Source organism: Micromonospora sp. NPDC005163, from assembly GCF_053599835.1.
Window position 1 is genome coordinate 112,554 of the sequence record NZ_JBSFYP010000007.1, and the last position, 48,547, is coordinate 161,100.

General features: G+C 69.5%; 49 protein-coding genes and 3 pseudogenes (1 of these 52 running past the window's edge). 26 read left to right on the plus strand and 26 right to left on the minus strand.

The features are described from left to right. The 3 genes from ACWD6N_RS08150 to ACWD6N_RS08160 form a co-directional block, all read left to right on the plus strand. Nucleotides 1-929 carry the 3' portion of a LysR family transcriptional regulator gene (locus ACWD6N_RS08150; RefSeq protein WP_387329610.1) on the plus strand. It extends 40 nt beyond the left edge of the window, so 929 of the gene's 969 nt are visible here — the last part of the coding sequence; its start codon lies beyond the left edge, outside the window; its stop codon occupies nt 927-929. Nucleotides 930-1,062: 133 nt separating this feature from the next. Beyond that, nucleotides 1,063-1,914: an aldo/keto reductase gene (locus ACWD6N_RS08155; RefSeq protein ID WP_387329613.1), complete on the plus strand. Its 852-nt coding sequence runs from the start codon at nt 1,063-1,065 to the stop codon at nt 1,912-1,914. A gap of 79 nt (nt 1,915-1,993) precedes the next feature. Continuing rightward, nucleotides 1,994-2,704: a hypothetical protein gene (locus ACWD6N_RS08160; protein ID WP_387329615.1), complete on the plus strand. Its 711-nt coding sequence runs from the start codon at nt 1,994-1,996 to the stop codon at nt 2,702-2,704. A gap of 41 nt (nt 2,705-2,745) precedes the next feature. Here ACWD6N_RS08160 and ACWD6N_RS08165 read toward each other — a convergent pair whose 3' ends face one another. Then, on the minus strand, nt 2,746-3,897 hold the full coding sequence (locus ACWD6N_RS08165) for an RNA-guided endonuclease InsQ/TnpB family protein (protein WP_387329617.1): 1,152 nt from the start codon (nt 3,895-3,897) through the stop codon (nt 2,746-2,748). Between the two features lie 23 nt (nt 3,898-3,920). Between ACWD6N_RS08165 and tnpA the strand changes: the two genes are divergently transcribed. Further along, nucleotides 3,921-4,352, plus strand: a complete 432-nt coding sequence (tnpA, locus tag ACWD6N_RS08170; RefSeq protein ID WP_449937946.1) for an IS200/IS605 family transposase — start codon at nt 3,921-3,923, stop codon at nt 4,350-4,352. A 127-nt stretch (nt 4,353-4,479) separates the two neighbouring features. On the opposite strand, the gene ACWD6N_RS08175 is transcribed toward tnpA, so the two are convergent. Beyond that, complete coding sequence (locus ACWD6N_RS08175; protein WP_387329623.1) at nt 4,480-5,010, minus strand: nuclear transport factor 2 family protein; 531 nt, start codon at nt 5,008-5,010, stop codon at nt 4,480-4,482. A gap of 131 nt (nt 5,011-5,141) precedes the next feature. Between ACWD6N_RS08175 and ACWD6N_RS08180 the strand changes: the two genes are divergently transcribed. After that, nucleotides 5,142-6,176 carry a winged helix-turn-helix domain-containing protein gene (locus tag ACWD6N_RS08180; RefSeq protein WP_387329762.1) on the plus strand — a complete coding sequence of 345 codons (1,035 nt, stop codon included), beginning with the start codon at nt 5,142-5,144 and terminating at the stop codon, nt 6,174-6,176. Here ACWD6N_RS08180 and ACWD6N_RS08185 read toward each other — a convergent pair. After that, nucleotides 6,107-6,943, minus strand: a complete 837-nt coding sequence (locus ACWD6N_RS08185) for a helix-turn-helix transcriptional regulator (RefSeq protein WP_387329626.1) — start codon at nt 6,941-6,943, stop codon at nt 6,107-6,109. The genes ACWD6N_RS08180 and ACWD6N_RS08185 overlap by 70 nt on opposite strands. 102 nt (nt 6,944-7,045) lie before the next feature. Between ACWD6N_RS08185 and ACWD6N_RS08190 the strand changes: the two genes are divergently transcribed. Together ACWD6N_RS08190 and ACWD6N_RS08195 are read left to right on the plus strand one after the other, a co-directional pair. Further along, nucleotides 7,046-7,801, plus strand: a complete 756-nt coding sequence (locus ACWD6N_RS08190) for an SDR family oxidoreductase (RefSeq protein WP_354962911.1) — start codon at nt 7,046-7,048, stop codon at nt 7,799-7,801. 79 nt (nt 7,802-7,880) lie between these two features. Continuing rightward, nucleotides 7,881-8,867, plus strand: coding sequence for an aldo/keto reductase (locus ACWD6N_RS08195; protein WP_387329630.1), 987 nt, complete (start codon nt 7,881-7,883; stop codon nt 8,865-8,867). 25 nt (nt 8,868-8,892) lie between these two features. On the opposite strand, the gene ACWD6N_RS08200 is transcribed toward ACWD6N_RS08195, so the two are convergent. Then, a complete protein-coding gene (locus tag ACWD6N_RS08200; protein WP_449937940.1) occupies nt 8,893-9,408 on the minus strand; it encodes a GNAT family N-acetyltransferase in 516 nt (171 codons plus the stop codon). Nucleotides 9,409-9,563: 155 nt separating this feature from the next. Here ACWD6N_RS08200 and ACWD6N_RS08205 point away from each other — a divergent pair, with 155 nt between their 5' ends. Genes ACWD6N_RS08205 through ACWD6N_RS08215 form a run of 3 tightly spaced genes read left to right on the plus strand, consistent with a single transcriptional unit; the run spans nt 9,564 to nt 12,014 of the window. Continuing rightward, nucleotides 9,564-10,118, plus strand: a complete 555-nt coding sequence (locus tag ACWD6N_RS08205) for an NADPH-dependent FMN reductase (protein WP_449937938.1) — start codon at nt 9,564-9,566, stop codon at nt 10,116-10,118. A gap of 28 nt (nt 10,119-10,146) precedes the next feature. Next, nucleotides 10,147-11,160, plus strand: a complete 1,014-nt coding sequence (locus ACWD6N_RS08210; protein WP_450004604.1) for an ATP-binding cassette domain-containing protein — start codon at nt 10,147-10,149, stop codon at nt 11,158-11,160. Then, the gene (locus ACWD6N_RS08215) at nt 11,157-12,014 is read left to right on the plus strand and encodes an ABC transporter permease (RefSeq protein ID WP_449937933.1); all 858 of its coding nucleotides are present in this window, start codon (nt 11,157-11,159) and stop codon (nt 12,012-12,014) included. Before ACWD6N_RS08210 ends, ACWD6N_RS08215 begins: the two co-directional genes overlap by 4 nt. 61 nt (nt 12,015-12,075) lie before the next feature. Here the strand turns inward: ACWD6N_RS08215 and ACWD6N_RS08220 are convergent, their stop codons facing one another. The 10 genes from ACWD6N_RS08220 to ACWD6N_RS08265 all read right to left on the minus strand — a co-directional run bounded on the left by ACWD6N_RS08220 (nt 12,076) and on the right by ACWD6N_RS08265 (nt 20,682). Beyond that, nucleotides 12,076-12,606: a helix-turn-helix domain-containing protein gene (locus ACWD6N_RS08220; RefSeq protein ID WP_450004605.1), complete on the minus strand. Its 531-nt coding sequence runs from the start codon at nt 12,604-12,606 to the stop codon at nt 12,076-12,078. 461 nt (nt 12,607-13,067) lie between these two features. Continuing rightward, nucleotides 13,068-14,315 (minus strand): FAD-dependent oxidoreductase, encoded by a 1,248-nt coding sequence (locus ACWD6N_RS08225; protein ID WP_387329649.1) that lies wholly within the window; start codon nt 14,313-14,315, stop codon nt 13,068-13,070. A gap of 31 nt (nt 14,316-14,346) precedes the next feature. Further along, complete coding sequence (locus ACWD6N_RS08230) at nt 14,347-15,063, minus strand: maleylpyruvate isomerase family mycothiol-dependent enzyme (RefSeq protein WP_450004606.1); 717 nt, start codon at nt 15,061-15,063, stop codon at nt 14,347-14,349. Continuing rightward, on the minus strand, nt 15,063-15,902 hold the full coding sequence (locus tag ACWD6N_RS08235) for a fumarylacetoacetate hydrolase family protein (RefSeq protein WP_450004607.1): 840 nt from the start codon (nt 15,900-15,902) through the stop codon (nt 15,063-15,065). The genes ACWD6N_RS08230 and ACWD6N_RS08235 overlap by 1 nt, the downstream gene beginning before the upstream one ends. Continuing rightward, the gene (locus ACWD6N_RS08240) at nt 15,899-17,047 is read right to left on the minus strand and encodes a cupin domain-containing protein (RefSeq protein ID WP_450004608.1); all 1,149 of its coding nucleotides are present in this window, start codon (nt 17,045-17,047) and stop codon (nt 15,899-15,901) included. Before ACWD6N_RS08240 ends, ACWD6N_RS08235 begins: the two co-directional genes overlap by 4 nt. 13 nt (nt 17,048-17,060) lie before the next feature. Then, nucleotides 17,061-17,267, minus strand: coding sequence for a hypothetical protein (locus tag ACWD6N_RS08245; RefSeq protein ID WP_450004609.1), 207 nt, complete (start codon nt 17,265-17,267; stop codon nt 17,061-17,063). A gap of 55 nt (nt 17,268-17,322) precedes the next feature. After that, nucleotides 17,323-18,168, minus strand: coding sequence for an ABC transporter ATP-binding protein (locus ACWD6N_RS08250; protein ID WP_387329663.1), 846 nt, complete (start codon nt 18,166-18,168; stop codon nt 17,323-17,325). Between the two features lies 1 nt (nt 18,169). Further along, on the minus strand, nt 18,170-18,955 hold the full coding sequence (locus ACWD6N_RS08255) for an ABC transporter permease (protein WP_387329666.1): 786 nt from the start codon (nt 18,953-18,955) through the stop codon (nt 18,170-18,172). Beyond that, nucleotides 18,952-19,707, minus strand: a complete 756-nt coding sequence (locus ACWD6N_RS08260; RefSeq protein ID WP_450004610.1) for an ABC transporter permease — start codon at nt 19,705-19,707, stop codon at nt 18,952-18,954. The genes ACWD6N_RS08255 and ACWD6N_RS08260 overlap by 4 nt, the downstream gene beginning before the upstream one ends. A 513-nt stretch (nt 19,708-20,220) precedes the next feature. After that, entirely contained in the window at nt 20,221-20,682 is a 462-nt protein-coding gene (locus ACWD6N_RS08265) for a MarR family winged helix-turn-helix transcriptional regulator (protein WP_387329672.1), read from the minus strand. Nucleotides 20,683-20,772: 90 nt separating this feature from the next. Between ACWD6N_RS08265 and ACWD6N_RS08270 the strand changes: the two genes are divergently transcribed. From ACWD6N_RS08270 to ACWD6N_RS08290, 5 genes are read left to right on the plus strand one after another with little or no spacing between them, the layout of a single operon-like run. Further along, nucleotides 20,773-20,958, plus strand: a complete 186-nt coding sequence (locus tag ACWD6N_RS08270) for a hypothetical protein (RefSeq protein WP_450004611.1) — start codon at nt 20,773-20,775, stop codon at nt 20,956-20,958. A gap of 5 nt (nt 20,959-20,963) precedes the next feature. Beyond that, entirely contained in the window at nt 20,964-21,764 is an 801-nt protein-coding gene (locus tag ACWD6N_RS08275) for a class II aldolase/adducin family protein (protein ID WP_387329678.1), read from the plus strand. Between the two features lie 3 nt (nt 21,765-21,767). Continuing rightward, a complete protein-coding gene (locus ACWD6N_RS08280; RefSeq protein ID WP_450004612.1) occupies nt 21,768-22,721 on the plus strand; it encodes an ABC transporter substrate-binding protein in 954 nt (317 codons plus the stop codon). A 16-nt stretch (nt 22,722-22,737) separates the two neighbouring features. Continuing rightward, on the plus strand, nt 22,738-23,727 hold the full coding sequence (locus tag ACWD6N_RS08285; RefSeq protein WP_387329684.1) for a substrate-binding domain-containing protein: 990 nt from the start codon (nt 22,738-22,740) through the stop codon (nt 23,725-23,727). Beyond that, nucleotides 23,711-24,256, plus strand: coding sequence for an aldehyde dehydrogenase family protein (locus ACWD6N_RS08290; protein ID WP_387329687.1), 546 nt, complete (start codon nt 23,711-23,713; stop codon nt 24,254-24,256). The genes ACWD6N_RS08285 and ACWD6N_RS08290 overlap by 17 nt, the downstream gene beginning before the upstream one ends. Here ACWD6N_RS08290 and ACWD6N_RS08295 read toward each other — a convergent pair. Continuing rightward, nucleotides 24,223-24,321 (minus strand): annotated as a pseudogene (locus tag ACWD6N_RS08295) (tyrosine-type recombinase/integrase); the annotation flags it as partial. The gene ACWD6N_RS08290 and the pseudogene ACWD6N_RS08295 sit on opposite strands and share 34 nt — an antisense overlap. 241 nt (nt 24,322-24,562) lie before the next feature. Between ACWD6N_RS08295 and ACWD6N_RS08300 the strand changes: the two are divergent. Further along, nucleotides 24,563-25,414 (plus strand): SDR family NAD(P)-dependent oxidoreductase, encoded by an 852-nt coding sequence (locus ACWD6N_RS08300; protein WP_449937915.1) that lies wholly within the window; start codon nt 24,563-24,565, stop codon nt 25,412-25,414. A gap of 744 nt (nt 25,415-26,158) precedes the next feature. On the opposite strand, the gene ACWD6N_RS08305 is transcribed toward ACWD6N_RS08300, so the two are convergent. Together ACWD6N_RS08305 and ACWD6N_RS08310 are read right to left on the minus strand one after the other, a co-directional pair. Then, complete coding sequence (locus ACWD6N_RS08305; RefSeq protein ID WP_450004613.1) at nt 26,159-29,557, minus strand: ATP-binding protein; 3,399 nt, start codon at nt 29,555-29,557, stop codon at nt 26,159-26,161. Nucleotides 29,558-29,853: 296 nt separating this feature from the next. Next, nucleotides 29,854-30,755 (minus strand): annotated as a pseudogene (locus tag ACWD6N_RS08310) (aldo/keto reductase). Nucleotides 30,756-31,127: 372 nt separating this feature from the next. Between ACWD6N_RS08310 and ACWD6N_RS08315 the strand changes: the two are divergent. From ACWD6N_RS08315 to ACWD6N_RS08330, 4 genes are all read left to right on the plus strand, one after another. Further along, nucleotides 31,128-31,328 (plus strand): hypothetical protein, encoded by a 201-nt coding sequence (locus ACWD6N_RS08315; protein ID WP_450004614.1) that lies wholly within the window; start codon nt 31,128-31,130, stop codon nt 31,326-31,328. A 49-nt stretch (nt 31,329-31,377) separates the two neighbouring features. Then, on the plus strand, nt 31,378-31,902 hold the full coding sequence (locus ACWD6N_RS08320) for a hypothetical protein (RefSeq protein ID WP_450004615.1): 525 nt from the start codon (nt 31,378-31,380) through the stop codon (nt 31,900-31,902). Between the two features lie 153 nt (nt 31,903-32,055). Next, nucleotides 32,056-32,511, plus strand: coding sequence for a helix-turn-helix domain-containing protein (locus ACWD6N_RS08325; RefSeq protein ID WP_450004616.1), 456 nt, complete (start codon nt 32,056-32,058; stop codon nt 32,509-32,511). Next, the gene (locus ACWD6N_RS08330; protein ID WP_387329730.1) at nt 32,504-32,872 is read left to right on the plus strand and encodes a DUF4180 domain-containing protein; all 369 of its coding nucleotides are present in this window, start codon (nt 32,504-32,506) and stop codon (nt 32,870-32,872) included. The genes ACWD6N_RS08325 and ACWD6N_RS08330 overlap by 8 nt, the downstream gene beginning before the upstream one ends. Here ACWD6N_RS08330 and ACWD6N_RS08335 read toward each other — a convergent pair. Next, complete coding sequence (locus tag ACWD6N_RS08335; RefSeq protein ID WP_450004617.1) at nt 32,862-33,500, minus strand: 8-oxoguanine DNA glycosylase OGG fold protein; 639 nt, start codon at nt 33,498-33,500, stop codon at nt 32,862-32,864. The two genes, ACWD6N_RS08330 and ACWD6N_RS08335, sit on opposite strands and share 11 nt — an antisense overlap. A gap of 168 nt (nt 33,501-33,668) precedes the next feature. On the opposite strand from ACWD6N_RS08335, the gene ACWD6N_RS08340 reads away from it, so the two are divergent. Beyond that, the gene (locus tag ACWD6N_RS08340; RefSeq protein WP_450004618.1) at nt 33,669-34,472 is read left to right on the plus strand and encodes a hypothetical protein; all 804 of its coding nucleotides are present in this window, start codon (nt 33,669-33,671) and stop codon (nt 34,470-34,472) included. Nucleotides 34,473-34,812: 340 nt separating this feature from the next. Here ACWD6N_RS08340 and ACWD6N_RS08345 read toward each other — a convergent pair whose 3' ends face one another. Both ACWD6N_RS08345 and ACWD6N_RS08350 read right to left on the minus strand, forming a co-directional pair. Further along, nucleotides 34,813-35,718 (minus strand): hypothetical protein, encoded by a 906-nt coding sequence (locus ACWD6N_RS08345; RefSeq protein ID WP_450004619.1) that lies wholly within the window; start codon nt 35,716-35,718, stop codon nt 34,813-34,815. A 398-nt stretch (nt 35,719-36,116) separates the two neighbouring features. Next, nucleotides 36,117-36,722: a ComEA family DNA-binding protein gene (locus tag ACWD6N_RS08350; protein WP_450004620.1), complete on the minus strand. Its 606-nt coding sequence runs from the start codon at nt 36,720-36,722 to the stop codon at nt 36,117-36,119. 10 nt (nt 36,723-36,732) lie between these two features. On the opposite strand from ACWD6N_RS08350, the gene ACWD6N_RS08355 reads away from it, so the two are divergent. After that, nucleotides 36,733-38,898, plus strand: coding sequence for a HelD family protein (locus ACWD6N_RS08355; RefSeq protein WP_450004621.1), 2,166 nt, complete (start codon nt 36,733-36,735; stop codon nt 38,896-38,898). Nucleotides 38,899-39,778: 880 nt separating this feature from the next. On the opposite strand, the gene ACWD6N_RS08360 is transcribed toward ACWD6N_RS08355, so the two are convergent. From ACWD6N_RS08360 to ACWD6N_RS08375, 4 genes are read right to left on the minus strand one after another with little or no spacing between them, the layout of a single operon-like run. Beyond that, nucleotides 39,779-40,186 carry a GIY-YIG nuclease family protein gene (locus ACWD6N_RS08360; RefSeq protein WP_450004622.1) on the minus strand — a complete coding sequence of 136 codons (408 nt, stop codon included), beginning with the start codon at nt 40,184-40,186 and terminating at the stop codon, nt 39,779-39,781. A 9-nt stretch (nt 40,187-40,195) separates the two neighbouring features. Beyond that, entirely contained in the window at nt 40,196-40,459 is a 264-nt protein-coding gene (locus tag ACWD6N_RS08365; RefSeq protein ID WP_450004623.1) for a hypothetical protein, read from the minus strand. Beyond that, complete coding sequence (locus tag ACWD6N_RS08370) at nt 40,456-40,719, minus strand: DivIVA domain-containing protein (RefSeq protein WP_450004624.1); 264 nt, start codon at nt 40,717-40,719, stop codon at nt 40,456-40,458. Before ACWD6N_RS08370 ends, ACWD6N_RS08365 begins: the two co-directional genes overlap by 4 nt. After that, nucleotides 40,716-40,970 carry a hypothetical protein gene (locus ACWD6N_RS08375; RefSeq protein ID WP_450004625.1) on the minus strand — a complete coding sequence of 85 codons (255 nt, stop codon included), beginning with the start codon at nt 40,968-40,970 and terminating at the stop codon, nt 40,716-40,718. The genes ACWD6N_RS08370 and ACWD6N_RS08375 overlap by 4 nt, the downstream gene beginning before the upstream one ends. Nucleotides 40,971-41,392: 422 nt before the next feature. Between ACWD6N_RS08375 and ACWD6N_RS08380 the strand changes: the two genes are divergently transcribed. Next, entirely contained in the window at nt 41,393-41,635 is a 243-nt protein-coding gene (locus tag ACWD6N_RS08380; protein WP_450004626.1) for a winged helix-turn-helix domain-containing protein, read from the plus strand. A 33-nt stretch (nt 41,636-41,668) separates the two neighbouring features. On the opposite strand, the gene ACWD6N_RS08385 is transcribed toward ACWD6N_RS08380, so the two are convergent. Next, nucleotides 41,669-42,163 carry a hypothetical protein gene (locus ACWD6N_RS08385; protein WP_450004627.1) on the minus strand — a complete coding sequence of 165 codons (495 nt, stop codon included), beginning with the start codon at nt 42,161-42,163 and terminating at the stop codon, nt 41,669-41,671. Here ACWD6N_RS08385 and ACWD6N_RS08390 point away from each other — a divergent pair. From ACWD6N_RS08390 to ACWD6N_RS08400, 3 genes are all read left to right on the plus strand, one after another. Continuing rightward, nucleotides 42,140-43,654 carry an AAA domain-containing protein gene (locus ACWD6N_RS08390; RefSeq protein ID WP_450004628.1) on the plus strand — a complete coding sequence of 505 codons (1,515 nt, stop codon included), beginning with the start codon at nt 42,140-42,142 and terminating at the stop codon, nt 43,652-43,654. The genes ACWD6N_RS08385 and ACWD6N_RS08390 overlap by 24 nt on opposite strands. Before the next feature lie 120 nt (nt 43,655-43,774). Beyond that, nucleotides 43,775-46,849, plus strand: a complete 3,075-nt coding sequence (locus ACWD6N_RS08395; protein WP_450004629.1) for a DUF3427 domain-containing protein — start codon at nt 43,775-43,777, stop codon at nt 46,847-46,849. A gap of 266 nt (nt 46,850-47,115) precedes the next feature. Continuing rightward, a complete protein-coding gene (locus ACWD6N_RS08400) occupies nt 47,116-48,018 on the plus strand; it encodes a hypothetical protein (protein WP_450004630.1) in 903 nt (300 codons plus the stop codon). A gap of 361 nt (nt 48,019-48,379) precedes the next feature. On the opposite strand, the pseudogene ACWD6N_RS08405 reads toward ACWD6N_RS08400, so the two are convergent. Next, nucleotides 48,380-48,547 (minus strand): annotated as a pseudogene (locus tag ACWD6N_RS08405) (IS630 family transposase); the annotation flags it as partial.

Below are 48,547 nucleotides of genomic sequence, written 5' to 3' on the forward strand. Positions count from 1 at the left end.
CCCACGAGCTGCACTTCGGCCGGGCCGCGGAGCTGCTCGGGATGGCCCAGCCGCCGCTCAGCCAGTCGATCCAGCGGCTGGAGCGGGAGCTGACGGTCGAGCTGTTCGACCGCTCCCGCCGCCAGGTGCGCCTCACCACCGCCGGTGAGTTGCTGCTCGGCGAGGCGGAGGAACTGCTCGCCGGTGAGGGCCGGCTGCGCAACCTGATGGGGCAGGTCCGCGCGGGCGAGCTGGGCGTCCTACGGGCCGGGGTGCCACCCGAGACGCCGGCGGTGACACTGCGCCTGCTGCTGGACGCGCTCACCGCCCGGGCACCCGGCCTGGACGTGGAGCTGCACGAGCTGACCAGCAGCGAACAGGTGCGGATGCTCACCGAACGGACCCTGGACGTGGGTCTGGTGCACCACCCGGTGGCGGCGGACGGGCTGCGCTTCGGCGCCCCCGTCGACGTACCCCTGGGGGTGCTGCTGCCCCGCACCTCGCCGCTGGCCCGCGGCCGGGAGGTGACGCTCCCCACGCTGGCCGACCTGGACCTGGTGGCCGCGCCCCGGGCCACCGCGCCGGGCTGGCACGACCACCTGCTCGACGTGTGCCGCCGGCACGGCTACCGGCCGGCCCGGGTCCGACCGGCCCGCAACCCGGAGTTCCTCTTCGGCCTGGTGCTGGCCGGTGGCGCAGTGGCCGTCGAGCCGGCGACGGTGGCCCGCCGGGAGCCCCGGATCGCCTGGCGGCCGATCGCCGGCGCGCCGCTGGCGAAGCGCACCTCGGCGGCCTGGCCGGACCGGTCGGCGCATCCGGCGGCACCCATGTTCGGGCAGCTCGCCGCCGAGGTGCTGGCCGGCGCCGAGCCGACGCCGCCCGCGCCGGGCACCCCGCCGTCGGTACCCGCGGCGCGCCCCTGGCCGGTGCTGTTCGACACCACGGGGTGAAAAAGCCACCGTTGCGCTCGTCACGCCGCGACGAACGGTGATTCGGCCTCCCGCGCGGGTAGGGATGACAGGTGGCACGGGTGGACGTGACTCCGCGCCCGGGTGCCCTGAACGAAGACGCGAAGGAGCCGCAGTGGCCAACACGATTCCCGACATCAGCCTGAACGACGGCACGACCATCCCGCAGCTCGGCTTCGGGGTGTTCCAGATCGAGCCGAAGGACACCGTCGCGGCGGTGACCAAGGCGCTGGAGGTGGGCTACCGGCACATCGACACCGCGGAGATGTACGGCAACGAGGCCGAGGTGGGCCAGGCGGTCCGCGAGTCCGGCCTCGACCGGAACGCGGTCTACGTGACCAGCAAGCTGAACAACGCCTTCCACCGCCCCGACGACGCCCGCAAGGCGTTCGACTCGACGCTGTCGGCGCTGAAGATGGACCACATCGACCTGTTCCTGATCCACTGGCCGCTGCCGACCCTGTACGACGGCGACTTCGTCTCCACCTGGAAGGCGCTGGAGGAGTTCCAGCGCGACGGCCGGGCCCGCTCGATCGGCGTGTCGAACTTCCAGGTGTCGCACCTGCGGCGGCTGGCCGCCGAGGCGGACGTGGTGCCGGCGGTCAACCAGATCGAGGCACACCCGTACTTCGGCAACGAGGAGGTCCGCGCCTACGGCCGCGAGCACAACATCCTCACCGAGGCGTGGTCGCCGATCGCGCAGGGCAAGGTGCTGGGCGACCCGACGGTGGCCGACATCGCCGAGCAGCTCGACCGGACCCCGGCGCAGGTGGTGCTCCGCTGGCACGTGCAGCGCGGCGACATCATCTTCCCGAAGTCGACCACCCCGAAGCGGATCGAGGAGAACACCCGGATCTTCGACTTCGAGCTGGACGACACGGCGATGGAGCGGATCACCGGTCTGGACAAGGGTGAGGCGGGCCGGCAGGGCGGCAACCCGGACACCTTCGCGTACCTGCCGGCGTAACGCCACGGCCGGTGACGGCGCACAGAGAAAGGGGGCCCGGTCGGGCCCCCTTTCGCACGTGAAAGGACCGCCCCCGGCGATGTCGCTCCGCCGTACCACCCTGGCTCTGCTGTCGTTGCTCCTACTCGGGCCGGCGGCCTGCGCCCCGAGCCAGGCCGCCGAGGCCCCCCGCTGGTCCGCGCCGGCGGTGTCGGCCTCGCCGACCCCGCCGAAGCCCCGCCCGGCGCCGACCTCCACCGCCGAGGTCCGCAGCCGGGTGACGGAGGCGATGCTGGACCTGGACGCCCAGTTCAACCCGGAGACCGCCCAGTACACCGACGAGAACACCGACGCGTGGAAGTTGATCTCCCTGTGCAGGGCCAGCCTGCCGTCGGACATCAAACGCACCGCCTACCGCGAGCGCACCTGGGACGGCGAGAGCGTGTGGGTCCGGCAGTACGTGGTCGGCTACCTGAAGGTGCCCGGCCGCAAGCTCGCCGACGAGCTGCGGTCCGTCCTGTCGACGTGCAAGCAGTACGAGGTGCCCGACGACGGGCGCACGTCGACGATCCTGCGGCCCTCACCCCCGCCGGTGCCGAACGGCCCGGACGTGATTACCTTCTGCGAGCGGTTGAAGGGCAAGGCGACCCGGCACCAGTGCACGCTCCTCCTGGTGCGCGGCAACTTCGTCATGGAGGTGGACGCCTCGGCGGGCAACGGCGACCTGGCGGCCGGCACCGCGCTGATCGCGAAGATCGCGCCGCTCGCGGTCGCCGCTCTGGAAAAGATCGCGTCAACTACCCACCCATGAATGGGCGGGCTTGCGGATCACTGCCCTCGCTGGCTGCGAGGTCAGGCCGCGTGTGGGCGATTGACTGCGCCCCAGCCCACGACACCGCGCGCAGCGATGTTGAGGGCCGCGTTGTGGTCGGCATGGGCAACGACCCGACATGACCGACAGAGAAAGGTTGCCTGGTCGGGGCGGTTCCGCTTGTCGCGGTATCCGCAGCCCGCGCAGGTCTGGGAGGTGTACCGAGGGTCGACCTCTACCAGCGGTACACCCGCGCGCCTCGCCTTGTAGGTGAGGAACGCGCGGAGCTGGTGGAACGACCACGACGACAGCGTGACCCGTTGGGGCTTTCTCAGCCGGACCCGGTCGCGGATGCCCGTCAACTTCTCGACGGCGATTCCGCGGCCGGTGCGTGCAGCCTCGGTCACGATGGTCTTGGCGATGATGTGGTTGGTGTTCGCGGCGTGCCGGGCTTCCTTCTTTCGCCGGCGGGCCAGCAGCCGGCGGGCGGATTGGGTGCCTTTGGCTTGGAGTCGGGCGCGCAGCCGTTGCTGGCGGCGGCGGTAGCGGTTGAGCTGACTCCCGGCGTACCGGGTGCCGTCGGAGTCGTAGGCAATGTTTGCTACGCCCATGTCGACCCCGAGGAACCCGGACGGCTCGAACACGCGCGGCTCGGGGATCTCGACGGTGGTGTACAGGAACCACATGCCGTCGCGATGCACCAGATCGGACTCGCCGATCGGATGGGCCGCGATCGTCTTCAACTGGTCGGCGGACCCGGTGAACGCCACCGTCTTGAGTCGCCCGCCCACGGTCCAGATGGAGACGGTGTGGGCGTCGTGCCGCCACGACAGCATCCTTGCGTCATACGGCTGTGCGGCGTCCCAGCGAAACGTGATCGAGTTGGTCTCGACCTTGCTACGACGCCTCGATCCGGGCTTGCCGTAGTTACCTGCGTGCAGGTTCGCCGCAAGTGTGCTGTAGGCGTCAGCGACCTTTTTGATGACGTGCTGGGCGGCCTGGGCGCCGAGCCGGTAGCCGGTTTTGATGCCGTGGTAGGTGTGTCGCCGCAGGTCGTAGTTGCGGTAGCAGTCGTTCTCTCGCGCCGTTGCCGCGACGTCGGATGCTGCGGCGTTGCAGGCGCGCAGGGTCGCATCCAGCGCTGACGCCTGCTCGGGGGTCGGCAGGAGCTTGACCTGCACGACCAGCTTCACGCGCCCACCGTATCATTTGGTCTATGTCACCTCGATGGGCCCCGGACCCGGACGTGCGGCGTGGTCGTAGCGTCGTCTACAACCTGCACGCACACTTGGTCTTCACCACGAAGTATCGCCGTGGGGCGCTCACCGACCCAATTCTTACCCGCTGCCAACAGATCATGGCTGCTGTCTGCAACGACTTCGGCGCGCAGCTGCGCGAGTTCAACGGCGAAGACGACCACGTACACCTACTCGTGCACTACCCACCCACAGTCGCTCTATCGAAGTTGGTTAACTCACTCAAAGGCGTATCGGCCCGGTATCTGCGGCAAGAGCACGGCCCGCACCTGCGCCGATATCTGTTGGGTAGCCACCTGTGGTCGCCGTCGTACTTCGCCGGATCGTGCGGCGGCGCACCGCTGGCGGTCGTGAAGGAGTACATCGAGAGCCAGAAATGTCCCGGCCCGTGACAGCGTTCCTCCCGGCCCTGAACGCTGAACGGCCGGGGTTCCCGCTTTATCAACTGCTGAACGCTGCCGCAGGGCGGGCGCCGCTGCTGCCGCGCCCGCCCCTCCCCCCGGATGGTGACCCCCCTGGTCAGATGCGGCCCACCGAGTCCTGGTTCTGCAGCACCAGCCACCGGCCGTGCTGGTACGTGTAGCTGACCCCGATCAGCAGCGGCACGCGGGTGCCGGTTGCCGGCACCGCGTAGACGGAGTCGAACAGCACGAAGCCGGTGTGGCAGCCCACCACGGTCTGCTTCGCCACGCTGAACGACTGCGTCCAGGAGTCGTCGGCGAAGAACCCGCGCAGCCAGTCCACGGTGGCCCGCTTGCCGTCGAGCACCTCACCGTCGGAGGCGAAGACGGAGGTCACGTCGGGGTGCAGCAACGCGGCGAAGCCGTCCAGGTCACGCCGGGCGGTGGTCTCCACGTACGCCCGGACGGCGCGGTCGAAGGCGCGCTCGCAGCCACGGGCCGTCGCGTCGCCGGCTGGCGTGTCACCCGGGCCGGGGGTGGCGGCCGACACCGCGGCGGGAGCGGCCGCCAGCAGGCCGGCGGTGAGCCCGAGCAGGGCGATCGTGCGGCCGAGCCGGCCGGCGGGGCGGGCAGAGGCAGGTGGGCGCATCGGGTTCTCCTCAGGACGGGTTGGCTGTGCCGTCGCAGCCAACCCGGCCCGCCGCACCGCCGGGTAGTGATTCGACCCAGCTCGAATGCGGGCCGCACATCGATGCCGCCGCTTGTACGATCCGCGCTGTGATGGTCGCGCATCTGGACGGCTCGAGCCTCGCCCGGCTCCGGTTGGCGATCTCGCCGGCCGCGGAGGTGACGTCCTGGCTGCGGGCCGCGCTGTCCCGGTTCGGGCATCCGGTGCACGGCGATCCGGGTCCGGCCGCCCGCGCCGCGCTGCGGCATCCCGACGTGGCCCTGGTCGCGGCGCTGGTGACGCCACCCGGCCGGCTCGGCTACACGCCGGACCTGCTCACGCCGAAGCCGCCGCTGGGCCCGCTCGACGCGGTCTTCGACCAGCAGTTGGCGGCCATGGCGGCGACCCCGGCCGGCGAGGTGGCGACGCAGGTGCACGAGCGGTTCCCAGCGGGCGGGATGCCGGCGCGGGTCCGCGCGGCGGTCGAGGACGGCACCCTCGCCCGGCGGGTCACCGACGGGCTGCGGCACTTCTGGCTGGCCGCGCTCGCCGAGCAGTGGCCGTCGGTGCGGGCCACGCTGGAGGCCGAACTGGCGGTCCGGGCCACGGCCATGGCCACCGCCGGGGTGGGCAGCATGCTGAACAGCCTGCACCCGAAAGTCGGCTGGACCGGCAGGTCGCTGACCATCGACAGCTCGTACCGGATCACCACGGCGCTGACCGGCGCGGAGCTGGTGCTCGCGCCGTCGGCGCTGGCCTGGCCGCAGCTGTCCACCCAGCTCTGCGACGAGGGCAACGCGGTGCTGGTCTACCCCATCGGCGCCGGGCGGGCGCAGCAGCGCCGGGCGGGCCGGCTCGACGACCTGGTCGGGGCGAGCCGGGCGGCCATCCTGGCGGACCTGGACGTGCCCCGGTCCACCGGACAGCTCAGCGAGCGGCACCGGCTGGCCCCGGCCACCGTCTCCTACCACCTGGGGGTGCTGCTGCGCTCCGGCCTGGTGGTCCGCGCGCGGGAACGGCACAGCGTGCTCTACCGGCGATCCGCCCACGGGGACGAGCTGATCGGCTGCCGGCCGGGTCAGGGTGCGACGCGCTCGGCGAGCCGGCGGAACACCGCCTGGGTGGCCGAGCCGGGCTCGGGGACGTAGACGATCATCCGCTGGTCGGTCTCCGGCACGTGCAGCACCCGGCACTCGAACTCCAACGACCCCAGCTCGGGATGCGGCACTCGCTTGACGATGGGGCGGCGTTGCTCGACGTCGTGCTCCGCCCAGAGCCGCGCGAACCGGGGCGAGGTGCCGAGCAGCTCGGTGACCAGCTCGCGGATCGCCGGGTCGGCCGGGTAGCGGCCGTAGGCGGCCCGCAGGTCCGCCACGGTACTGCGGACGAAACAGATGGTCTCGGCGTCGGTCCAGTGGCTGTCGGTCGCCGGGCGCCGGAAGGTCCAGCGGATCATGTTGCGGTCCGCGTCCGGCACGGCGGCGAGATCCCCCACGAAGTACGTGGCCAGCCGGTTCCAGGCCAGCACCTGGTACGCCGCGTCGACGAGGTACGCCGGTGTCTCGGTCATCGCGTCGATCAGGTGCCGCAGCCCGGGTGGCACCACCCGGCTCGGCCCGCCGGCCGGCGGCGCGGTCTCCCCGGCGACCCGGAAGAGGTACTCGCGCTCGTCCCGACTGAGCAGCAGTGCCCGGGCCATCGCGGCGAGCACCTGCCGGGACGGGTGCGGGCCGCGGCCCTGCTCCAACCGGATGTAGTAGTCGATCGACATCCCGGCGAGCTGGGCCACCTCCTGCCGGCGCAGCCCGGGGGTGCGTCGGCGTTCGCCCTCGGGGAGCCCGACCTCGGCGGGGCGCAGCCGGGCGCGGCGGGTGCGCAGGAACGCCGCCAGTTCGTCACGACGCAGGTCGGTCATGCGTCAAGCGTGCCTCAGCCGGCGGCGGCGAGGGTGGTACCGCCGGTCCCAGCCTCGGCCGGTCTCTCCCGCCGGGCAGGCCGGACGGGCAGCGTCGAGGACATGACGACGAACATGATCGCCCTGATCACCGGGGCCAACAAGGGAATCGGCCTCGCCACCGCTCGGCAGCTCGGCAGCCTCGGAATGACCGTGCTGGTGGGCGCGCGGGACGCCGAGCGGGGCCGGGCAGCGGAGCGGGAGCTGCGCGACGGTGGCGCGGACGCCCGGTTCGTGCCGCTGGACGTCACCGACGCCGAGTCGGTGGCGACGGCCGCGAAGCTGGTCGAGCAGGAGTACGGACGGCTGGACGTGCTGGTCAACAACGCCGGCATCGTGCTCGGCGACGGCGCGCGGGCGCTGCCCAGCGACACGACCGTGGCGACGCTGCGCCGGGTGTACGAGACGAACGTGTTCGGGGTGGCGGTGGTGACCAACGCGTTGCTGCCGCTGCTGCGCCGGGCACCGGCGGCCCGGATCGTCAACGTCTCCAGCGAGGTCGGCTCGATCGCGGTGATGACCGACCCGGACGGCGCGCTGTTCGCGCTGACCTCGGTGCCGTACCCGTCGTCGAAGGCGGCGCTGAACATGCTCACCGCGATGTACGCCAAGGAGCTGCGGGACACCCCGATCAAGGTGAACGCGGCGAACCCGGGCTACTGCGCCACCGACCTCAACGGCAACAGCGGCTTCCGCACCCCGGAGCAGGGCGCCGAGGTGAGCGTGCACCTGGCGACGCTGCCGGCGGACGGGCCGAGCGGGTTGCTCTGGGGCTTCCAGATGGACGCCGGCGGCGGGTACGGGGTGCTGCCCTGGTGAACGCTTGACCTGGAGTGCGCTCCAGCCGGCAGGGTGGCACGCGGGCGCCCACCGGTAGGGCGCACGAGAGGAGATCCCCATGCGGTACCGCACGATCGGCACCGACCCGGCGACCCGGCGCGAGGTCAGTGTGCTCAGCCTCGGCGCGATGCTGTTCGGCAGCGCCACCGACGAGGCCACCTCGTACGCGATCCTCGACCGGTACGTCGAGGCCGGGGGCACCTTCATCGACACGTCGGACAACTACGCGTTCTGGGTGGACGACGGGCAGGGCGGGCAGAGCGAGGAGCTGCTCGGCCGTTGGCGGCGCAGCCGGGGCGTCGGCTCCGAGATCGTCATCGCCACCAAGCTGGGCGCCCGCCCGCTGGCCCCGGGGACCAGCTACCTGGACAACGCCGAGGGTCTGTCCGCGAAGGTGATCCGCGAGTCTGCGGAGCGCAGCCGGGACCGGCTCGGCGTGGAGCGGCTGGACCTGCTCTACGCGCACATCGAGGACTGGACGGTGCCACTGGCGGAGACGGTGGAGGGCTTCGCCGAGCTGGTCGCCGAGGGGACGGTGGGTCTGCTGGGGGCGAGCAACCACCGGGCGTGGCGGGTCGAGCGGGCCCGCGCGCTGGCCACCGCGGCCGGCCTGCCGGGGTACGAGGTGCTCCAGTACCACCGCAGCTACCTGCCAAACCGCACCGACCTGGCCAGCGCGCTGGACCCGGACGGCGAGCCGGGCGGCGTCAGCGGCGACCTGCTCAGCTACCTGCGCGCCGAGCCCGAGCTGACCCTGGTGGCGTACTCGCCGCTGCTCAAGGGGGCCTTCACCCGGGCGGACAAGCCGCTCAGCGCCGCGTACGACCTGCCGAGCGCGCCGCGCCGGCTGGCCGCGCTGCGCGAGGTGGCCGAGCAGACCGGCGCGACACTCAACCAGGTGGTGCTGGCCTGGTTGCTGGGCGGCGACCTGCCGTCGATCCCGCTGGTGGGCGCCTCCTCGGTGGCTCAGCTGGACGAGAGCCTGGCCGCGGTGGACCTGGAGCTGACCGCCGAGCAGCGGCACCGCCTCGACACCACCTGGTGACCCGCGATGAACCGCCCCGCCGGCGTCAGCCCGCCGCCGGTGGGGCGGTCAGGTCGACCCGCCAGTCGTTGGCCCGCATCATCTGCCCCGGCGGGTATTCGAAGCCCGTCTCGCCGAGCAGGGTGAAGCCGGCCTTGCGGCAGACCGCGTTCGAGGCGGGATTGTCGACCGAGGGGTAGGCGTGCGCGTAGCGGCGGGTCCGCCGGGCGCGGGCCACGTTGACGACCGCGAGCACCGCGGCGGTGGCCAGCCCCTGCCCCCGGTACGCGGGCAGCACCGCCCAGCCCATCTCGTACACCGGCTGCTCGCGCCACTCCCGCGCCCAGTAGCCGACGCTGCCCGCCCGCACGCCGTCCGGCAGCACCACGGTGAACATGCAGCCCTGGCCGCCCTCGGCGAAGTGCACGTAGCGGTCGTGCCGCGCGAGCACCTGCTCGTCGGTCTCCGGCCCGCCGGTGTGCTTGCGCGTGTCCGGTGAGTTGAGCTGACGCAGCAGGTCGAGGTCGTCCTCGTGCCACGGTTCGATACGTACCTGCGCCATCCCGCCCCCTGATCGTCGGGGCCCAGTCAAACCGATGCCACCGACATCGCGTCCTGGAAACGCCGCCCACACGGCCCGCTAGATCCGTTCTAGCGGGCCGCCGGTCGCCCTCTCGCGCCTCAAAGGTGAGACCGAGAGGCCGGGAGGGGGAAACGATGACGCCGCTCAGAATCGCCGTGATCATCGGCAGCACCCGGGAGGGGCGGGCCGGTGACCGGGTCGCCCGCTGGTTCGTCGACCAGGCCGAGCGGCACGACGAGCTCGCGGTGACGGTCGTTGACCTGACCGAGTACGACTTTCCGGCCAGCTACCCCGCCGAGCCGACCGCGTCCATCCGGGCGTTCGTCCGCGAGGTGAGCCAAGCGGACGCGTTCGTCGTGGTCACCCCCGAGTACAACCACAGCTTCCCGGCACCCTTGAAACAGGCGATCGACTACGCGTACGACGAGTGGCAGGCCAAGCCGGTCGGCTTCGTGTCGTACGGCTGCCGGTCCACCGGACTGCACGCGGTCGACCAGCTGCGCACCGTCTTCACGGCGCTGCACGCGATGACGGTGCGCGACGTCGTCGGAATCGACCTGCTCGCCGGTGAGCCGACGCCGCAGTGCACCGACGAGCTGCGCCGGGACACCCGTGTCCTGCTCGACCAGCTCCGCTGGTGGGGTCTGGCGTTGCGCGACGGCCGCGCAGCCCGGCCCTACGCCTCCTGAACATGACGACTGACGAGAGGTAAGGATCATGAGTAGACGCACCACCGGCCTGGCCATCGAGGCCGAAGGGCTCACCCGCTCATTCGGGGACACCAAGGCGCTGGCCGGCATCGACCTGCAGGTGCCCGCCGGCACCGTCTACGGCCTGCTCGGCCCGAACGGGGCGGGCAAGACCACCGCGGTCCGGGTGCTCGCGACGCTGCTGCGGCCCGACGGCGGCACGGCGCGGGTCTTCGGGCACGACGTGGTCAGGGAGGCGGACGCGGTCCGCGCCCGGGTCAGCCTCACCGGCCAGTACGCCTCGGTCGACGAGGACCTGACCGGCACGGAGAACCTGGTGCTCCTCGCTCGCCTGCTCGGCCTGCGCAAACCGGCCGCCCGGGAGCGCGCGGCGGCCCTGCTCGCCGCGTTCGGCCTGACCGAGGCGAGCGACCGCCAGGTGAAGAAGTACTCCGGCGGCATGCGGCGGCGCATCGACATCGCCGCCAGCATCCTCAACACCCCGGACCTGCTCTTTCTCGACGAGCCGACGACCGGCCTGGACCCGCGCAGCCGCAACCAGGTGTGGGAGATCATCCGGGCCGTGGTGGCACACGGCACGACGGTGCTGCTGACCACCCAGTACCTGGACGAGGCCGACCAGCTCGCCGGGCGGATCGCGGTCGTCGACCACGGCCGGGTGATCGCGGAGGGCACCCCGGGCGAGCTGAAGTCTTCGGTCGGCTCCGGCACCGTCCACCTGCGACTGCGCGACCCCGGGCAGCGACCCGAGGCGGAGAAGGTGCTCCAGGCGGCACTCGGCGTACCGGTGCAGCTCGAAGCCGACCCGGTCGCGTTGCTCGCCCGGGTCGGCGAGGCCGGCGGTGACCTCGACGCCAGCGCGCAGGCCGCCCGCGCCCTCGGTGACCTGGCCCGCGCCGGCATCGTCGTCGACGACTTCTCCCTCGGCCAGCCGAGCCTGGACGAGGTCTTCCTGGCCTTGACCGACCACCCCGCCGTGCCCGCCGACGAGCGGGACGACCAGCTGGAGGCAGCCCGATGAGCAACGCCACCACCACCACGACCGAACGGGCGCCGTCCGTCTACGTCCCGTCCGCCGAGGCGCTGGCGACCGTGCTCGCGCCCGGTGCCCGACCGCCCCGGCCCAGCGCGCTGGGTGCGTCGCTGACGTTCGGCTGGCGGGCCATGCTGAAGATCAAGCACGTGCCGGAGCAGCTCTTCGACGTCACCGCGTTCCCGATCATCATGGTGCTGATGTTCACGTACCTGTTCGGTGGCGCCCTCGCCGACAGCCCGCGCGACTACCTGCAGTTCTTCCTGCCCGGCATCATGGTGACCAGCGTCGTGATGATCACCATGTACACCGGCGTCGGCCTCAACACCGACATCGAGAAGGGCATCTTCGACCGCTTCCGGACGCTGCCGGTCTGGCGACCGGCCGCACTGGTCGGCATGATCTTCGGCGACGTGCTGCGCTACATCCTCGCCGCCCTGGTGATCCTCGGCGTCGGGCTCGCGCTCGGGTTCCGGCCCGACGGCGGAGTGGGCGGCGTCGCCGCCGGGATCGGACTGCTGGTGGTCTTCTCGTTCGCGTTCTCCTGGGTGTGGACGTTCTTCGGGTTGGTCCTGCGCAGCGAGAAGTCGGTGATGGGCGTCAGCATGATGGTGCTGTTCCCGCTGACCTTCCTGAGCAACGTCTTCGTCGAGCCGAGCACCATGCCCGGCTGGCTCCAGGCGTTCGTGAACGTCAACCCGGTCACGCAGCTGGTGGCCGCGGTCCGCGCGGCGATGGCCGGCTCGCCCGACCCGTCCAGCACGATGTGGTTGCTGGCCTGGAGCGCCGGGTTCGTGGTCGTCTTCGGCACGCTGACCATGTACCGCTACAACCGCCGCTGACCCTGCCGCTCCGACAGAACTCCAGCCCTCTGCACATTTGAAGCCCGGTGAGTGCCGGCGGTCAGACGACCGCCGGCACATCGGACCGGGTGATGCCGTGCAGGCGGGCCGCGACCTGGCTGGGAGGCGCGCCGAACTGGCGACGATATTCACGGCTGAACTGCGACGGGCTCTCGTAGCCGACGCGGATGCCCACCCCGGTGACGTCGCTGGAGTGTGTGGCGAGAAGGAGCCGCGCCTCCTGCAACCGGATCTGCTTCTGGAACTGGATCGGGCTCATCGCGGTCACAGCCTGGAAGTTGCGATAGAACGCCGACACACTCATCCCGGACAGGCGCGCCAGATCCTCCACCCGGAACGACTGCGCGTAATGGTCGCGGATCCACCGCACCGCCCGAGCGATGTGACTGAGGCTGCTGTCGGCCAGACCGAGCTGGCGGACGGCGGCACCCTGCTCCCCGGTGAGCAGCAGCCACAGGATCTCCCGTTTGATCAGGGGCGCGAGCACCGTGACGTCCCGGGGCCGCTCCAGCAGCCGAAGCAATCGGATCACCGCGTCGCCGAGGTCGTCGGGAGCGTCGCTGACCACCATCCCGGACGGCGGCCCGCCGGTCAGGTGTAGGTGAGGGTGAGTCAGTCATCCCGGAGTGCGTCGGATTCGCGTAGCGCCGCGTAGCGGTCGAGCAAGATCGGCACTCCCGTGTGCACCCACCACGGAAGGTGAACGGCGCCGGCGGACATGCCGTGGCCTGGGTCGAACTCGGGGAGGTATATCGCTGCGATGTTGTCGTGCCACGGTGTGGATTCGCGGCTGGTGAGAGGTTCGCCAACGACCTGCTCGATGGTGTCGGTGATGAGCGTCCGCAGGGTGAACCAGTCGTCTGGCAGCGGCGTGTCGGCGGCCCGGCCGAGGCGCCGGGCGAGGACGTTTGCGTCCGTGCGCGGCGCATACCGCGCACGAACGCAAACGGGTTGCCGGCCGGCTCGAGCGGGGGAGAACTACCTCTTCGTGCGGATGAGCGCGTTCAACCTGGGTTGCTGTGGAACGGGTGCTCATGCCGCGGGAAACATCGGTGGCACCTGCTCGGGCGTGAGCGCGGTCGGCCCGAAGAGCCAGTCCACGTAGCTGTAGTCGTAGAGGTCGTGGCCCCGGAGTACCGCGTTGCGCCACAGCCGTTTGTCCCCGTCGTGGTGCCACAGGTTGCCCCAGGCCCGCGCCGTGGTCAGCACGCGACGGCAGTGCTCCGGGCGGACGGCGTTGTAGGCCGCCAGGGCGGCGTCCCAGTCGATGCCCGTCGGGGTCCCTGCGGCCGCGGAGCCCGTGACGCCCTGCGCGCCCACGTGTTGGGCCAGCACCCATGCGTCCTCGATGGCCATGACCGCGCCCTGCGCGAGGTACTGCAGCGGCGGGTGAGCGGCGTCCCCGGTGAGCGCGACCCGGCCGTGGACCCAGTTCATGATCGGCTCGCGATCGAACATCCGCCACCAGCGGTCGCGCCACATCAGCGGCAGGCCGGCCCGCACCTGCGCACAGGTGGCCTCGAAGGCGGCGTCGAGCTCGTCGGGCGTGCCCCAGTCCTCCTTGCCGGCCAGCGCCTTCGGGGACTCGAACACCGCGACCTGGTTGAACATCTCGCCGTGGCGCAGCGGGTACTGGACGAAGTGGCACCTGGGGCCGACGTAGACGACCACGTCCTTGAGGTGCACGTCGAGATCGGCGACCTTGTCGATCGGCACCGCCCCCCGGTAGGCGACGTACGCGGAGTTGACCGGCTCGTCGTCACTGAGGATTGTGCGGGCCACGGAGTGCAGCCCGTCGGCGGCGAGCACGATCTCGCCGAACTGCCGCCCTCCCTCGTACACGGCCACCGCGCCGCCATCGACCTGCTCGTACCCGGTCACCTTGACGTTGTTGACGAGATCCACCTCGGCCCGCTGGCAGGCGCGGAGCAGCGTTCCGTGCAGGTCGCTGCGGTGGATCACCATGTACGGGAAGCCGTAGCGCCGCTCCACATCGTGCAAGTCGAGCCTGGTCAGGACGCTGGCGTCGATGGCGTCCTTCATGACGATGTTTTCGGGGAGCACGCCCAGCGACTTGATCTCGTCGAGGAGGCCCCAGTGGTCGAGGATCCGGGTGCAGTTGGGGGCGATCTGCAGGCCGGCGCCGACTTCGCCGAACTGGGGTGCCTGCTCGAGCACCCGTACCTTCAGCCCCTTCTGGGTCAGTGCGAGGGCGTTGGACAGCCCGCCGATGCCACCGCCCACCACGACGACGTCGACATCGCTGCTGCCTTTGGTCATGTCTGGTGTTCCTTTCGCGAGGTCGCGCCGCCTAGAGCCAGCGCGGGAGTTCGGGTGCGGGTTGGCCGGCGGGGCCGGTGACGCCGTCCGTTGGGCGGCCGGAGAGGTATGCCGTGAGGCTGGCGAGGGTGCCGGTCACCGGCGTGGGGTCGCCGGTGCCGGCGACGGCCCAGGTGCCGTCGTTGTCGGTGGCCGTGAGGGTGAGCGGGGGGCCCTCGCCGCCGGCGGACCGTTTGGCGGTGATGTCGTCGATCAGGGCGGCGAGGAAATCGGCCGCGAGATCGTCGAAGCCCACCCCGAGGTCGACGGCGTGGACCATGACCTCGCGTGCGCGCATCCAGGGGATCTCCTCGGCGGGGACGTTGCGGCCCTGGGCGGTGCGGACCTGGTTGGTCCACTGCTGCTCGTCCAGCTCGGCGAGCCGCGCGTCGAGGGTCGCCGCGGCCTGCGCCGTCCAGGCGCGCAGCTCGGCCGCAGGCCGCGTGGCACTCGCCTCGATGTCGGCGTCTCGCTGCTGCGGAGAGCTATACATCGGCGTCTGCTCGCCGGTGCGCGCCCAGTGCGCGAGGTTGACCAGCGCGTCGGCGTTGGCGGCGACGTGGGCCAGCAGGTGCTTGCCGGTCCAGCCGGAAAGCACGGTCGGCCCGTCCAGCCGGTCGTCCGGCAGGGCGGCCAGGGCGGCGACGAAAGTCTTGGTGCCCTGGGCCATCCAGCGCAGGCTGTCCGCCCGGGTGCGGTGGGCGGGCATCACACAACCGACTCGGCGACGGCCTTGGCGTCGGACCGGCCCAGTCCGGTGATCTCGGTGGTCAGGACGCTGCCGTCGGCGAGGTACCGGGCGGGCTTGCGGGCGTGGCCCACGCCGCCGGGGGTGCCGGAGGCGATGACGTCGCCCGGGTTGAGCGTGACGATCGTGGAGATGTACCGCACCAGGGCGACGGGGTCGAACACGAGGTCCAAGGTGTTGGCCTGCTGCACCACCTCACCGTTGACGGACCCGGTCACAGTGAGCGAGGGCCGGGTGCCGCCGGGCAGCTCGTCGGGAGTGACCAGGTATGGGCCGAAGGGCGTGGTGGCCTCCCACGTCTTGCCCTGCAGCCACATCTTGGTGCGGTACTGCCAGTCGCGCATCGTGACGTCGTTGAGGACGGCGAACCCGGCGATGGCCTCGCCAGCGTCTGCCTCGGTGGCGCGGCGCACGGTCTTGCCGATGACGATCGCGAGTTCGGCCTCCCAGTCGACCTGCTCGGACTCCGGGGGGAGCTGGATCTCGTCGTTGGCCCCGATGAGCGCCTCGGGGTACTTGGCGAACAACGTCGGGTGCTGCGGCAGCTCCCGCCCCATTTCGAGGATGTGGTTGCGGTAGTTCAGACCCACGCAGATGATCTTTCCTGGGCGGGGAACGACCGGCGCATAGCCGATGGCCCGGACCGCATGCACTCCCCCCGCGCGGGCGGCGTGCCCGGCCCAGTCCGGCTCGGCCAGCAGCTCCCCGACATCGGTGAGGCCGAGGTCGAGCAGGGTCTCCCCCTCCACGCGCACGGCCCGGGTGGCGCCGTCGGCGGTACGGATGGTGGCGAGCTTCATGCGTTCTGTCCTTCCAGATGGACGCGGTCTAGGTGCAGCGCCTCGAATATCGGGCTGTCGCTGAATCTGAAGAGATCAAGAGCCGCCGAGTCGGAGTCGGACGCCGACGCCTCGGATCTGGCCGAGAACGGCACCCAGGACGGGACGACGAACAGATCACCGCGGGTGACCGACCAGGACGCGCCGCCGACCGTGACGCGTCCACTGCCGTCAAAGACCTGGTACACGGAGGAGCCGGCCTCCCGGCGGGGCGCCGTCTCGGCGCCGCTGCGGATCCGGTGCATCTCCGCCCGGATGGTCGGCAGCACATCGCCCCCGGTCGTGGGGTTGATGTAGCGGACCGCCGCGTGACCGGGCTCGACCGTCCCGGCGTGACCATCGGCCTCCAGGTCGAGCTGGTCCGCCAGCGCTCGGTGGGTGTCGAGCCAACGGTAGGCCAGCAACGGGGTGCCGGGCTGGGAGCCGGGGGCCGAGACCGGGCGCAGGCCGGGGTGGCCCCACAGCCGCTCCGAGCGGGAGCGCTCGGGGGTGGTGCGCTCGGCCGCGGTGATCTGGTCACGGCCGAACTCGAAGAACTGCGACTCGGTGACGTACTGGAAAGGGATGTCCAGGCCGTCGATCCACGCCATGGGCTTGTCGGCCGCGTTGTGATGCGCGTGCCAGTTCCAGCCCGCCTGGGGCAAGAAGTCCCCGCGGCTCATCGCCACAGGATCACGGCCGACCACGGTCCACACCCCCTCGCCTTCGACGACGAACCGGAACGCGTGCTGGGAATGCCGGTGCTCCGGGGCGTCCTCGCCCGGCATCAGGTACTGGATAGCCGCCCACAGCGTCGGCGTCGCGAACGGGCGACCGCCCAGTGCCGGGTTCGCCAGCGCGATCGCCCGCCGCTCCCCGCCCCGGCCGACAGGCACCAGATGCCCGGCCAGGTCCGCCAGGGCCACCAGGCTCTCCCACCGCCACAGGTGCGGGACCGCCTTGGACCGCGGGTGCGGCGGCATCAGGTCGCCGATCTCGGTCCACAGCGGGACCAGCAGCTCCTTCTCGAAGCCGCGGTACAGCTCTTCGAGCGCCGCCGACGGCGTAGGTTGATCCGGCGAATCGACCACAGCGAGGCGCACCGGCGAGTTCTCGGTGTCGGTCATCTCTGGCTCCTTCTCACATGGCATAGCGGGGCGGTGATCGAGGCGCCGCCGAGTTTCGAGCTTGTACGGGCAATGTCGTCAGCAAGCCGGCCGTACCGGCGGAGAGGCCCAGGTCCGCCTTGACGTCCCCCAGGACCGGGGAGGCGGCCGCGATCGGGCCGCGCAGGTTGAGGCCTACCAGCAGGACGGCCGCCAGCAGCAGCCACTGTCGTACCGGCACCTCAGCACGCCACAGGCGGTGCGGCGGCATCGGGGGCACGACCGGGGGGAGATGCTCAGGGCTGCGGCACCTCTTCGGGACGGCGGCCACGTTTGGCCTGCTGGATTAGCTCGTACACCTGCGACCGCAGCTCCGCGAAGCGGGGCAGCGAGCGGGTGTGGAGCTGGTCCCGCTCGTCGGGCAGGTTGATGGCGACGTCCTCGAGTACGACCGTGGGAGAGCTGGAGAGCACCAGCACCCGCTGGCCGAGGTAGACGGCTTCGTCGATGTCGTGGGTGACGAACAGGACCGTGACGCCAAGGCGCTGCCACAGCGACCGAACCAGGTCTTCCAGGTCGGCCCGGGTCTGCGCGTCGACGGCCGCGAACGGCTCGTCCATGAGGAGCACATGCGGCTCGTAGGCCACGGCGCGGGCGATCGCGACACGCTGCTGCATGCCGCCGGAGAGCTGCCACGGATGTGCCGCGTGCACGTCCGCCAGGCCGACCGCGGCAAGCGCCTCACCGACCAGGCGCTGGCGCTCCGCCCTGGGTACCTTCTTGTCCTTCAACGGCAGTTCGACGTTCTGCCGGACGGTCAGCCACGGGAACAGGCTGCGTCCGTACTCCTGGAAGACCACCGCCATGCCGCGCGGAGGTGCGGTGACGGGCTCCCCCTCCAGAATGACCTCGCCGGACGTCGCGTCGAGCAGCCCGGCGATGCACTTGAGCAGGGTCGTCTTGCCGGCGCCCGAGGGCCCGACGATGCAGGTGAACTCCCTGGGCGCGACGCTGAAGGTCAGGTCGCGTACCGCCTCCACGCCGCGCTTCCCTGCCCCGTAGACCTTCCGGACGCCGCGGACGTCGAGCATCGGGGTTGTCGTGGCCCCACGTTCCGTGGCGGTGATGGGAGAGGTGGTCATGTCAGCCCTTTCCTCGCTGCGACCTGCGCAGGCCGGTGTACCAGGCCAGTGCCCGCACCTCGACGGCGTGGAACACCAACGACAACGCGACCCCGACGAGCCCGAGCAGGATGATCCCGCTCCACATCTGGGGGATCGCGAAGCTACGCTGGAACTGGATGATGGTGAATCCGAGGCCATTACTGGCCGCGAACATCTCGGAGATCACCATCAGGATGATTCCGATGGACAATGCCTGCCGGGCCCCGGCGGCGATCTGCGGACTCGCGCCACGCAACACCAGATGGACGAGCCGGGAGCCGGGCCGCAGCCGGTAGCAGCGGGCGGTGTCCCGCAGTACCTGGTCGATGCCGCGGACGCCTTCGATGGTGTTGAGCAGCACCGGCCAGAGACACCCGGACACGATGACGACCACCTTCATGCCGTTGTCGATGCCGACGAACAGAACGATGATCGGTACGAGCACCGGCGGCGGGATCGCGCGGAAGAACTCAAGCACAGGCTCGAGCACAGCGCGCAGCGTGGTGAAGGAGCCGACCGCCACACCCAGTCCGATACCGGCGACCAGCGCGATGACGTAACCGACCGCGAACCGGGCGAGGCTGGGCAGCACGTCAGCGACGAACCTTCCCTCGAACCACGTTTCGCGGAAGGTTCCGAGGATCTCGCTGAGCGGCGGCCAGAAGAAGCTGTCGCTGTTCTCGGTGGCGACCCACCACGTCGCCGCCAGGACGATCGGGAGCCCGAAAAGGACGAGGGCCTTCTTTCCCAGAGAGGACAGAGTCACTGTGCAACCTCCCCACGCACTGACGGATGCCACCGCAGGACCCGGCGCTCGGCGGCGCGGACCACCACGTTGACACAGACACCGACCAAGCCGGCGACGATGACCAGCGAGTACATCGTCGCGACGGCACCCGAGCTCTGCGCGACGGCGATCTGATGGCCCAGGCCCGGTGTACCGATGATGAGTTCACCGGTGATCTCGAGGATCAAAGCGATCCCCGCAGCCAGCCGGAAGCCGGTCATCACATACGGCAGCGCAGTCGGCCAGATCACTGTGCGCACCTGCGTCCAAGAACTGAACCGGTACGAGCGGGCGGTCTCCCGGGCGACCGGATCGACGTCGCGCACTCCGTACAGCACCTGCATCAGCACCGGCCAGAGGCTGGCGTAGACGACCAGCAGCAGGGTCGAACGCATTTCGGTGCCGTACAGCAGAACGGCAAGCGGGATCAGGGCGACCGACGGGATAGGCCTCAGAAACTCGATGGTTGAGGAGGTGGCGGCACGCAGCACGGGAACACTGCCGATCAGGATCCCGAGTGCGACGCCAGCCAGCGCTGAGATCGTCAGACCCAGCGCCCAGCCGCGCAGCGTCCCGAGCAGGGCCTGCCAGAACGCAGGCGTGCCGGCCTGGGCGACGAGCGAGGCCGCCATCTCGCTGAACGGTGGCAGGAAGCGGGCCTCCACCACGCCGACCCGGGGTAGCAGTTCGACGACGAGGACGAGGCCGAGCAGCCCGGCCAGGCCGAGCACCGGACGGGGCACGGCAGGCCTGCGCCGCCGCACCGCGCTCGCTGGGGCAGTCGTCGCCGTCATGACCCGGTCCTGAGCGGGCCAATGGCGCGGGCCCCGCCAGCCACTGACATGAGCAGTCCTCCGATCGCGCGGGACAGGTGTGTTCGGCTAGCGAACGATCGTCCCTGACAGAAATTCGTTCGTATACGAACGAGTTGCTTAGAACATTAGGGCGGCCGCGCAGGCGGCGTCAATGGCGGATTTCCAGTCTGTTTCCAGTCAAGGACACCCCCATCTCGCCTTCCAGCGGGCCGCCGCGGCAGACCGGAACGCCGACGAAGTGCTGGCGTACGCGATGACGCACGCTCTTGAACTGTTGTACGGACCCGCACATCATGGCTTGTGGCCCAGATCGTCCCGCCGACCGAAGCCGCGTCCCCGCCGTGAGACATGGGGGCCTCGGAGGAGGTCACCCGTCTCATCCCGGAGATCGTCGACCACGTGGACCGGCGCCCGGGCGCCGTCCCGACGTCAGTCGCAGATGAAGTCGCGTAGCAGCGCGGCCAACCGCTCGGCCTGACCGTCCGGCAGGCGCGCGGCGAGCAGTTCCTGCAGCCGCTCGACGCGTGGCAGCAGGTCGGCGTGGGCCTGCCGGCCCGCCGGGGTCAGTCGCAGCTCGTGGCGCCGCCCATCCTCGGCGCTGCGTCGCACGTCGATGAGCCCAGCGGTCTTCATCCGGTGGACGACGCCGTGCATGGTCGCCCGGTCCAGCCCCACGAACTCGCGCAGTCGCACCTGGTCCAGCGGCTCGTGCCCGGCGAGCGTGGTCAGGACCGCGAATTGTACAGATGTCACCGTGGACGACACCTCGTCAAGCCACAGCGCCGTGTGCACCTGCTGCGCGCGCCGCACCAGGTGCCCGAGGGCAGCCTGCAGCTGCAGTGCGACCGGCTGTTTGCCGTACCCGGACCTCTTGACGCCCCCTGTTGCCATGCCTACAGTCTACCAAAACTCGTTCGTATACGAACTATTCCACTCTTCATACCAGAACGATGTCGGTACATCTTAGGCCCGGGAGGTTGCGTGATCACCGATGAGAGAACGCTCGGCACCATGGAGCGGGAACACATCCGCCTCGACGGCCGGAACCGGGCGCTGCGCACCGGCGGCATGGACGTCGTCGACCTGGTAGAGGAGTACCTGGCCGACTACGACACCACCGGCTGGACGCGCGGTCCGTGGCTGTCCGACCAGCGATCCGGGGAGTGATCCGGATGCTGGCACACGGCGCGGCGGACGTACCGCCGGTCTCCGCACAGGTGGCCGACCTCGTGGCTGCGAACCAGATACTCGTCGCGCAGGGCGTGCTGGACGCGTTCGGCCACGTGAGTGTCCGGTCAGACCGGGATCCCGAGCGGTTCCTGCTTGCGCGCAACCTGGCTCCCTCGTTGGTACGCGAGAGCGACGTCCTGGAGTTCGACCTCGACGGCGAGACCAGCGACAGCCGCCCGGTGTACCTGGAGCGGTTCATCCACGGCGAGATCTACCGGGCCCGCCCGGACGTCACCGCCGTCATCCACAGCCACTCGCCCGCAGTCGTCGCCTTCAGCATCTCCGACCAGCCGTTGCAGGCCGTGATGCACATGGCCGGTTTCCTGGCCGCGCCGACGCCGGTATTCGAGATCCGGGACGTGGTCGGCTCGGCGTCGGACCTGCTGATCCGCGACTCCGGGCTGGGCCGGGCCCTGGCCCGGTCGCTCGGGGACGCTCCGGTGGCGCTGATGCGCGGCCACGGGTCCGTGACGGTCGCCGGTTCCCTTAAGGACGCCGTCTTCCGAGCGGTCTACACAGAGGCGAACGCCGAGGTCCAGGCGAACGCGCTGCGCCTGGGTGCGTGCACGTACCTCACGGAGGAGGAGGGCGCGGCAGCCGCTGCGACGATCGCCTCACAGGTCGACCGGGCCTGGGGAATCTGGCTTACGAAGGCTCGGGCGAGCCTTGGCAACCAGGACACCGGGCATCACGACACCACGCGGGTCACATCCATTTCACCTGCCAACGACATCCCGGAGTAAGACATGAAACGCTCTATTGTGGCCGGTGTCGCGGCCGCGACCTCCGTTCTACTGCTGACCGGCTGTGGCGGCTCGTCGATCGACAAGGCGGGCGACGGCGAGCTGACGACGATCAAGATAGCAACGCAGCCCATTGTGGACTCCGCGCCGCTCTACCTTGGGAAGGAGAAGGGCTTCTTCGCGGCGGAAGGCATCGATCTGAAGATTGACAGCGCTGTCGGCGGCGCCGCTGTGGTACCGGGGGTGGTGTCCGGCAACCTGCACTTCGGGCGCGGCAACCTCCTGTCCACGATGGTGGCCAACGACAAGGGTCTCGACCTGCAGTGCGTCACGAACGCGAACTCGGCGACGGGCGACCCCGACTTCGGTGCAGTGGTGGTGCCGAAGGACTCCCCCATCAAGACGATCGCCGACCTTCCCGGACACAAGGTGTCGGTGAACACCTTCAACAACATCGGGGACACCACGATCCGGTCCGTGGTCGAGGAGGCGGACGGCGACCCCAAGGGTGTCCAGTTCGTGGAGATCCCTTTCTCGGACGCGCCTGCCGCACTCGAGAAGGGCCAGGTCGACGCGGCCTGGATCCTCGAGCCCTTCCTGACCGAGGCGAAGGACCACGGGGCGCGGGTCCTCTCATACAACTTCACCGAGTTCCATCCCGAGCTCGACATCTCCTGTGTCTTCACCACTAGGCAGATGATCGAGCGAGAGCCGGACCTCGTGAAGCGCTTCCAGGCGGCGATGAACAAGTCCCTGGAATATTCACAGCAGCACGAGGACGAGGTACGGAAGATCGTCGGTACGTACACGAACATCGAGCCCGCGGTGCTGGAGCGGATCGTCCTGCCGAAGTTCCGGGTCGATTTCAACCGTGAGGCTGCGGCGAAGCTCGGTCAATTGGGTCATAAGTACGGGACTCTGTCCAAGGAGCCCGACCTCGACAGGCTGCTGCCGTAGCCGCCGGGAGGGCGCAGTGAACCGAATCAGCCTGTCCTTCGCGTCGTGCAACTACGACAGGTTCCGGGCCCTGGAAGACGGGAGGGTGCGGCCCGAGGGGATTGACCTGAACGTCATCTCCCTGCCGGTGGAGGAGACCTTCTTCCGCCAGCTCAAGTTCGCAGAGTTTGACGTGTGCGAGATGAGTCTCTCCTCGTACGTGCTGACTCTCGAGCGGGCCGCACCGCCCTTCGTCGCCCTGCCGGTCTTTCCGTCGCGCTACTTCCGGCATCAGACGATGTTCGTCAACGCGAGAAGCGGTATCGAGACCCCGGGTGACCTCAAGGGCCGTCGCGTTGGCGTACCGGAGTACCAAATCACCGCCGGCGTCTGGCAGCGCGGAATGCTGCAGGACGAGTACGGGGTGCGTCCTCAGGACATGAACTTCTTCTCCGGTGGTGTGGAGACCGGGGGACGTACCGAGAAGATTCCGCTAGATCTGCCGGATGGAATCTCCGTACAGCCGATTGGCGCAGACCGGACCCTGTCCGCCATGCTGGCGGAAGGCGAGATCGACGCCCTATTCACCGCCCACGTTCCATCGTGCTTCTATGAGCACGAACACGTACGTCGCCTGTTCGGCGACTACAAGAGGGTGGAGCAGGACTATTTCAGCAGGACCGGCATCTTCCCGATCATGCACCTCGTCGTGCTTCGGCGGGACGTGTACGAACGCGCTCCGTGGATCGCCCGGTCCTTGCTGAAGGCCTTCGACGAGTCGCTCAGGTTGGCGAAGGAAGACCTGATGTACCGGAGCTCGTTGAAGACGATGCTTCCCTGGCTCAGCGACCACCTCGAGGAAACAGTCCGCGTCATGGGCGAGAATTACTGGGCGTACGGCGTTGAGCCGAACCGGACAGTCCTGGAGACCTTCCTCCGGTACTCGTACGAACAAGGTCTGGCGAAGGTCCGGTGGCGTCCGGAGCAGTTGTTCGTGCCCAACGTTCTCGATGAATACATCGTCTGACATTTACAAACCCTCGGAGCTAACACCGCTGACCGCCGTCCACATCGTCGAGTGCGTCGAGGCGGCGGGCTTCCCGGCCGGCGCCGTCAACCTGCTCCCTGGTCTCGGTCGGGACACCGGTGCGGCCCTCGTCGCGCATCCCTGCGTGGACGCCATCGGCTTCACCGGCAGCCCGGCTACGGGTGACGCGATCGCCCGTGCTGCAGTGCCCAAGCCGGTGCTGCTGGAGCTGGGCGGAAACAACGCGACCGCCGTGCTCGACGACGTGGACGTCGGCCGAGCTGGCTCTGGAGGCGGCTCGCCGCGCAAGGTCGAAGAGGAGGCAATCGGGCCTGTACGACTCGTTGCCGAATTCGGGTCTGTACCTTGTCCGCAGTCAGGGGGCCGAGCGCTCACCGATCGACTCGTGGTTTCCGCCGTCAGGCGTCGGCTGCGGGCGCGGGCTTCTGCCAGGCGTCAGGTGGTAGCGGACGGGGCGACCGAGTTCGCGTTGTGGCTGCGCGCGGTCAGGCGGGCGGCGAGCATGTAGGAGCCGTGGGCGTCGAGGTTGTTGCGGGCGCGGTCGTAGCGGCGGGTGGTGCGGGGGTCTGCGTGGTCGGCGAATGCGCGGCGCAGGTCGCCGCCCGAGGCGTCGAGGTCAGCTAGCCGTTTCGCAGGTCGGCCCCGCCCTGCACCGCTCGACCAGCGGCAGATCCGGATGCCGGCAGGCTGGACATCCCGTTTTCGACGTGTCAGATTTTCCTCGCAAGAGGGCGGCCGGAGCCCTCACGGAGCACCGTGACCCGTCCCTTGACACGCACTCCACCTGACCGCGTGACACCCCTTGGAGAAACCGATGAAACGCCATGACAGCCGGCCCGCCGACCCCCAGCCCCGCAAGGAGCGCAGCACGAGCCGCATCGCAGTCGTCACCGGCGCATCGAGTGGAATTGGCGCGGCAACCGCACTGCGCCTGGCCCGCGGCGGACTCACCGTCGCGCTGGTGGCCCGTCGCGCCGACCGCCTCACCGAAGTCGCCGCGAAAATCGCCGACAACGCCGGCAGGGCCGTCGCGTTCCCGGCCGACCTGACCGACGCGGCCGCCCGGGAACGGGTCATCACGCAGATCGCCGCTGAACTCGGCCCGATCGGCGTACTGGTCAACAACGCCGGCCACGGCTACTACGGCGCGTTCGCCGCCATGCCGTGGAAGGACGCCCACACCATGATCGAGCTCAACGCCACCGCGCCGGTCCACCTCAGCGGCCTCGTGCTGCCCCACATGCTCGCGGCCGGCGGTGGTCACATCGTCAACATCGGCTCGGGCGGCGCGCACGTGCACTTCCCCGGACTCGCGATGTACACCGGCACGAAAGCGTTCCTCGCGGCATACAGCACCGCAGTCCACCGCGAGCTACGCCGCACCGGTGTCCACGTCAGCCTCCTGCGCTGCGGCGACGTCCGCACCGAGTTCTTCGACAGCATGGCGGCGCGCTCCAGCCGGATACCGCGCGAGCCACGAAAGATCCCAGCCGAGCGCGTAGCCGAGGCGGTCTGGCAGGTCCTCCACCGACCGCGCCGCCTCGTGTGCGTACCCCGCTCGATGCGACTCGTCTCCGGCCTCGAACAATGGCTGGGCTGGCTGCTCGACCGGGCACCACTCGACCCCAATATGCGCGCCCAACTGACAAGGCACGCCGGTAGCTGAGCGGCCGCAGCGCCCTCAACAGACCAACCTCGCCGGCGGCGCCCGCCACCGCCGCCCACCCAGACCTCGATGACGACCGTGGCGACCGCCGACACCCTCCGATTTCGAAATCAACATGGGCGCCCGGAACGGCCGAAACTTTGGGCCCGCCGCGCGGTCGGAGCCGATCAAGCCCGCCACGTCGCCGCGCAGCTATCACGGCCACACGAGATCCGGCGCAGCGATCTCGCGGCCCATGAACGCAAAAGCATGCTGTCACCGGCAACGAACGGAAGATCCACACGATCTGCGTCGGTACCAGGTATAGGAAACGCGCCTACACCACGAGGGGAAACGACAACAGCGGTAGTTGTCGATATCCAATCTTCCACACATCGGCAAGAGAGTGCGTTCGAAGGAACAGATCCGCGCCTTGCCAGCAGAGTACGGCCACGCCGCCGCGGCGAGGGCAGGCGACCCTGCTCGGGTCCGCTCTCGAGCTTGAGGGCCCCGCCAAATTCAGACCGCCTCCGCCTAATCACGACCCTGGGCGTACCCGCTCTAGGAGCGGCGCGTCGACACCCGTAGCCCACCTCCGGGGCCGTCCGGACTGGCAGTTGTGCGTACTGAAATGTTAGGCGGGAGAAACCAGAGCGGGGGGGCTGGGCGAGACATTTCAAACTGCAGGTCAGAGGCGCTGCCGACTGAAATCTCCAGCGAGAACCGACACGGGCATCGACCCCGAGTTGCTCGTAACCTGCCTTTTCAGAGCCGCCAGGGAAGCGGCTCGGGCGGCAGGTAGCGGCAGGTGCTGCCGGTCGAGACCGATTCGCGCAGGTGGCCTGCGAGGGCCGGATGACGCTCGTCGAGCTTGCGCAGCGTGTCCCGGATCCGCGCGGTGACCGTCTTGCGGGCCCGCTCGGCCTCGTCGCCCAGCCGGCGGCTCCGGCCGGCCAGTCCGGCCGCGGCGCGCAACTCGTCGAGCAGCGCACCGCGTTCAACGTCCAGCGCGGCCACCTTCCGGTCGTCGCCGCGCGCGGCGGTCCGGTCGATCTCCTCGTCGAGGCGCTCCAGGTGCCGCCGGTAGCGGGCCTTCGCCTCGTCGTCGAGGACCGGGTCGCCACCCATCCGGCGGGCGGCGACCAGCTCCGGCCCGGCGGCCGGGTCGAGCAGCTCCACCGCCGGGACGTCACTGCCCGGCCGGCTCAGTAGCAGGTGCAGGTCGTGCAGCCCCTTGGCATCGGGCAGGTGCACGACAGCGCCGGCGTAGGCGAGCTGCCAGACCAGTCCGTCGCGGCGGAACTCGTACTCCTCGACCGGCGCTCCAGCCGGCGGGACCTGGCGCAGCCCGACGGCCTGGCCTGACCCGACGGCCTGGCCCGGTTCGACGATCTCGCCTGGCGCAGCGCCTCGGCCCTGCGCGGTGGTCCGGCTTGGGGCGGTGGCCTGGCCCTGCTCGGTGGCCCGGCTTGGCACGACGACCTGGCTTGGCGCGACGGCCCGGCTCGGCGCGACGGCTGGGGTGGCAGCGGCGGTGGGTGCCGGGCCGGCGAGTCGGTTGAGCACCTGCGCCATGTCGAGGGTGGTGGCGTCCCGGGCGGTGGCGGCGCGCAGCGCGGTCGCCGTCGCGGCGTCGCCCGGCTGGCCACGGCCGGCCAGGGCGTTCGCCAGCCCGGCACGGGCGATGAGCGACCAGGGCCGGGAGCCCATCCGGTCGGCGGCGTCGCGGGCGGCCGCGAAACCGGCGATGGCGTCGTCCCAGCGCTCCTGCGCGGCGTCGACCACGGCCAGCCAGTGGTCGACGGGACCACTGATGTCGCAGCCGAAGAGCCCCACCGTCCACTCTCCACGATGGGGGGCCAGCGCGGCTCGCGCGTCGTCGCAGCGTTGCGAATCGCGGGCCGCAGCGGCGGCCTGCGCGCGCAGCCGGAGCCAGAGCGGCGACACCGGACGCGGGTACCTGATGTCGGCGGCCTCGATGCCGGCGGTCAGCCGGACCGCCGTCTCGTCGTCGCCGCGCTCCGCCGCGGTGATCGCCCGCAGCAGCTCCCGGTAGGGATAGTCGGTCGGGGCCAACCCGTCCAGCAGTACGTCGACCTCGTCGAACCGGCCCTGGAGCAGCAGACGGGACCAAAGCACGTGATGGCCCATGAACGCGAACTCGGCGTGCCCCGGGTCGGCGAGGTCGGTGAGGAAGGCGAACCGCTCGTCGGCCTCGGCGAAGTCACCCCGGAACGCCGCGATGATTCCACTGTCGACGGTAGCCGCGATCCGGTATCGGGCCAGGTCGTCCTGGTCGCCGCCGGTGACGAAGGAGCTGAACTCCTCGACGAAGCGGGGGTCGCCCAGCTCCAGCAGCGCCACCCAGCGCAGCGAGGTGGCCCACAGCTCGGTCTCCCGGTCGCCGGTGCGGCGGGCCACGTCCCGGATCTCCGAGGTGAGCGCCGCCCGGGCCGCCGCGGTGCCCAACCCCCAGGTGGTGTCGTGGCGGGCCCACAGGCTGAAGGTGAGCGTCTCGTCATCCCGACCTCGACGGGCGATCGTCTCGGTGGCGGTGATCAGGTCGGCGATCAACGTGCCGACCGACGCGGCCCCGTCCGGCTCGCCGATGAGCCGCCGGTACGCCTCCCGCACCAGCTCCGCCGCCTCGACCGAGCGATTGGTCGCCACCTGGCGGGAGCGGTGGACGGTGAGCGCGACGCGGGCCAGCAGCACCGGATCGTCGAGGGTACGGGCCAGCGTCGCGGCCTCGGCGAGGAGTTGCCCAGCCTCCTCCCGGCCGGCGTGGTGGTAGCGCACCTCACCGAACTCGACGAGGATCCGCACCCGCTTCGTCCGGTCCTCGACGATCTCCAGCGCCCGGCGGAAGTGCACCTCCGCCTCGTCGACGGCGAGCCGGGCGTGCGCGTCCCGCCCTGCGGCGACCAGCAGGTCGGTGACCCGCGCCCGGTCGAGCGCGGCGCCGGCCAGGTAGGCGTGGCGGGCCAGGTCGGCCGGAATCAGCAGGTCGCGGAGCTCCGCCGGTGGGTCGACCGCCCGGACGACCGCGGCGTGCCGGGCCCGCCGGTCCTCATCGCTGAGGCCGTCGTAGAGCGTCTCCCGGACCAGGTCATGGGCGAAGGCGAACCGGCCGCCACCCCGGCCGACGATCAGCCGGGCGGTCACCGCCCGGTCGAGCAGCCGATCGACCTGCGCCACCGGGGCGGCCGCGCTGGCCGCCAGGACCTGACGGTGGAACTCCCGGCCCAACACGGCGGCGACGGTGAGCGCCTCGACCACCGGTGCCGGCAACTGGGCCAACCGGCGCCGCACCGCCTCCCGTACGCCGGGAGCGACCGTGCCGCCCGTACCGTCCGCGCGCCACAGCCGCGCCGTCTGCTCGATGAAGAACGGGTTGCCCCCGGTGCGCCGGTGCACCTCGTCGACCAGGCCGGCGTCGGGCTCCCGCCCGGCGGTACGCGCCATCAGCGCGGCCACATCGTCCCGGGACAGACCGGTGAGGGTGACCGTGGTCGCCTTCGTGACCAGCGGCATCAACAGTGGGCGCAACGGGTGCTCGCCCGACTCGACCTCCGCGTCGCGGTAGGTGCCGATCAGCAGCAGCCGTTCGAACCAGGTGTGCTGGGCGGCGAACGCCAGCAGCCGCAGCGACGCCGGGTCGGCCCAGTGCAGGTCGTCGAGGACCACCACGACTGGCCGGTGCTGGGAGACCGCGACCAGGGCGGCGGTCACCGCGTCGTACAGGGCGAACGCCTCCCGGTCGGCAATGTCCCCGCCCGGGTCGACGCCGGCCCAACTGGCGGTGCGACCGGCCTGCTCGCTGCTGGTGTCGGTCTCGCCCAGCAGGGCCGCGAGAGCCGGCTCCGCGGTCGGTCGCGCCACCGACCAGTCGTCGGCGGAGCGCTGCAGGCCGCGCAGCACCTGAACCCACGGCCAGTAGCCGGGGGCGCTGTCGGAATCCCAGCAGGCGGCACCGAGCACCAGTGCCCCGCGCTGCCGAGCCTCGCGAGCCGCGGCGGTGACCAGCGTCGTCTTGCCGATGCCCGGCTCGCCGGTGACCAGGACGAGGCCGCCGTGGCTGGTGGCGGCCCGGTCCAGCTCAGCGCGCAGCAGACCGGTGGGATGATCCCGCCCGATGATGGCGTCGCCGAGCCGCGCGTCCATGGTTTCCAGACGGTACTGGACCCGTCTGACACCCGGGGGATCCTCGGCACGGGTGTCCGCCCGCAGCTCAGGCGGATTGGAGCAGGCCGATGACGTAGCGGGTGAGCCGACGGGTCTGGCTGCCCTCGCTGGTCCGGGCCGGACTGCTAGGCCGGGTTCTCAACACCGGCCCGCATCGGTACCGCGCCGTGTGGCCAGACCGTGACGGCGTCGAGTGGTCGGCCGAGTTCACCACCGAGCGGGAGGCGGTCGCTTCCCGGCATCCAGCTGGTCCAGCTGCGGGAGGCGGTGCCCGGTTAGGCGGCGGTCTCGGGAACGAGGGCGGTCAGCTCCGCGACCTCAGTGTCGCTCAGCGCGATCCGCGCCGCCGCGAGGTTCTCCCGCAGGTGGGCCAGGCTCGTGGTGCCGGGGATGGGCAGCATCGCCGGCGAGCGGTGCAGCAGCCAGGCCAGCGCGATCTGTTGGGGCGTGGCCGCGTGCCGGGCGGCGATCGGCGCGAGGGCGGCGGCGACCTGGCCGGCGTTGTCCCCGCCGTCGCGCAGGCTGACCGGGTGCCAGGGCGAGAACACCGCTCTGGTCCGCTCCGCCGCTGCAAGCAGGTCCGCACCGGTGCGGTTGCCGATGTTGTACAGGGCGGTCACCGCGGCGATCTCCGCAATCGACCGGGCGAGTTCGAACTGCGCCACGGTGACGTTGGACAGCCCGATGTGCCGGATCCAGCCCTCGTCCTGCAGCTTCCCAGCTCGCCGATCTGGTCCTCGAACGGGGCGTCGGTCGCGTACCCGCTGTGCAGGTAGTAGAGGTCGAACCGATCCACGCCGAGGCGGCGCAGGCTCAGCATGGCTGACTGCCGCAGGTACTTCGGGTTGCCCACCCAGCCCAGGGTCGGGTAGTCGTGGCCGCCCCGGACGAAGCCGCCCTTGCTCGCCACCACCAGCCCCGCCGGGTAGGGGTGCAGCGCCTCGCGGATCAGCAGCTCGTTGGTGTGCGGCCCGTAGACATCGGCGGTGTCGATGAAGGTGACGCCCTCCGCCACCACCGCGCGCAGCAGCGCCAGCCCACGCTCGTGGGCGGGGTACGGGCCCCAGACCTGGTCGCCGGTGAGCTGCATCGCCCCGAAGCCGGCCCGTCCGACCGGAAGGTCGCCGCCAATGATGATCGTGGGCGGGGTGGACGGGGAGCCAGACGTCATGGTCATCTCGATTCTGGGTCGCCGGCGGCCCTGTCGCCGACGGCGCCCCGCAACTTCGACGCCATCCTGCGCACGGCCCGCGACGTCTTCGGCGAACTGGGCGCGGAGGCCACCCTGGAGGAGGTGACCCGCCGGACGGGGGTCCGTATACTCTCGACCATAACTGATTCAACCGGGATGAATTGGTCGAAGCGGTCTACCTGGCGGAGGTTCAGGCGGTCTACGACCACGGCGGAACGCCCGGCCTATCCGTGGGGATCGACCGGGCGTTTTCGCACTCACGAGCGGTGGCGGCGGGATTTGAACCCGCGGAGGGCGTTAACCCTCACACGCTTTCGAGGTTTGCGATCGTCCGTCTGCGACGGTTCGGCCGGGACCGTGAGCTGGTATGCCGCCCGTGGCGGGGATCGTGACGCCAACAGCGCCCTCTGGCGCATCACCCTGGTCCGCATGCGCTGCCACCAACCCACCAAGGACTACGTCACCCGCCGCACCGCCGAGGGCAAAACCAAGACCGAGATCATGCGATGCCTCAAGCACTACATCGCCCGAGACGCCTACCGGATGCTCACAGGCTGACCACCGAATTGAGAGTGCCCGGAGTGAGGAGAAGGACGATCATGTCTAGGTGCACGATCTGACCTGGGACGACGTGGCCGAACGGTTCGAGCCGGACGGCTCCTTGCTCGACGCCTACGTCCTCGACGCTGACACCGCCGACTGGCAGCAAATCATTGAGCTCGTCCGATCCCAGGGATGGCGCTTGGACTTCCAGGTCGAGGGTCAATCCCGGCAGCTACCCGAGCACGTCGCAGACATCTTCGCCCACCGGGGCGACGCAGCTGTCACCCTGCACATCTGGCCGAAGCCCAACATCCTGGTCAACACCCACTTCTTCACTGAAGACGAGGTCGAGTTCGACTTCGACCCCAGGCAGCTGCAGGGGCAGGACAGGCTGGACACCTTGTGCTCCTTCCTGCGCAGCGTCGGCCGTCAGCTGGGAAAGCCGGTTCGCCTCACGCCAGAAAACCTCCCGGACGCCCCACTAATCATCTACTCCCCGACGGAAGACCGCGTCACCGCAGGGATTGAGTCAGTGACCCGGAGGACGGGGGCGGCTCGTAACCTGCGCCTCAACACTTGCGCGAAATAGGAGCGTCCACATCGCCGGCAGCCGCCTGTCCTGCGCCGGGGCGGGCCGACGGGCTGCGCTGGAGGCCCTTTGAAGCTGATGTCGTCAACGACTCATACTGCGCGCGCTCCCCATCGTTCCCTAACCTTCCCTATGCAGGTAGGATGGGGAGCGATGAAGGAAGACATGCACTCTGTCGAGCAGGTCGCCGAGCGGCTCGGGCTGCACGTGCGCACCGTGCGGGGCTACATCCGCTCGGGCCGGCTGAAGGCGGTGCGGATCGGCAAGCAGTACCGGATCGCCGCCAGTGACCTCGACACATTCACCGGGCAGACCCGAGCCACCACCGGCAGCGCCACCGGGCCGGCGGAGGTGTCGAGCATCGTGCAGATCGACGGCGTCGACCGGGCCGCCGCCGACCGGCTCGGCACGCTCGTGCTCGCCAGCGCCAACACCGGCCACGACCCCGCCAACCCTCTGCGGGTGCAGACCGTGCACGACGAGGAGCGACGCCGCATGAAGATCATCATCCTCGGCGATCCCGCCGCCACCGCCGAGCTGCTGCACCTGCTCGACGCCGTACTCAACGCCGACAACGGCCTGTTCGACCGGGAGGTCAACGATGCCTGACGAGGTCCAGGAACGCGCCGGGGTCCAGGTGCTGGTCTGCGACCCGGCCGGCCCGCCGGTGGCCACCGAGCAGGACGCGCTGGACCTCATCGGCGCGGCCTTCCTCGGCGCCCAGGTGGTGGCCGTGCCGGCCAACCGGTTCGACGAACGCTTCTTCTCGCTGGGCACCCGCTTCGCCGGCGAGGTGATGCAGAAGTTCGTCAACTACCGGCTACGACTGGCCGTGGTCGGCGACATCTCGGCTCACCTGGCGGAGAGCTCGGCGCTGCGTGCCCTGGTGCACGAGTCGAACCGGGCCGGGCACATCTGGTTCGTCCCCGACCTCGACGCCCTCGACGCCCGGCTCCGCGCTATCTCGTAGCCGCCTCGGCGTCCCTGCCGACAGCCATCTCGACCTCGTCCGGCTCGATGCCCTGGGCCTGCGCCTGCTCGGCCGCCCAGCGCAGGTACGCGAGCCACTCCTCCGACAACCAGCCGGATTGACGACCGACGCCGGCCTCGACAGGGAGACGGCTGGCCACGACGCGGTCGAGGATCAACGGCTGCACACCGCCCACCCCTCGCCGGTAGCCGACGAAGTAGAGGACCTTCGTGAACAGTCCCGGCCCCAGCCACGGCAGGCGAGCGTGGTTGAGGTCGCGGAAGCGGCGGTACGCCGTACGCAGCGCGTCCTCGTCGGGTGCTGCTGCTGAGACCTCCTCAAGCGCGTACGCCAGACGTTTGCCGTCCGGGTCGGCGCCGAGCGACCTGGCGGCGCGCCACGGCCCGTACCCGATGGGGCCGTAGCCCCAGATCAGCACCGCGGTCAGCAGTTGCCGGGCGCTGACGGAGCCGGCCCGGTACGCGTCGGCCACGGCGAAGACGTCGCGCCGCCAGACGTCGCCGCTCGGTGGGAAGTTGTCGGGCCAAGCGTCCGGCGGCAGCGCCGCCTGCCACCGGCCCAAGTTCACGGTGATTGGGGCCTGCTCCCCCGGTAACGGCCTCTGCATGGCTACCTCCCTCAGATCGCGCGTGTGGACCCGCGCCGTCCGGACGCTACGGTCGGGCACTCCCGCACGCCGGCCGCTGACGGCATATCGCGGTATCGAACATCTCCCTGCCCTACGCGCATCCACAGCACTGTCAGATCGGCGAGTCGAACGCATCTTGCGGCGAAGGTGCCAGGCAAGCTGTTCGGCATGGGGCCAGAAATCGTCATCGCGGTGGTGTCCGCCGCCGTGTCGCTGATCAGTGTTGTGGTGACATATCGGACTGCCTACGTCACCCATCAGTTGCAGGACGAGGCACGCAACCGCGAAAAGGTAGAACTCGCCGAGGAGTTGTTCCGGCGTTACCGCGTACCACTGCTGTGGTCAGCCCAGTCGCTGCAGTCTCGGGTGCACAACGTGCTCAGCCGAAACTTCCTGCGCACATACCTGCACTCCGGCGACAGCGAAGAGCAGCACTACGTCCGCCACAACACCGTGTACGTCCTCGCCGAGCACCTGGCCTGGCTGGAGGTCCTCCGCCGGGAACAGCGCTTCCTCGATCTTGAGTCGGTGAAGAGCACCAAGGAGCTCTTCACAGCGATCCAGCGGATTCACCATCCCTTGGCGACCGACGCCCTGCCCGGACCGTTCCGCGTGTTCAGGGGACACCAGCGCGCCATCGGCGAAGTCATGCTCAACCGGGTGGAGTCGCCTGAGGGCGCGGTGACAGAGGTGCTGGGATATGCGGCCTTCTGCGACCGCCTCGAAACCGACCCGACGTTCGCGTCCTGGTTCACCCGCCTCCTGGAGGAGGTGGACGAGGTGGAAGCCCGAGGCCAGCACGGGAACGAGCGGCTGGTACGCCTACAGAACGAACTCGTCGAGCTCATCGAACTGCTCGACCCCAAGGGTGAATGGCTCCCGTTGGAGCAACGCGAGCGGCTGCCCAGAACGATCCCGATCCTGCCCACCACGCGGACACCCAACGGCTGACGTTCGGAGGTCGGCTCGTGACTAGCCGCCCGGCGACCGGGTACGCGCGGTGCATGGGTAGCCACAAGCAGAACAAACACGACAGCGGCGGCGAGTCGGCGCGAGGCCGGCGACATTCGGGCAGCGGCGCTCCGGGCCGCCAGGGCTCGCCCATGGAGCACTCGCCAGACATGCGGAACCGCCGTACCGCGACCGGCGCCGCCGGCACGGAACGCGACCAGGGCCGCTCCACCGTCGCCCGGGAGGGACGTGTACACCGTCAGGGCGGCTCCTGATCTGACACCTCAACGGTGTAGCCGCCCCGCGCGTTCGCGGGGCGGCTACACCGGATGAGTTGTTGTTACGCCGTCGCGCAGATCGCGTACGCCGTGTCGGACCAGTTCCCGGCGAACACGTCCTCCTCGTACGCACCCGAGGCGGCCGACGTCGGGGCGGTCGCGGGACCGCCGTTGGGGCGGAAGTCGTCCACGATGCCCTCGCCGGTGACCCCGTTCAGCTCGTAGCCGGCACCGGTCAGCACCTTCCCGACCGGGCAGGTCGCGACGACGCTGCGGAAGTCGAGGGAGTTGCTGGCACCTGCCGTGGACGCCCGCACCAGGCCGGGCAGGGGGTTGGCCCAGATGGCGTACGCGGTCGCGGACCAGTTCAGGGCGGTGGCGTCGGACTCGTAGGCGCCGACGTTCACCGAGGTCGGAGCCGCGGCAACCCCACCGTTGGGACGGAAGTCGTCGACGACACCCTCACCGGTCACACCGTTCAACTCGTAGCCCGTACCGATCAGCACCTTCCCGACCGGGCAGGTCGCCGTGGCGCTGTGGAAGTCGGCCGAGTTGCTGACGCTGGTTGCGGAGACCCGCACCAGGCCGGGCACCGGGTTGGCGCAGATCGCGTACGCCGTCACCGACCAGTTGCCGGCGAACGCCTCCGTCTCGTAGGCGCCCACAGTTACCGCCGTCGGCGCGGTGGCCGGGCCGCCGTTGGGGCGCAGGTCGTCGACGACGCCCTCACCCGTGACGCCGTTCAGCTCGTAGCCCGTACCGGTCAACACCTTCCCCACCGGGCAGGTGGCCGTGGCGCTGTGGAAGTCGGCCGAGTTGGTGACGCTGGTCGCGGCGATCCGCACCAGGCCGGGGACCGCGGCGGGCGCCGGGCTCGCCGGGGCGACCACCGCACCGGCCACGACAAGACCGAGCACGAGTACGGACGCTCGGGCGCCGAACCGCCGGGATTCCTTCTGAGCACGCATATGTTTCTCCCGTCTGAGGCCTGGCGGCGGCGCGCCGGAGGCTGTCCGGTTCCGGGAAACCGTTGCCGACGTCCAAGCCGATCGTGATGACGGGTTCACGGTAGGTAGTGGTCTGACCAGGCATTATCTCCAAACCGACTACGTCGCGTAACGGACCATGTCATCTGGCGGCTCGATCCGTCTGCCATGCACGTAGGGCATCCTTGATCCGCTCGTCCTTGGCGTGTGCCTGCTGGAGCTGGCGAGACCCGCTCCCCCAGTTCGCGGGACGTTGGCCGGCGAGAGCCAATGCCACCGCATCTGCAGGCGCGGCCTGCAGAGCGGGACGGCGTCGCCGACGATGCCTGCGATCAGGTAGGCGTACGCCTCGACCTAGTCGAGGCCACCGGTGGCCGCGGCTAGCTGGCCGGCGGCCCCTGCTGCGGTGCGCAGATCACCAGGCTTCTGAGATGAGCGAACTCGTGCGGCGCGAGATTCGCGACGGCCGCAAACTCCTCCACGCTGCCGAACCCGCGGCGCATCTGCCGTTCGGACACCACCCGCTGCGCACGCTCCGGGTCAAAGTGGGCAAGAGCGGCAAGCTGTTCGAGCGTCGCCGCGTTGACATCCACGGCCCCCGGGGGCGCGGCCATTGGTGCCGGCGGCTGCGGCGCTGGTAGCGGCGACGGTTGAGAGGGCACGGGTGCCGCTGTGGTCCCGTTACCCGAGTAGGCGCTGGGCTGCGGCATCATCTCGACGACGACGGGCGGCACGGATGTGGGCAGGGACGGTGGCCCTGCCTGTGCTGGTGGGTGCTGGCTGCCAGGCCAGGTGGGCGGCGGCGCCTGGGGCCGGGCATACCAGGGAACATGGCCGGCCCGCCAGCGCAGCCAGGACGGGTTGATGACGAAACCGTGCACGATGCTCGCCACCCACAGCGCCATGAGCACGACGGTTGCCACCGTGCTCAGGGTGCGTGTCTTGTCCGCCTCACCGACAGTGGCGAAGGACGTCCAGCCGATCACCAGGTAACCGATGCCCGCAAACCACCAGGCCGGGCGCCGGGAGGTCTTCTACATCGGCCATCACGCGATCTTTGATGACCACGCTGAGCTGCTCGTCATGAACTGGCAGGCACCTGCCGCCGCCCGCTACTACGAGGCGAGTCACGCCGACCCGTTTGGGCTGCGCCTCAAGCGCAATTTCGAGTGCTCGAGGAACACGATCACGTCGTTCAGCGACACGGTGTTCGCCCAGTTGGCCGCTGACGTCGCTGAGCTGGAGGCGCACGAGGACGTCGACGACGCGCTGCTCGCAGACCTCAACAGCAACCGCACCGGCACGATGCAGGACATCGTCCGGACAATCCAGGCGGCGCAGTTCGATCTCATCCGCGCCCCGATGGACCAGCTGTTGGTCATTCAGGGCGGGCCGGGCACTGGCAAGACAGCAGTTGCGCTGCACAGAGTCTCGTGGCTGCTGTTCAACAGTCAGGGTCGACTCTCGGCCGAGGATGTGCTCATCATCGGCCCGAGCCCCACCTTCACGCGCTACACCCGCACGGTGCTGCCCAGCCTGGGTGACACGAGCATTGAGCAACGTGACATCAACCAGCTGCATCCACCGGTGAAACGTGGTCGCCAAGAGGATCCCGAAGTTGTGAGGCTGAAGGGCGACGGCAGGATGGCTGGGCTTCTGCGGCGGGCCCTCTACGCTCGGGTCGGGCCGCCCGAGGGACAGCATTGGGTTGAGGCGCAAATCGAGGGCCGCCCCGTGCCGATTGCCGCCGAGGAGCTCAAGCCCTTGATAACGCGGTGTCGTGCCAGTGCCGGCACCTACGCCGAGCGCCGACACCTGTTCCGGGATCTGCTGACCGATCTCGTCTCCCCCCGAGTCCGCGTGAGTCCGCAACGACTGCGAACGGCACTCGATCCCGTCATGGACAGGCTCTGGCCGTCGTTCACCGCCGCATCGTTCCTGCGTGAGCTCTACGGCTCGCGCGACCGGCTGATGGCAGCGGCGGGCGACGACTTCACCGCTCGAGAGGTGTCACTGTTGCACCGACGGCCCGCCGATCGGCTCTCAGAGGAGACTTGGGGCGATGCCGACCTTGCGGTGCTCGACGAGGCCGAGCACCTCATCAACAGCGTGGAGGCCCGGTTTACGCACATCGTCGTTGACGAGGCGCAGGATCTCTCCCCCATGCAACTGAGAGCCATCGCCCGCCGTTCTGCCAACGGGTCCATGACCATCGTCGGGGATATTGCTCAGTCGACCGGCCACTGGGCGCGTGACGACTGGGACGAGGTTCTCGATCACCTGCCTGCCGATCTTCCCCAGGTCCGGGAAGAGCTGCGTTACGGCTACCGGGTACCCCGACAGGTCTTCGAGCTTGCGGCCCAACTCCTGCCTCTCGCCGCTCCCACGGTGCAGGCACCGCAAATCGTGCGGGACGGTCCGGCCGAGCCTCTCATCCATCGGGTCGACGGGGACGAGCGTGCGGCTGAGGCCGTCCGCGTCGCGATGGGGCACGCCGCCCACGGTCGATCCGTGGCGATCATCTGCCCCGCTTCCTGCCGCCCGGACACGGAACGAGAGCTGAAGGCCAAAGACGTGGCCTGGCGTGCCGCGTCCGCCGGTGAACTCGGCCCAGGAATCAACCTGGTCGGTCCTCAGGAAGCCAAGGGCCTCGAGTTCGACGCGGTCGTCGTCATGGAGCCGGAAGACATCGTCGCCGAGGACGACCGGGGCCACCGCTTGCTGTATGTCGCATTGACCAGAACAACCAGGTATCTCGACATCGTCTGCGTCGGAGACCCACTCGCTATGGACGACGACGACCGCGAATCGGGTGATCCGACAACGGACGGCGTCGATGAAGCCTCGGATGCGGGGACCGACCATGCGATCGATGCAGGAGAAGTTTCGGAGCTCGAACCGGGCCCGTGGGCAGAACACCTCGAGAAAGCGGCCGGTTTGAACCCGGGTGCAGCCGATGGATCAGCCAAGGAGGGGCCGCGCGTTGGTCCTGGCGCAGTGGTGGCGCTCTCCAACGCGTCGCCACCCCGAGGACACGTCTCCCAGCGGTTCGTCGGCCTGGCGGCGGAGGAGGTAGTCGCACTACTCCGGGAAACTGTCGCGCCAAATCTGTGGAAGCCCGTTCTCGCCAGAGCGGGCGAGATCCTCGACGCAGAGGGCTGAACCCACGGGTACGGGTGTTAAGCAGCAACTCAACCGCGTGCCCGCCAAGCGGAACGGTCCCCACGTTCTCGGCCGCAAGGTCTGGGACGGCAAGGATCCTGCGGTACGCCAGTTCCTGTCGGAGCAGTACGACGGCCGCTCGGCGAGCTCGTGCGAGTTTGTGCCCGGCGTACGCAGGTGGTGTGCCTCGTCGGCGATTACCAGGTCGAAGGCAGGCTGCGGATCCAGCTCGCGCAGGCCCTTGCCCTTCTTCCGCTTGGCATCTCCCTTCATGTACACCGTGCGGGCGAAGAGCTCGTAGTGCACGATCGCCCGCCGGTACTCCTCGGGCCAGGCGTCGTCCAGGCGAGCCTCGTTGGGGCAGTAGCGGCGCCGGCGGGGCGCAGGAGCGGCCGGAACTGGAACGGCACGTACTTGATCCGCGCTGCCCGTAACGAATAGACGTGATCGGTGAGCGGGTGACTGAGCCGGGCGTCGACCAGGCGGGCTCGGAACTCCTCGGGAGTCAGGCCGTCAGTCGGGGCCTCCTGTTGCGCTGCTGCGAACACCAGTTGGTCCTCTGCGTACTCGCGCATGCTTCCCGCCTTATGGAAGACGAAAGCGGCCGAATCCATCGACGCTTTGAAGAATGTGGATAACCGATCCGGCTCGACTGGGGTCGGCTTGAACATCAACGATGTCACCAACGTTGAATCCCACACGCGCCCCTCGAACTCGCCCCCACGCGGCTGGCTCTCATCGCCACCTCGCCCGATGCGCAGAGCATAGGCACGCTTCGACATTCCCAACGGGGCCGTTCAGCTGTATGGAGATCGATCTGCGCCGAAGGTCGGAGGACGGAGCCGTTCCGGCTTAAGGCAGTCGCCGACGCGCCGCTCCGCTATTCGCCACCATCCGCGTGACGTGGCTTCGGCACCTGCCGGTTGAAGCGCGGCTTGAGGGCGACGACGAGGGCTTCCTTCGTGCCCTCCGGGTTGTCGGTCTCCTGCCAGCGGACCTCGCACCGACCCAGCCAGTCGGCGATGTCGGCGGCCGACGCCGCGTTGTCTGGGGTATCGAGGAGCTGTCCGACCTGGTCGTGCAGCACCGACGAGTCGCGGTTGCCGTTCAGGTGCTGCCGGAGGCGATCCCGCAGACCCCGCCTGGTCCGGCCGACGTAGATCATCACACCGCCGTCGAGGACCACGTGCACGCCGGGGGCGTGGGGAGCGTCGGCGACGGTCTCCATGGTGTACGGCTGGGGAGCCGTGAAGCCGGCCAGCAGGTCGTCGTGCGCGGTGTCGGGCATGCCCGGAGGCTACCGGCGTGGACCCTCCTCGGTGGCCCCGCACGGACGGTCGTGGTCGTCGCGGCGTCGGCAGCGGCCGGCCCCGTCGAGCTTGGCGTCACACCAGATTCGGGTACGCAGGAACTGCTGATCCTCCTCGCTGAGGGTGGTCTCGCCGAAGTCGATGGCGGTCACGTGACCGAGCGAGTCGCGTAGGGCTGCGGCCAGGATGATGGCCCCGTCGAGGCTGGTCAGGGTGGTGGGAAGGTGGATGATCCAGCGGGGTGAGGTCATCGCCGCCACCGGCAGTTCGGTGAACCTGGGTCTGTGTGGCGACAGCCGGCGTGCCGAGACTGCCACTGCCGCAGCGCCTGGCGGATGCGTTCGGCCTCGGTGTTTGCCGTGGTCAGCTCGCGGTGCAGGCGTTCGAGTTCGTCGGCTACCCGGTTGAGGTAATCGTGCACCTGGGCGGGGTCGAGGCCGCGCCAGCGGGTGTCGAAGGAGGCAATGCGGGCGTGGTGTGGGTGCAGGCGTTCCCCGGTCACGTAGATCATCGCTGCGGCGCCTCCTGCTCGGCGATCAGCCCGCGGATCTGCCGGTCGGTGAGGCCGCGTTGGTCGTGGACCCGGCGGCCCCAGCGGTGCAGCCTGCACGGGTGGGGTGCACGGTCGTTGCGGCAGCGCGGGCCCTCGGGCCACTGCTCGGCGGCGTGCACGGTGACGGCCTTGACGGCGAAGGTGACGTCTTCGGTGGTGACGTAGGGCGGTAGGGGTAGTTCACCGAGGATGTCGTCGATCGAGTCCATGATCCTCCCTGGTCGGTGGCTGTGGCGCCGAGGCGGGCGGGGACGGACGGTACGACCGCGCGTCCGTACCGACCGGAGCCCAGCACCCACCCCGGGCCTGCTTGCGCGTTCCGCAGCCACTTTGAGCAGCGGAAAGCATCCACACGTTGCTGTTGGCGCATCTGGTGCCACGTGCCGAGTCGTCGGGCCCAAGAACCGCAGGCTCGGAATGCCGGGACAGCTCTGACGACATGAGGAGCTTTGTCACAGCGGCTGCCCCGACACCGTTCGGGCATTCACCCAAAGCGCGGGAAACCAAGCTGCCGAGCGAGGAAACCCGCGTCGACGACGTTAGGTGACGTGCTTACCTAAGTCAACATGCATCTTGTAGTTGATGGCGCCCTTGTGCTCAAATCGAAGAGCCGAGCGAGGAGTGCCATCACATGCCCAACCGACCCGCGGACTATCTACGTGTCGTCAACGCCATCACAGAGCAGATCGACAGCGGAGAGCTGGCGCCAGGCGATAAGCTGCCCACGTACGCGCAGCTGGCCGAGCAGTACAAGGTGAGTGTTTCCACCGCGCAAGCGGCACTACGGATCCTTCGCGACCGGGGCCTGGTCGAAGGCCAGCAGGGCAAGGGGACGTTCGTGGCCGACCAGGCTGCCAAGTCCTCCAAGGCGTGAGGGCACGAAGGCGTCAGTAACCACCGACGCTGATCAGCTACCTCGAACGGCCGCCGCCCGGCCCACGTCCCGAGGGCAGACTTTACGCAGCACGCAGGCCCCGCAGTCCGGAACTCCGGCCCCACACCATTGCCACCCGACCAACCAGGCGGGGTAGTCGAGTTCGCCGGGTCGCTCGGGGTGCAGGCGTCGAGCCACATCCGCAATGTGGTCCAGGTCGTCGTACTCGGCAAGCTGCGTTCGCAGGAACACCCGGCGGACATCTACGTCGAAGGCCGTGTCGCTGCCGGACAGGTCGGCGATCGGCACCCCCAGGTCGCGGGCGAGGATCTCCAGTGCCATGGCGGCCTTCTTCCACCCGATGCCGGAGAAACGGCGGAGGCGAGTGGTGAGTTCGGATGCTCTGGGCCAGCCAGCCCAGATCGAGGCGGCCCGACCGCCGTACTCCTCGAGCACCTTGCGGGCTGTCTCCACTAGCCAGCCCGGGACGTTGTTCACGTAGCGGTGCAGCGCCGGCGCCTGCCCCACAGCGGCCCGGACCCGCTCGGGCTCTGCGACCATCCGCGCGACGAACACCAGCTGCCGCCGACCCGGTTTTTCGACAGTGGCGACGACGACTCCGTCGCTGACGAAGACGGCGAGACGGCGCTGACCGACGACGTGGAGTCACTGCTCCAGGCCTTCGCCACCGCGCTCCCGCTGTCACAGAACAAGCACCTCGCCTGGCACTACCGAAGCCGGGACGAGCGACTGATCGCCTTCTCCAACCTGCACATCTACGCGCCGAACGGCAACGAGCTGGTCACCTTCCCGGGCGCCGCCACGGAGGGCTGCCTGACCCACGTCCTGGTCGACAACAACCCGGTCGGCTACGGGCCGGGCGACCGGGTGAGCGCCGAGGTGGACCGGGTCGTCGAACTGATCCTGGAGCACGCGGAAAAGCGCCCGGACGAGTCGCTGGGCGTCATCACCATGGGCATCAGGCACGCCGAGCGGATCGAAGCGGCCCTGCGTCGTGCGTTGATCGACCGCGGCGGCTTCGACGAGTTCTTTCAGGAGCGGGGCGAGGAGCCCTTCTTCGTTAAGAGCATCGAACGAGTGCAGGGCGACGAGCGAGACGCGATCATTCTGTCGGTCGGCTACGGCAAGGGGCCGGACGGCCGGATGCTGTATCGGTTCGGGCCGATCAACAACAACGGCGGCCACCGGCGCCTCAACGTTGCGGTGACTCGGGCGCGGCAGCGTGCCGCGGTGGTCAGCTCGTTCAGCGCCCGCGACCTGGACCCGAACAAGCTCAACGCCCATGGCGCCAAGCTGCTGCGCAGCTACCTGGAGTACGCCGAGAGCCAGGGCGAGCGGCTGTCCGCCGTCGGCACCGCGCCCACACTCAATCCGTTCGAGGCGGACGTGCGCGACCGGCTGACGGCGGCCGGGATTCCACTCGTCGCTCAGCACGGCGCCAGTGGCTACCGGATTGACTTCGCCGCCCAGCATCCCGATCGACCGGGCGAAATGGTGCTGGCGATCGAGGCAGACGGGGCCACCTACCACTCGTCGCCGACCGCCCGCGACCGCGACCGGCTGCGACAGGAGCACCTGGAGCGGCTCGGTTGGCGCTTCCATCGCATCTGGTCCACCGCCTGGTTCCGGAATCGGGACCAGGAAGTCGCGCGGGTGAAGGCGGCCTACGACGCAGCCGTCGCCGAGGCGAGCCGACCGGCGTCGGTGAAGCGGCCGGTCGTGCGGCCACGGTCGGAGAGTGCCCCGCCGTCTCCCACCGAACCAATCCGAAGCATGCCGAAGCCCCAGCTCTACCCGGGCGCCCCCATCACCGAGTACAGCCGAAGGCAGCTCGCCGGCTTGGTGGCGTGGATCAATAGCGACGGGCGTCTGCGTACGGAGGAGCAGATCATCACGGAGGCGATGCAGGAGTTGGGCTTCCGCCGCCGGGGTCAGCGCATCAACGCCGCCATTCGGCTCGCGATCCAGGACGTGCGCAACAGTGGGACGCCTCGCTAGGAGTCAGGAGAGACGCGCGGAGATGGTGGGCGGGTCCGTCTGCCAGAACAGTCATCGGGTTAGCGTTCGCGCCTCGTGTCGGGGCAACGGGGACGCCTGCGAGAAGGTTAGGTTGCCGGGATGACGGATCTTGAGCGGGGCATCTACGAGCACCTGATCACCCAGCAGCTCGCCGACCAGCTCCACCGCGTCGATCCCGCCCTGATCCAGCACCGCGCCCTAGACGCTGCTGACTCACACGGCCCCCTCACCCGTCACCTCGCCGCCCTGATCAGCCGCGCTCTCCAAGCCGTCCCTGGCGGCGACGACAAGCTGCACCACCAGGTCGAGCTGACCAACCGCATCGCCGAAGCCATCGCCGTCCTCAGCCCGGCCGCAACAAATCAGAGCGACCAGGTAGCCGACGCCAAAAACCTCCTACACGCCATCGCCGCCCCGCCCACCCCGCCGGCGCAACCGACCTTTCCGCAGCGCCCGACCACCCCGATCTCCACCGGCGCTCTCCTGGTGAACGGCAAGCACCAGCCCCGGATCGGCCACGAGGTCACCCACGAGATGGCCTCCGCAGAGCACGTCGACCTGCTCTGCGCCTTCATCAAGTGGCACGGCCTGCGCATCGTCGAGCCCGCCATCCGCGACCTGATCCGACGCGGCGGCCGACTCCGTGTCATCACCACGACCTACATGGGCGCGACCGACCAACGAGCCCTCGACCGACTCGCCGAGCTGGGCGCCGATATCAAGGTCTCCTACGAGACCCGGACGACCCGGCTGCACGCCAAGGCGTGGCTGTTCCGTCGAACCAACGGCACCACCACCGCGTACGTGGGCTCCTCGAACCTCTCGAAGTCGGCGCTGGTCGACGGGGTGGAGTGGAACGTCCGGATCTCGAACATCGAGCAGCCGCACGTCATCGACACCTTCACCGCGACGTTCGAGGACTACTGGAACGACCCGGCGTTCGAGGAGTACGACGCCGCCAAGGACGCTGAGCGGCTCCGGCAGGCGCTCAGCGGTGAGCGCGCTGACGACGTGCCGACGCAGATCGCGAACCTGGATGTGCGGCCGTACCCGTATCAGGCGGAGATCCTGGCCGACCTGGATGCGGAGCGGCAGGTGCACGGCCGGCACCGCAACCTGGTCGTGATGGCGACGGGCACCGGCAAGACGGTGGTGGCAGCGCTGGATTACCGGCGGCTACATCGGGCAGGCCAAGTCGACTCGCTGCTCTTCGTCGCGCACCAGGAGCAGATCCTCAAGCAGAGCATGTCGACGTTCCGCCAGGTCATGGGTGACGGCAGCTTCGGCGAGATGCTGGTCGGGGGCAAGGAGCCGACCCACTGGACGCACGTCTTCGCCTCGATCCAGTCGCTGCACCGCCGGGAGATCAACCCCGACGCGTACGACATGGTGATCGTTGACGAGTTCCACCACGCGGAAGCGCCGACGTACGCCCGGTTGTTGGAGCGGCTGCGGCCGCGCGTACTGCTGGGACTGACGGCGACCCCCGACCGGGCCGACGGCGGTGATGTGCGTCGGTGGTTCGACGGCCACGCGGCGGTGGAGCTGCACCTGTGGGACGCGCTGGAGCGGCAGTTGCTGGCGCCGTTTCAGTACTTCGGAGTGCACGACGACGTAGATCTGTCGCACCTGCGGTGGAAGCGCGGGCAAGGGTACGACCCGGCGGAGCTGGACGGCCTCTACACCGGCAACCACGCGCGGGCACGAATGGTGCTGAAGGCGGTACAGGACACGGCCGACGTGGGTCGGATGCGGGCGCTCGGGTTCTGCGTAAGCATCGGGCACGCCGAGTTCATGGCGGACTGGTTTACCCGGCACGGCGTACCCTCGGCGGCGGTGACCTCGCGGGCGGACCGCACGACGCGGGACGGCCTGCTGCGGGAGTTCAAGGCCGGCAAACTCCGCGTGCTGTTCACCGTCGACCTGTTCAACGAGGGTGTCGACCTGCCGATGGTCGACACGATCCTGATGCTGCGGCCCACCGAAAGCGCGACGATCTTCCTTCAGCAGCTCGGCCGTGGGCTGCGGCTCGACGACGACAAACCCTGTCTGACGGTGCTCGACTTCATCGGCGGCCAGCACGCCAACTTCCGCTTCGACCTGCGGTGGCGGGCACTGACCGGGGTCAGCCGTCGGGCCGTCGAGGCGGCCGTCCGGGACGGCTTCCCGTCGCTGCCGAGCGGCTGCCACGTCGAGCTGGACCGAGTGGCGAAAGAGGTCGTGCTCGCCAACCTGAAGTCGGCCCTGCCGACCTCGAAGTACGGCCTGGTGGCGGAGCTGCGGCAGCTCGGTGACGTGAGCCTGGCCGAGTTCCTGCGGGAGACCGGCCTGGAAGTCGAGGACGTCTACCGGTCGGCGAGCATCGGCGGGTGGGCCGGGCTGCGGCGGCTCGCCGGCATCGAGACCTCGACCGCCGGGCCGGACGACCGCGAGCTCGGCCGGGCTATCGGGCGAATGTTGCACATCGACGACGTGGACCGGCTGTCCCTGCTGGCGCGGGTCGCGGGCGGCGAGCACCCTGGCCGCGGACGGCTGCTGGACATGCTGCACTTCAGTCTCTGGGGGCCGTCGGTGTCGCTGACCGAGCGCGATGCCCGGCTGAAGCGGCTCTGGGGGGAGCCGGCGCGCTGCGCGGAGCTACGCCAGGTCGCCGAGGTACTGCGGGACCGAATCCACCGGGTGACGGTCACGCCGCAGCCGGGCCGGGTACCGCTGCGGGTGCACGCCCGCTACAGCCGCAACGAGGCGTGCGCGGCCTTCGGAATGGCGAACCCGGGGTCGCTGCGCGAGGGAGTGAAGTGGCTTGAGTCGGAGCAGGCGGACCTCTTCTTCGTCACCCTGGTCAAGTCCGAGGAGCACTACTCCCCCACCACGATGTACGCCGACCGGGCCATCACCGACAGCCTGTTCCAGTGGGAGTCGCAGAGCACCACGTCGTCTGCGTCGGGGACCGGGCAGCGCTACATCCAGCACGCCGAGCGCGGGTCGACGGTGCACCTGTTCGTCAGAGAGACCAAGCTCGCCGACCGCGACCTGGGCGCGCCGCCGTACCTGTACGCCGGACCAATGACGTACCAGGAGCACACCGGCGAACGGCCTATGCGGATTCTCTGGCGGCTGCACCACCCGCTCCCCGCCAACACGTACGCCGCCGCCCGGGCCATCGCCGCATGACCTCCGACAGCGGGAGATGCACGATTCGTGACGCGAGTCCATAGGCTCTCCTGCAAACTGGCACTTTCGTCGCCCGAATGGGCCTACCCCTGTGCCTGAAAGATCGCTAGGTTCCGCTGGTGCAAATGCGTCTGGGGCCTGCCCAACTCCTGGTTGCCGCCCTGCTACTCGTGCCCGGTATAGCCGCGACATCGTGTTCGAGCATCACCAACCGAGTCGGGGACTTCCCACACACTTGGGTAGGTGCGGACACCACGAGCGCGGTCATGATTCAAATTACCCGGCAGGCAGGCACCCTCTCGGGAACGCTGGACCAGAGCAGCCTGGACAGCGCCGACCCGACCACGACGAAGTCGACGCACGCGGCCTTCACGGGCACGATGGACGGCGAGGCAATGACCCTCAGCTTTCCCCAGGGGCTCGGATTCGTCACCAACCTTTCCGGCACGGTGTCCGGCTCGGAGTTGACGCTGCAGGTGCCGCAAGACGACGGCTCGACCGCCCCACTTACGCTCGCACCGGCGTCCACCGACGCCTACAACCGCAAGGTTGCGGAGGTGCAAGCGAAGGCTGATGCCAACCTGGCAGATCGACAGGCGGTTGCGGCGAGTGCAGCCGCCGCAGCTTCTCTGCAAGAAAGCCGGCAGCAGATCGCAAAGGCAGCTGAAGCTGTGGCGCAGGACGCCGCGGCCGTACGGGATGGACTTGCGAAGCCGCCCTCCTTCTCAGATTTTGAAAGGGACTTGACCGCCGCAAAGCAGGACCTGGCGAGCGCGAAGACCAACGCCGCGAAGGCTACTAGGGAGCAGGACGAGTCGTCGGCGTGCAGCGACGCCTACAGTGCCGAGAGCGATGCCTACAGCGTCGAAAGCGACTCCTACAGCATCGACAGCGACTTGAGCAGCCTGACCAGCGACATCCAAGCGCTTAAGGACGCTGCTACGCAGCTCGGCCATGATCTATCCGCATTTCAGCAGGCCGCAGTTGCGCTGCCCGGGTACACACCGCCTAACGCACCAGATGCCGACCAGGTTAAGGATCTCCTGAATCAGGTATCGGTGAAGACTGCGGCTTGGAAAAAGAAGGGGGCCAGCTATCAAGACGAGGTCGCCAAGCTCCTGAAGGAGGCTAGGGCCATCGCTGCTCAAGCCCAAAAAGACCACTGTTAACCAGTCGGCATTCGCTGCCGCGCCTCAGCTGTTGAGGTACGCGAGCACCGCGAGCACTGGGCAGTTCCGATCATCACCATCGGCTGCCAGGCGACGCCCGGTGAGAAGTATGCCGTGCGCCGCTACGGCGACTCGACCGCCTGCCGGTTGCCGAGGAAGACTCGCGTGTGGTACGGACGCACGGCCGTCATCAGATCACCGAACGTGCCGGCGGTGCGCTGCGCGTACCAGCTGAAGATCGCTGGACTGCTCCGTCCGGAGGCGGCGGCGGGTCGGCGGCGGTGGAGGGCCGCGGACTGTAACTTCGGTGGCCGCGGAGGAGAAGACGTGCGCCGGTCACAGGGACTCACAGCGCGAGTTGCTAGTGTCCTGAGTCGTTGGTTAGTTGGTTAAGTCGGGTGCAGTAGTTGGCGAGGCTGTCGAGAATCTCGTCTGCGGTCTTGGTCCAGACGAAGGGTTTCGGGTCTTCGTTCCAGGCAGCGATCCAGGTGTTGACGTCGGTTTCGAGGTCTTTGACGCTGCGGTGGCT

Excerpts from the sequence above, each read along its gene's own strand:
- ACWD6N_RS08230 (WP_450004606.1), bottom strand. The coding sequence starts at position 15,063 with ATGCCCGCCCACCGCACCCGGGCGGACAGCCTGCGCTGGATGGCCCAG.
- ACWD6N_RS08360 (WP_450004622.1), bottom strand. The coding sequence starts at position 40,186 with ATGCCCGACACCGCGCACGACGACCTGCTGGCCGGCTTCACGGCTCCC.
- ACWD6N_RS08240 (WP_450004608.1), bottom strand. The coding sequence starts at position 17,047 with ATGACCGACACCGAGAACTCGCCGGTGCGCCTCGCTGTGGTCGATTCG.
- ACWD6N_RS08195 (WP_387329630.1), top strand. The coding sequence starts at position 7,881 with ATGCGGTACCGCACGATCGGCACCGACCCGGCGACCCGGCGCGAGGTC.
- ACWD6N_RS08370 (WP_450004624.1), bottom strand. The coding sequence starts at position 40,719 with ATGATCTACGTGACCGGGGAACGCCTGCACCCACACCACGCCCGCATT.
- ACWD6N_RS08355 (WP_450004621.1), top strand. The coding sequence starts at position 36,733 with ATGCCCGCAAACCACCAGGCCGGGCGCCGGGAGGTCTTCTACATCGGC.
- ACWD6N_RS08275 (WP_387329678.1), top strand. The coding sequence starts at position 20,964 with ATGCTGGCACACGGCGCGGCGGACGTACCGCCGGTCTCCGCACAGGTG.
- ACWD6N_RS08395 (WP_450004629.1), top strand. The coding sequence starts at position 43,775 with ATGACGGATCTTGAGCGGGGCATCTACGAGCACCTGATCACCCAGCAG.
- tnpA (WP_449937946.1), top strand. The coding sequence starts at position 3,921 with ATGTCACCTCGATGGGCCCCGGACCCGGACGTGCGGCGTGGTCGTAGC.
- ACWD6N_RS08185 (WP_387329626.1), bottom strand. The coding sequence starts at position 6,943 with ATGACCGACCTGCGTCGTGACGAACTGGCGGCGTTCCTGCGCACCCGC.
- ACWD6N_RS08175 (WP_387329623.1), bottom strand. The coding sequence starts at position 5,010 with ATGCGCCCACCTGCCTCTGCCCGCCCCGCCGGCCGGCTCGGCCGCACG.
- ACWD6N_RS08205 (WP_449937938.1), top strand. The coding sequence starts at position 9,564 with ATGACGCCGCTCAGAATCGCCGTGATCATCGGCAGCACCCGGGAGGGG.
- ACWD6N_RS08290 (WP_387329687.1), top strand. The coding sequence starts at position 23,711 with ATGAATACATCGTCTGACATTTACAAACCCTCGGAGCTAACACCGCTG.
- ACWD6N_RS08235 (WP_450004607.1), bottom strand. The coding sequence starts at position 15,902 with ATGAAGCTCGCCACCATCCGTACCGCCGACGGCGCCACCCGGGCCGTG.
- ACWD6N_RS08190 (WP_354962911.1), top strand. The coding sequence starts at position 7,046 with ATGACGACGAACATGATCGCCCTGATCACCGGGGCCAACAAGGGAATC.
- ACWD6N_RS08380 (WP_450004626.1), top strand. The coding sequence starts at position 41,393 with ATGCCCAACCGACCCGCGGACTATCTACGTGTCGTCAACGCCATCACA.
- ACWD6N_RS08345 (WP_450004619.1), bottom strand. The coding sequence starts at position 35,718 with ATGCGTGCTCAGAAGGAATCCCGGCGGTTCGGCGCCCGAGCGTCCGTA.
- ACWD6N_RS08210 (WP_450004604.1), top strand. The coding sequence starts at position 10,147 with ATGAGTAGACGCACCACCGGCCTGGCCATCGAGGCCGAAGGGCTCACC.
- ACWD6N_RS08220 (WP_450004605.1), bottom strand. The coding sequence starts at position 12,606 with ATGGTGGTCAGCGACGCTCCCGACGACCTCGGCGACGCGGTGATCCGA.
- ACWD6N_RS08365 (WP_450004623.1), bottom strand. The coding sequence starts at position 40,459 with ATGACCTCACCCCGCTGGATCATCCACCTTCCCACCACCCTGACCAGC.
- ACWD6N_RS08305 (WP_450004613.1), bottom strand. The coding sequence starts at position 29,557 with ATGGACGCGCGGCTCGGCGACGCCATCATCGGGCGGGATCATCCCACC.
- ACWD6N_RS08215 (WP_449937933.1), top strand. The coding sequence starts at position 11,157 with ATGAGCAACGCCACCACCACCACGACCGAACGGGCGCCGTCCGTCTAC.
- ACWD6N_RS08280 (WP_450004612.1), top strand. The coding sequence starts at position 21,768 with ATGAAACGCTCTATTGTGGCCGGTGTCGCGGCCGCGACCTCCGTTCTA.
- ACWD6N_RS08300 (WP_449937915.1), top strand. The coding sequence starts at position 24,563 with ATGAAACGCCATGACAGCCGGCCCGCCGACCCCCAGCCCCGCAAGGAG.
- ACWD6N_RS08335 (WP_450004617.1), bottom strand. The coding sequence starts at position 33,500 with ATGCAGAGGCCGTTACCGGGGGAGCAGGCCCCAATCACCGTGAACTTG.
- ACWD6N_RS08400 (WP_450004630.1), top strand. The coding sequence starts at position 47,116 with ATGATTCAAATTACCCGGCAGGCAGGCACCCTCTCGGGAACGCTGGAC.
- ACWD6N_RS08200 (WP_449937940.1), bottom strand. The coding sequence starts at position 9,408 with ATGGCGCAGGTACGTATCGAACCGTGGCACGAGGACGACCTCGACCTG.
- ACWD6N_RS08325 (WP_450004616.1), top strand. The coding sequence starts at position 32,056 with ATGAAGGAAGACATGCACTCTGTCGAGCAGGTCGCCGAGCGGCTCGGG.
- ACWD6N_RS08330 (WP_387329730.1), top strand. The coding sequence starts at position 32,504 with ATGCCTGACGAGGTCCAGGAACGCGCCGGGGTCCAGGTGCTGGTCTGC.
- ACWD6N_RS08180 (WP_387329762.1), top strand. The coding sequence starts at position 5,142 with ATGGTCGCGCATCTGGACGGCTCGAGCCTCGCCCGGCTCCGGTTGGCG.
- ACWD6N_RS08225 (WP_387329649.1), bottom strand. The coding sequence starts at position 14,315 with ATGACCAAAGGCAGCAGCGATGTCGACGTCGTCGTGGTGGGCGGTGGC.
- ACWD6N_RS08160 (WP_387329615.1), top strand. The coding sequence starts at position 1,994 with ATGTCGCTCCGCCGTACCACCCTGGCTCTGCTGTCGTTGCTCCTACTC.
- ACWD6N_RS08265 (WP_387329672.1), bottom strand. The coding sequence starts at position 20,682 with ATGGCAACAGGGGGCGTCAAGAGGTCCGGGTACGGCAAACAGCCGGTC.
- ACWD6N_RS08250 (WP_387329663.1), bottom strand. The coding sequence starts at position 18,168 with ATGACCACCTCTCCCATCACCGCCACGGAACGTGGGGCCACGACAACC.
- ACWD6N_RS08375 (WP_450004625.1), bottom strand. The coding sequence starts at position 40,970 with ATGGACTCGATCGACGACATCCTCGGTGAACTACCCCTACCGCCCTAC.